Genomic DNA, 44,410 nt, shown 5'->3' with positions numbered 1-44,410 from the left:
GGCGAAGTATTGCCCGCTTTATCGGTCTGGCGCACCTGCACATCTCCGATGGCATAAGTGGTGTTATCCGCCAACTCGAAGCTGCTGTCTGTGCCGGTGTTCCAGCTAGCGCCGCCGTCCAGGCTGTATTGCCAGCTGGATACATCAGATGCCAGACCGACATTGATTGAACCTTGCTGACTGATACCATCGTTGGCAGAACTGCCGCTATCGACGGCCAAGGACATGGTGGGAGCCGCTGGCCCAATGGTGTCCACTGCAATCAATACTGCCGGACTTTCAGCCCTATCATTAATGTGATAGCTCACGGCCACCGTGCCATCACCTGCCTTTTCAACCACACTACCTGGCACAGTAAGCAACGCCCCTCCTGCGCTGTTGATGTCTTCCGCCACTATTTTACTTATGTAGACTTGGCTCCCCCATTGCAGAGTTACCGTGTCTCCGGCCTGTACTCCTTTTATTCCCACCTCGACACCGGTCATTTTTTCGGTGGCGTTAATACCTCCGCTCGAAGCTGCGATCACTGGCAGTTCGATAAGCTCTTGAGTCAGTGCTGCTTTGTCGGCGTTGGCACCAGACAGAAATGCATCTACACCGCTGGCAAGCCGCTCGACAGTTGCCTGGGTCATGGCCAGGTTGCCATTTTCCTGTGTCATGATCCCGGTCCGTAGCTGAGCAAGAGAGCTGGACAAGCCACCGCTGTGCTGAGCGACTCCCGACAACAGCGCCAGGACGTTACCGTAATTCTCCGCCTCGCTGATCCCATCTTCAGGGTTGTAACTGTCTTCAACCACAGTGACCACCGGTGCCAGGATGTTGCTCACACCAAACAATTTGGCTATCAGGTCGTTAACAACCAGATTGTCTTCTGTCACCTGATGACCACTGATACCGGCGATGCGCACGGCCAGCTCCGTTAACGGCGTCACACTAACATGAACATCATTCTTTCCATCGGCATAGGCCATGGCTCGCAACGACCCGCCCAGGCTGAGCAGCTCATTACTGGCTTCGTCCAGGTAGTCACCTGCATCACCATTGATATCGATTAACACGACCAGTAAAGGCCCCCGATAACCGCTGCTGATCGACACCTTGAACTGACCTGTGCCGGCGTTGTACTCTCCGGTGGCCAGCAGCTTACCGGCCTTGTCATAGACCTCAACAGCCATGGCCGACTGAAATGGGCCGGCCGCGGCCGCAACCGTCAGATCATAATTCGTCGATGCACTAGCAGCAGTAGCACTCGTAGCACTCGTACTATCACTTGATCCCCCACCGCCAGCAAGTGCCACACCTCCGCCAATGATGCTAATCGCACCCAATCCAATGTTAAATGCCGTCAAGCCACTCGATTCGTCCCCGGCTGCCTGCCACACCACCTCTCCTTCGGCACCGGACGCCGCCAGACTGGCATCCGCACTACCGAGCAGCATGCCATCTGCGGGGGTTAAGGAGCCATCAAGGCTATATATTGCCGCCATATCTTCATCATAAAATCCCTCAATACGCGCCACCAGCTGTTGTTCGACTTCCGCTTCAAGATGATTACCCTTACGCTTGAGCACGAGCCCTTGCGGCGGAGTCTGACTACCTTTATCAACCAGGGTATAAACGGCTCCCGGCTGGGCAGTCAGGACTTGTAGCTGTGTCAGCGTATGCTCTATCACATGCTTGCCATCACGCGTTTCAATCAAAATAAGATTTTTCATGATAATTTCCATTTATGCGATGACTCATACAAGCTTCTGACAAAAACCTGATTCGCGACAAGATCAAGTAAAAGCAGGTACGAATACAGTCAAGAAGCAGCCGAAATAGATAATGCGACAACCGCATAACTCATGTGTATTTTTTAGTTATTTTACTTTAAATATCTAAGGCTACCTCGCCTCGAATAAATTAATAAATAGCGTCAGGCCCCAAGCATCTAGCTAAATGCTCTCCACCCTTTTCAGCTCTGCGCTTTAGCTAAGCAGTCTGGCATAACAGATGTGGTTGTATGTTACAGCCCAATTTGGCAAAGAAAAAACTAACACTTAAACCTATTTTTGCCACGGAATCCACAGAAACCACGGACGAATAGCGACAAACCAAGAGCATATCTCTTGTAAGGTCTTACCAAGTCAAAGTTCGCTCTTGGCTCTTTATCTTAATTTTTCCGTGTTCTTCCGTGGATTCCGTGGACTCCGTGGCGAAGATGCTTTTAACCTTTAAAGCAAACCGGCTACAGAATCCACATGAGTTACGCCGTATTACTTAAGTAATCCCGTATAACAGGTGCGGTTCTCCCGTCATTCCGCCCCCTCTTGTCATTCCCGCGAAGGCGGGAATCCAGGGCTTGTGGCGCAGTTCTGTCAGCCTGTGCTTCTCCTGAAAAGACACTGGCCCCCGCCTTCGCGAGGGTGACGATAAAGGCAAACCACCACCAAAACCCACATGAGTTACGCCGTATTGCTTACAGGTTATGCGTAGCAGGGTAGTTTTATAAACCCCACTGAAACGAACGACCAACACTAACCAGAGACTCATATGAATGTAAATTTATTTCTCACAAAAATGTTACTGTACCGATAGTTTTTTCATGATGTTTTTTAAAATATTTCAACACTCGGAAAAGCAGACGTCAATTATAAGGTAGAGGGTGCTTACGATAAATTCCATCCCGATTTTTCTTCTAAGATACCTTTATTTTAAATACATAAAAAACTGATAATAAAAAACCATCCTCGTATAGCACCACTCGCTGTTACTCGGCTCAGCAACCTCGACAAACAGCTATTATTTTAGCTCTATCACCAGTTCTACCCGCAGGCGCCCAACAAAAAACGGGAAGGTTTCCCTTCCCGTTTTCAACGGTGTAACTGCCGGGCGTTAACCTGTGCCCGCCGTATTAATGCAGCTTCAGTCTGGGGCGCAGCAAGCGGTTGATGCGGCCCACCAGCATCATCAGACCAGTGCGAATATAACCGTGCAAGGCCACCTGATGCATCCGGTATAACGACACATACACGGTGCGGGCAAACATGCCTTCTACCATCATGCTGCCGCGCATCAGGTTACCCATTAACGAGCCGACTGTGGTGTAGCGGCTCAGGTTAACCAAGGAGCCATGATCCTTATACTCATAGTTTTTCAGGGGCTTGCTGTTCAGCCGGGCCCGAATGTTGCGATAGACCAGGCTGGCCATCTGGTGGGCTGACTGGGCGCGCGGTGGCACCGGCTTGCCATTTTCCTGCAGGCAATGGGCGCAGTCGCCAATCACGAAGATGCTGTCGTCGCGGCTGGTTTGCAGCGTCGGTTTTACCGTTAACTGGTTAATGCGGTTGGTTTCCAGGCCGCTGATGTCTTTCAGGAAATCGGGCGCTTTAATCCCCGCTGCCCACACCATGAGCGTGGCCGGGATCAGCTCGCCGTCTTTGGTTATCAGTCCTTTATCTGTGGCTTCCACCACCATGGTCTTGGTGCGCACGTCAACGCCCAGCTGGTGCAATTCCTTGTGCGCCATGCCGGCGATGCGCTCCGGCAAGGCAGGCAAAATGCGCGGGCCTGCTTCTATCAGCGTCAGGCGCAAGCAGTCGGGGCTCAGATTTTTAAATCCGTAGGCGCCCAGGTGCTCGACCGCATTATACAATTCGGCCGACAGCTCAACGCCGGTGGCTCCTGCCCCCACGATGGCGATATCCACTTTTTCCTGCAACAGCTCGCCCTCGCCGTACTGCATGAAACGGTTCATCAGCTCGTCGTGAAAATGCTCGGCCTGTTGCGGACGGTCCAGAAAAATACAGTGCTCACTCACGCCCTTGGTGCCAAAATCGTTGGAGACAGAACCAATGGCCAGCACCAGAATATCGTACGACAAGGTACGCTCGCCCAGCATGGGTTTACCGGCCTCGTCCAGCATGGGCGCCAGGGTAATGGTTTTGCTGTCCCGGTCGATGTTACTTAACGAGCCCAGCTGAAAATGGAAGCCGTGGTTATGGGCATGAGAGCGATAGCTCAAGCTGTCTATGCCCGAGTCCATGGCGCCGGCAGCCACTTCGTGTAGCAGGGGTTTCCATAAATGGGTGCGGTTTCTGTCCACCAGCGTCACTTCTGCCTTGCCCTTGCGGCCCAGTTTGCGACCCAACTTGGTAACCAGCTCCAAACCGCCGGCACCACCGCCTACTACAATAATTTTTGTCATTACATTCATCCTTAAACAAAATAAAAAACCTGCGGTTATGGCGCTTTCCCGTCACGCAATGCGGTTCGTTGCTCATCTGCGAGCGCAATGGCCATAACCGAAGGTTCTGTATTCCACCCTCAACAATAAGATCACCGATAAAGTTGCAACCCGGGTTACAACTTTATCCGCAAGCAAAATCAACTCTTAATCACTGTTTTTATAAGGGATTATGCATCCGCTAATCGGCGCATCCGCTCACTGGCCTCTTGCCAGCGGCGACTGCGATACAGACTGCTGTCTGCAGCACGGTTGCGCGGTTGCAAGCTCGACAGATCACGCTGCAAGTCGTGGGGCAGTGCATCAATAATCTGTACGGCGCCCGCCCTGTTATTACAGGCCAGCAGCAAGTCGCAACCGGCCTGCAAGGCACAGTGCGCCCGATCGGCATAGCTGCCTGCCACGGCGGCCCCTTCCATGGTGAGATCGTCACTAAAAATCAGGCCGTTAAAGCCCAACTGTTGGCGCAATACTTGCCTGAGCCAGAAGCTTGAAAAGCCGGCGGGCTGATCATCTACCGCCGAATAAATAACGTGGGCCGGCATCATGCCCTGCACCAGGCCTTCGGCGATCAAGGTCTTGAACGGCACCATGTCTGCCTGGTCGATGTCGTTGAAGTCTCGCAGGTCGACCGGACTCTCTTTATGCGAGTCGGCACGCACGCTGCCATGGCCGGGAAAATGCTTGGCCACCGCCGCCATACCGGCACTGTGCATGCCCTGAATATAAGCGCGGGCATGGGTGATCACCTCTTCCGGCTCGCTGCCAAAGCTGCGATCACCAATCACTTCACTGCCCCGCTCCAAATCCAGCACAGGAGCAAAGCTCAAATCGATGTCATGGGCCAGTAACTCTGCCGCCATCAGCCAGCCGGCATCGGCCAGCAGGGCTAGTTTATCCGAGCCGCCCTGCTGCGCCAACCGGCCAGGGGCCGGCAGCGGAAAAAAACCATCGCGAAAGCGCTGCACCCGCCCGCCTTCGTGATCCACGGTAATCAACAGGCCCGGTTTAACGGCGCGAATCGCCTTGACCAGGGCACTGAGCTGGTCGCGGTCGTGGTAGTTGCGACTAAAGAAAATCACGCCGCCCACCGCGGGGTGCGCCAGCAACTCCCGCTCTTCGCCGTCCAGTTCATAGCTGTTTACATCAAGAATAAAGGGGCCCATTGCCACTCCCGTTGCCGCCACATGGCGATGTATTATTTAAAATCCGTGAGGTGTGAAGAGCGAGGTAAAGTGTGAAGCGTAAAGAGTGAAAGGGTAAACCTGGAGTGATCCCTTCACTCCTCACGCTTTACCTTTCACTCTTCACCAAGTCACCAAGCTCTTCAGCTTTGCCAGTGCTTGTTGCTGCATGGCGAGATATTCCGGCTTGGCCGTTTTCTGAAACTGCAGCGCCGCCCACAAGGCCGTCAGCCATTGTACCCAAGGCAGCCGCGCCTGAAAACGCACCTCGCTTACCTTGCCACCCGACCGGTTATAGGCCGCCAGCAACGCCTGCTGTTGTGCCCCATTCAGGCTGAAGCTGTCGGCAATCACGGCCAGCTCGAAGGCGGCGTCACCCAACGCGGCGTATTCCCAGTCCAGCAGCCAGGGGCGAGTGCCCAGCACATTGGCGGCGTTAATGTCGTGGTGACACAACACCGGCTGAAAAGGCAGGTTCAAGGCAGGTTGGGCAAAAACAGGCAGATAAAGGGCAAGCTCGGGCGCCAGCGGCTGTAATTGTTGGCAATAATGCGCCGCCTGGGCGGACAAGTCTAACAGTGGCAGTGTGCTATCCAGCTGGTGCAACCGCGCCACCCGGCCCATGAGCGCATTCATATCGCCTGGGGCCTGTTGCCAGTCGCGTTCACTCAGCCAGTCCAGCAGCAGTAGCCCACGTTCCGGCTCGGCAAAATGCACCCTGGGGGCCAGGCCCGCCCTGGCGGCGGCCTGATGGGCAAGCAGTTCATGCTCTCGATTAATACCTAACGCCCGGGCATGCGGGCTGCCCAGCCGTAACCAGTAAACGCCATTGGCCGTGGTCAGCCGCCAGCAACGGTTGGTGTAGCCCCCCGCCAACGGCGTTAACTGCCCTCGAAAGTGCGAGGGCAGCAACTCAAGCAGTGTATTATCGTCCACTCACGCTATCAGACCAGAGCAGCTCGCCGCTCGCCAGCTCCATTAACTGCCCCTGCAACTTCAGGTTGCTGCCACTGCGGGTCAGCTCGGTCGACAATAAATAATCGGCCCCGCTTTGCTTGCCCAGGCGTACCAGGGCCGCCATGTCGGCACGGCCACCCTGATAAGCCAGCTGCTGGCGCAGGCTGCTCACTTTGGCACCGTCGGCAAAGCGCAACTGGCCACTCAGACTGGCGCGAAGGCGTGCGGTCAGGCCGCTGGTGTCCACCGGGCTGCCAGCCTGGTTGCGAATGTTGTCCAGCAGTACCGGCCCGGCCACTTCGTTGAGGGCGGCGCTGTTTTTCAGCTTGGCTGCCAGCCCGTCAACCAGACGCTCCAGGCTGGCGTTACGCACCTCGGGGATCGGAGCCGGAGGTGCGGCTGGCATCTCGATCACCGGCGGTTGCACTACCGGGGGTGGCAACGGCTGTTGCGGCTGGCTGGGTGTGCTGGGCCCGGTCGAGCGCACCGGTGCCGGCTGCGAAGAGTACGGGTTTGGCATGCTACAGGCAGCCAGAGCGACCGAGGCGGCCAGCACGAATGTTAAGCGAAATGCGTTCATAAGCTTCCTTGTTTGCTCACTGTGTCAAGTCGACTTGCTTGGCCAATTTAAGTAATCCCGCATAACAGGTGTGGTTCTGTCGTCATTCCCGCGAAGGCGGGAACCCAGTATCCACATCGGTTTGAGATATTGCTTATTTAGCCCACTTATTTTGCCAACAAGGGCCCCAGGGGGCGGCCGCCCAGCAAATGCATGTGAATGTGGTACACCTCCTGGCCGCTGTCGCGATTACAGTTCATGATCAAACGATAACCGCTTTCGCTGATGCCGGCGTCGGCCGCCAGCTTGCGGGCCACGGTAAACAAGCGACCCAACGCCTGTTCGTGCTCGGCTTCCACATCATTCACGGTGGGGATCAAGACATTGGGAATAATCAGAATATGAGTGGGGGCATGGGGTGCAATATCGCGAAACGCCGTCACCAGATCATCCTGATACAGGATTTCGGTAGGAATCTCCCTACGGATTATCTTGCTGAAAATGGTTTCTTCTGCCATTGCTAATCTCCTTGAATATACATAGTTAAACCGCGTCCAACTTCCGCAACCCTGGCCATTATAGCCTTGTTCGTCGCCAAAAAAATGCTGTCATACCAATAAGCTATTGATTTAAAAGCCACCGGCAGGCTAGGGCTCATTTTTTGCCATTTACCGCCTATCCTCTCACGCCAGCTAATGTCATAACAGCGTAAAAGCAGATTCAAACAATACCATCATCGAGTACACTGTCATGCAAACTCACAATAAGGACTCAATGACATGACAGGATCCAGGAAGAAAATAGTGGCGCTGTTGTTGGCCAGTACCCTGACCACCCAATTGGCGGCCTGTGGTACCGTGTTTTATCCCGAACGCAAGGGCCAGATTAGCGGCCGCATAGACCCTGTGGTGGCCATTGCCAATGGCGTGGGCCTGTTATTCTTTATTGTGCCGGGCGTGGTGGCCTTTGCCGTGGATTTTGCCACTGGTGCCATTTATCTGCCCGGCGGTCGCCGTGCCGAGCTGGGCCCCAATGCCACCCCCGACAGTCTGAACCAGCAGCTTTACGCCAGCACGGGCCACCAGATCAACTGGCAGCATGATGCAGTGCAGGTTGAAACCCTAGCCTCGATTGACCAGGCACAACAACGACTACTGGTGGCTTATTGATTAGGGAGCCACAGCCGCGCACTTCCCGCCGTCACTCCCTGCCATCACTCCCGCAAACCCCTGCCGTCATTCCCGCACACCCCTGCCGTCATTCCCGCACACCCCTGCCGTCATTCCCGCACACCCCTGCCGTCATTCCCGCGAAGGCGGGAATCCAGGGCTTGTGGCGCAGAACTGTCAGTCTGCTGGCACCGGCAAAGACACTGGACCCCCGTCCCCGTCCCCGCCTTCGCGAGGATGACGTACCTATGCGGGGATGACGTTCCTTCGCGGGGGTGACGAGAAAGGAAAACCAGCGCCAAAATCCACATCAGTTATAAGAGATTACTTATGGGCCCTGCCAGCTCGAGGGTGACACAATAAAACCACCTAGTAAGCGCCGCCGATGGCCGGGCGCAAGTTATCGTATAGCGGGATGGCGTTATTCAGCTCGGCGACAGACATATCGGGTCTGATCTCGGCAAGGTGATTTCTGGCATGCTGAATGCTGGTGCTGCGCAACAAGCGCACATTAGGATACAAGCGCCGGGCTTCACCCAGTAGTTGCTGGGCTTCGTCTTCCCGTCCGGCACTGCCCAGTGCCAGATAGGCGTTGTAATACACCCCGGCCCTGGGGGTATGGAGCACAAAGCGCCGCGCCCAGGCGGCATAGTCCAGCAACTCGGCCTGATCCTGGCTGAGCAGCGCCTTGGTCAACTGCCAGTGATGGCGATAAAAGGCGACTCTGTCGTACCAGATCAGGGGGTTGATCACCGCGGCGAGCTGGGCCTCGGTATGGTCATCGTTGTGCGCATAGCGAGTCAGCTGCTGGCCGGCATACAGGCCCGTGGCCATAAACAACATGAGCCCCACTCCCCAGGCCCTGACCGGCCAGCGACTCCAGCCTGGCGGTGGCGCCAGCAGCCGGCGCTGGCCGTATTGCGCATCGATCACAAAAATCAGCACCAGCACCATAAACCAGTGCGGCAGCGAATGATAAAAGGGAAATTCGGTTTGGCTGTGAATGAAAATGGGGGTTAACACCCCAATCCAGGCCAGGCTTTGTACTATCGGCAACCGATAAAACAGCCGCAACACCAGGCCCGTCATTATAATCAGCCCCAGCAATGGCACCACACCGCCCTCTATGGCCCACAGCAAAAACTCGTTGTGCGGGTGTCCCATTTCGGTGAACAGCGGCTTGGCACCCGGCGTTAGCTCGCGCCAGGTGGCATAGGTGCGATAAAACGCCGACTCAAAACTGCCATAACCAAAGCCGAACCAGGGCTTGTCCAGCCACATGCGCAGGCCATGGGCATAGATATCGAACCGGCCATCGGCTTCGGTATAAATGCTGAGGCTGCGCTTGCTCATGTCGAAGACTTCCAGCCCGAAGACACCCAATATAATGCCTATCGGGATCAGCAACAGGCTGGCCAGCAAGCGTTTGGAACGGGTTTTAATCAGGGTTTGCCACAGCAGCGGCTGCAACAACAGCAGGCCGAGCAGGAGCCCAAGCTGACCCGCCCGCGACTGCAGCAACACCACCAGAATGGCACCGGCGCCCAACACCGCCGAGAACCACGCCGATTTCAGCAAAAACCAGCGTTTGGGGGTTTTGGCTTCGTGCAGCCACAGGTAAATGGCCAGCACCATGCCGGTGGCCACAAAACTGGCCATGACATTACGATGCTGAAAAATACCGTAGGGCGAGCGTACCTGGGTGTTGTAGCCAAACCAGTTGTCCGGCTGCAACACAAAAAACTGCGCCATGCCCAGCATAATTTCGACGCTGACCGCCCCCAGCAGGCAATACAGCAGATAACGGCGGCCACGGGCGTTGAAGCGACACTGTTGCAATGCCAGGTAAAACAGCAGGCCACCGCACAGCCCCAGCATGCGCGGCAAGGCGTGGCCGGCCACGGTGTTGTTGTGCAGATAGAAAAAGGGCAACCACAACAAGGTGCTGGCCGCCACCAGCCCCAACCACAATCGACTGGTCAACAGGCGGCGGCGCTGCCAGTTCCACAAGCCCAGCGCCGTCATCAGGCCCACAAAAAACCACCCCACCAGGTTAAAGGGCAGTTGCAGACCAATGCCAAATAAATGCGGCAGGTACAGGTGCATCGCCAACAGGGCATAAACCCCCATGCCAGCCAACATGATGTGGGCCAGCCGTTCCTGTTGTTGTAAAGACGAAGGCATCATAATGGGGTCTGTACTCGGCTGCCGAATCAATTAACGAGCAGCTACTTTACCCAAGGTCGATGGAAAAAGCATGAGCCATCAGGTGTGTGACCGGCAGATTCTGCCACATGCAAACAAGCGTGAGACATAAGGAGTGAGGCGTGAGGGGTAACGTCTAACACCTCACTCCTCACGTCTCACCGCCTTTGGGTTAAAACTCAAATCGATAAAACAGGTCTATCGCCTGGTTCAGGCCACTGGCGGCCTGCAAGTACAACCTGGGCAGCAGCTCGTAGCGCAGTCGCAACTCACCGATGGCCGAAAACACCCCAACGCCATAACCGATTTGCAATCCGGGCAACACATAAGCACTGATGTTCACTTCCGTGTTTTCGCCACTGCCACCTGTGTCCAGCGACACATCCTGCAAGCCCAGGGCTTCACCCACGTTGGTCACCAGGCCGCCCACGCTGCTCACGCCTGCGCCCAGTAACATGGACTGTACCAGGGCGTTGCCATCGGTATCACTGCCGCCGTCCAGGCCTCGACCGCGCAACAGGTAAGACAACTGCTCCGCCTGAGTCATGTCTGGCTCCGAGAATACCTTGAGCTCGGGCTGATTGGCGGTGCCCGTTACCCGCACCCCGACCCGAATACTGCTATCGGACATGCTGGACGGGTTACGAATGGCCTCTACCTTCAGGTTAGGCACATCCAGCGGGCCACTGAATAAAATACTGCCTTCGTCGATCAGCAGGTTCTGGCCATAGGCCTTGAACTTGCCGTCAACCAGTCGAATTTCGCCATTGGCCCGCATGCTGCGATTGGGCCGCTGCACCAGGCGCAACTGGCCTTCCAGCCGGGTATCCAGACCAAAGGCTTCCAGGCGTACGTCCTCGGTAATGCGCACATTAATGCGTATATCGATCGGCAGCTTGGGGGCGACGGTTTCGGGAATAATCCCCGAGGGCTGCACTATGACCACATCCGGCGACAGGCCAACGGCACTTTCCGGCAGCTCTTTGACTTCTATGCGCGCCCAGGGAATAACGATATCCCCCCGGATCTTGGCGGCTTCACCCAGCGTAATCTGCATATCCGGGCTGACTCGCACCCGGCCCATGCCCGGATAACCGGCTTCCAGATCATGGCCCTTGAGGCGAATTTCGCCACTTACCGGCAATTCGCGCCAGTCCAGTTCGCCGCTGATGTTCAGCGGCCCGCCGCCTACTTTAAGCTGGCCGTTAATGGTGGCATTGGTGCCTCTGATGTCGAGGCGAGTGGTAAAGTCGCGCACCTTGACCATGTCGGAATAGGTATCTATTTCGCCGCCACTCAGGGTGAGATTGCCAAACAGCAAGGGAGCAGCCAGGGTGCCTTCCAGCCGTGCCTGCCCTGCCAGCGTGCCTTGCAGTCGCGCCACTTCCGGCAGCAGCGGGGCCAGCCAGTCCAGCTTGAGCTGGTTAATGTTCAGATTGCCGCTTAGCCCCCGCTGGCCGTTCAGATCGTCCACATTGGCATTCACGGTCAGCTGCCCCAGCTGGGTAGAGCGAAAGCTCAATGCCGACTGCAGTCGGTTATCGGCCATATCACTGGTCAGAGACAAGCTTTGGTAGTCCAATCGGGTACCGCCGCTGACAAAAGTGCCCGGCGTGGTACTGATGTCGGCATTAAGTCGAGGCGTGCCGCCGTTCCACTCTACCTTGACTCGCCCATTCAGCATGGCTTCCCACGAAAAGTCGTTGGGGAAGAAGGGTTTGAGGCGAGCCATGTTCAGGTCGCGAATATTGAGTCCCGCCTCTCCCTTTTCGGCACCGGCATTAATGGCATCGAAGCACAACGACGCCCTTCGTGAACTCCAGCAATGGGGCTGGGCGCGAAAACGCGCATCCTGCATCGTCATCACCAGATCTTGCTGCTGCGTCCAGCGTTCCAGCGGCGTATCCAGCACGCCTTTGCTCAGGCGGCCACGCCAACCATCTTTACTCAGGCTGCCGGTCAAGGCGAGTTCGGCGGCCAGGGGATCGCCGCTAAAGCTCAGGTCGAGCCGGTGTGCCGCTTCATTACCCAGGCCGGTCAGTTGCAGCTTGTTAAAGGTCATTTCGCCCGAGCGAATGCGATCTATGGTGAAGCGCAGATCGCCCTTCATGTTTTCGCCCAGGGTGGCGTTGGCCTGCAGGCGAATGTCCCGGGCTTCGTTATCGTTAAAGCCGGCTTTTTTGCCGTTGAGGTTCGCCTTGAGCTCGGGGGATTTCAGCTCGCCGCGCACCTGTATGTTCCCGGCCAAATCCCCGTATAAACCGGGGGCGTACACCGTCAGGTTGGGGGCCGACAGCACACCGTCCAGCTGCCAGCGCTCGGTGATCCGGCCATTGACCGTGAGGGTGTTATCACCATTGGTCAACTTCAGCTCGTTAACGCTGCCTTGCAGGGCCTGATCCAGGGTAACCTGGCCTTTTAGGGACAAGGGATAATCACGCAGCACGCCACGAATATCCGGATCGGCATTCAGCTGCCATTGTTCGCCCTGCAGCGCAAAGCGGGTATCCAGCTTGCCGTTCAGCTTGCCATCCATGCCCGCCACAAAGGCACCGGGGTCCACCTCTTTCAGCGCCAGCACCCCTTGCCAGTCCACCCCATCGGCCCAGTTGAGCTTGCCGTCTATGTTGGCTTCGCCCTTGGGCAGCGTCAGGGTCAATGGCGCAATACTGGCGCCCTGTAAATCCCCCTTGGCCGCCAGCTTTATGCCTAGCGGTGGCAAGTCTGGCCCCTGTGCTTCACTGCTCAGGGTCAGCTGGTAATCTTCCAACCGGCCTTTCAGCCGCAGCTTGCCCTGCTCCAGTCGCCATTGGGGCTCCTTGAACGGCCAGCCCAGCTGCTGCCAGTCAAGCGAGACATCAAAGGGTAATGTGGGGTTGAGGGGCTCGGCGCTTAATGAACCATTGGCGTTAAGAACGCCGCCCAGGGCCAGCTTGCCTTTGAGTTTGGCCAGGCTGTCCGTCAGCGTCAGCGCCACTGTCTGGCCGTTGAGCTGGCCATCCATCAATGGCTTGCGCACCGTGCCGCTCAGCGCCAGATTAAGCGGATAATCCCCGGTCAGGGTCACGTCGCCGCCCAGTTGTAATGCCGCCAGCTCATGATCCAGCTCGGCCTGCACAATCTTGATGGTGCTGCCCTTGCCTTCCAGCTCCAGCACCAGGGCATGCAACGCCCGGGTCTGGCCGTTTTGCACCAGCTTGCTGTCGGTCAGGTTAAAGCCTTGCAACTTGATGGGAAATGGCAGCACCACTTCGGGTAATGCCAGGGGGGATGAGGCTTTGCTCGTCGGTTGTTTATCCGCAGCCGGTGCCTCATCGTTGGCTTGCAGCGTCAGCGTCAGGCCACTCATCTCGGGCCCGGTGACCACCATGCCGTCGGCATCCCAGTGCATGGCGACCTGCAGGCTTTGCCAGGCAATGGTTTGTCCGGGCAACGAAATTTTTACATTATTGGCACGAATATCGTCCAGGTCGATACGCAGCGGCGGCGTGAAGTCGCCAAGGGGGTCGGCCGGTTGCTCTTCCTTGGCTTCGGCAAAGTCCTTGATGGTCACTTCTATGTCTTCTGCCACCAGCTGCTGCAACCACAGGCGACGATCAAGCAGCTTGCCCAGTTGCCATTCCAGGGTGATGTCCCGTGCCGAAAAGGCCAGCGAGTCTTGCTCGTAGCTCAACTCGGTAAAGTGCCAACCCCGGCCCAGCTGGCCCGACTCCATGGTGCCATCCAGACCAGCCACCTGCTGTTTGGCAATGCCCCACAGCCACTGGTTGCCTACCTGAGTAAACAGCAGGCTGAACACCAGCATCAGCAACAGACACAGGCCGACCACCAGGCCGGACAGTATTCGGGTCAACATCATAAATCAGGCCCCAGAGTAAAATGAATGCGCATGGGGACTTGGTCTTCCGACACCCCAAATGCCAGGTCGAGACGCACCGGTCCCACCGGGGTTTGCCAACGCACCCCCACCCCGGTGCCTACCTTCCAGTCTTCGGTATAGTCGTTGGTGGCGGTACCCGTATCCACAAAGGTGGCCAGGCGCCACTTTTCGGCCACCTTATAGTCGTATTCCAGGCTGAGCGCGGTGGCATATTTGGCGCCCAGGCGGTCGCCGTTTTCATCTATCGGGGTAATCGACTGATAGCTAAAGCCACGCACCGTCATGTCACCACCGGTAAAAAAGCGCAGTGACGGCGGCAGTTCGTCTACTTCATCGACCCAGACCGCGCCCTGCTCGGCCCGGGCAATCACCCGCTGCCCTTCACCCACGGTGCGCAGCCACTTGGTGCGGCCAAACAAACGGATAAAGCGGGTGTTGGATCCCCACCAGGGTTCCGACAGCTCCAGAGTCGCCTGCTGGGAGTCGCCCCAGTCGGGATCCAGCCCGCCGCGGACCCGAGTACGGTTATAGCTCACCCCGGGGATCAGCAAAAAGCTCTCGTCGGACTGCTGACCCTGGGTATAGGATTCAAATTCGCTACGAATAAACACATCCCGCGTCCAGTCTTCGGCGTCTTTGTCCCAGCGGTGTATCGAGGCCACAATGCGATCACTCTTGGTATCGTCCTGGTCCAGCATCTGATAGCCCCCCTGCACCGTGTAGTAGTTATTCAGCGGGTTGCCACGGGGGATTTTATACACGACGGTAATATCCTGTTTGGGTTCGGATATTTTAAGGTTGGTTTGCAGACTGTGGCCCAGGCTGTTGATCCAGGGTTTGTCCCAGCTGCTTGAGAGTCTGGGGCCTTCGTCGGTTGAAAAGCCGACCCCCACTTCCACTTCGTTATTGGCCTTGGCACGCAACACGACCGACAGGGGGATCCGGTGGTTTTCATCGGCTTCGCTGATCATGGGCAAGACTTCCACGGTGCGAAAGTACTGGGTGCTCGACAGTGCACGACTCAGTTTCGAAATCTCGCCGGCCTGGTAGGGAGCACCCGGCTTTATCTCGACCAGGGGATCCAGCAGCCGGGCCACGGGACGATCGCTGTCGACCTGCAGCTCACCAAACTTGTATCTAGGCCCGGAGTCAAACACCAGAATCACATCGGCGGCATTTTCCTGGGGGTGCACCAGTACCTGATTATGTTGATACTGGGCATCAAAGTAGCCACGAGAAAGCGCCAGACTCAGCAGGCTGGCCTTGGTTTTTTCATAGGTGTTGTGTTGAAACACATCATTTTTACGCAGGGCAAGCTGGCTGAGCAGCAAGGTAAACTGAGGGTCGCTTTGCGACTCGCCCTGCAGATTGATATTCAGCTCGCGAATGCGTACCGGCTCTCCGGCCGTCACTTGCACCAATACCCGTTCGGGCTTGTCTTTATCGGCGGTAATTTCAATATCGGGGCTGTAGTAGCCCAGCGCCTGCAGGCTGGTGATGACTGCGGTTTGAATGTCTTTACGAAAACGAGGTAATTGCTCGGCTTCAATGGGCGGCAGCTGATTCAGGTAAATACGGGTATTGTCTTCTAAAGCGCCTTTCAGGCCCTTTAAACGAAAGCTGATCTCGTCTGCTCTGGCCCCCAGGCTGAGCAACAACAAGGCCAGCAGGCCCCATGCTCCTTTCTTCATAGCGCACCCTAATTTTTGTAAGTTATGTATTTGCAAACCGTTTCAACTATCCTGACTGCCTTCGCCGTGCCCAATCTGTGATTGGCGCGATGATTTTTTGTTTTTTTACCCACCCGCGCAAGATGTCGTGGCACACTGCCTTCACGCTATTACTGTTCAGGGCTTGTTATGTCTGCGTCTTCCCGTACTTGTTCTTTACTCGGTTTTGCCGGTTTTAGCGGCAGCGGTAAAACCACATTATTACGCCAGTTAGTCAGTTTGCTCACCCAGCGTCAACTGCGGGTGGGCATTATCAAACATACCCATCACGATGTAGAGCAGGATCTGCCGGGTAAGGACAGCTTCGAGCTGCGTCATGCCGGTGCCAGCCAGTGTTTGCTGGCGGGGCCCCATCGTAGCATTCTCACTTACGAAAACACCAAGCGACAAGAACCCGATTTACATGAATCTCTTTCTCGCCTCAGTTTACACCAGCTCGATCTGGTGCTGGTAGAGGGGTTCAGAGAGGCCCCTATCAACAAAATAGAGGTGCACAGGCCCCTGCATCACAAACCCTTGTTGTGTTTGCACGACCCCCACATTCTGGCGGTGGCCACCGATGATCCGGCGTTGGCTGCGCCTGTGCCACTGCTGGACTTGAACGATGCCAACGCCATTGCCGATGTTATTGTGCACTGGTGGCAATCGGACCGCCTGCAAGTGTCGACAGTGTAAAGCGCTCTCCCGCCGGATAGCCACACATACGCCGGTACCCCCCATACAACCAGGGGTGCTGGCGATAATACTGCTGGTGGCGGGCCGCTGCCGGCGTAAAGCTGCCGGCGGGCAAAATGCGCACCCGCACCCGCTTGCCCAGTTCCAGCTGCAGCTTGGCGCGGCTTTGCTGGGCATAGCGCTGCTGCAGGGGCGTTTGCACATACAGGGCCGGGCTGTATTCACGCCCGCGATCACAAAACTGCCCTTCGCCATCCAGCACATCTATCGCCGCCCAATACAGGGTCAGCAGTTGGCCGTAGCTGATTTGTACCGGATCATATTCAAGCCGTACCGCTTGCCGGCGCAGCGTGGAGCGGCCGCCCTGTACCCAGCCCGCTGTTATCTGCGTCACTCCCGGACGCTCGGCAAACAGCGCCTCCATGACCCAAAAGCTGCCACCGGAAAAGATCGCCTCGGTCGCTCGAGTTGGCATCGGCAAGACGGCCGCCAGGCTCAGCAGCCACACGGTGATGGTTTTTCCAAGCACTCATTTGCTCCTTTACAAGCCCGTTGCGCTTACCCATAGTTGATAGATGTGTATGCTAACCGATTGAAATAAGATGGAAACACTTTTTATTTATCGCTGGTCACTCGCTTCCCTGTTCTGCCTGCTGCTCCCGCTGCTGGGCATAGTGGGCACACGCCTGCACTGGTGGCCCTATACCCTGGGCCTGTTGCTGCTGCTTGCCGGCCTGGGCTGCGCCTTGTTGCTGTTACCGCTCGCCTTGTGGCAGCGACAGTGGCTGGCCATGGTGCCCCCCGCGCTACTGCTGTTGCTGGTGCTGCCGTTTGTAATACGGGCCTTTACCCTGCCGGCCATACACGACATCAGCACGGATACCCGCCGCCCTCCGGCCCTGACCGCCGCACTCACCTTGCGCTCCGCCAGCGATCACGACACCGATTATGCAGGCGAGGCCCTGGCACAACAGCAGCAAGCCACCTGGCCGGAGATCAAACCCTTGATTGTGCACGCCCCCATCAAGCAGGTGCATACTCAGGTGAAGGTGCTCATCGCCCGACGCGGCTGGACCATCACCGCCAATAGTGATACTCAGTTGGAAGCGGTTGCCCGCAGCACCCTATTCGGATTCAGCGATGATATCGCCATTCGACTGACCCCAGTCGCGCTTTCCGATACCGGGTCGGCCGAGCCGACAACCTCCGATCGCTTGACCCCGAATCAACAACCGAGCACGGTGGCGACCCGTGTCGATATGCGCTCGGCATCCCGCGTGGGTAAAAGTGATTTAGGTGCCAATGCCGAGCGCGTGCGCGCCTTTTTAACCGAGCTGGACCAGCTTTAACAGTACAAGGATGCCGGCTGCCGAGTCAGGCACCGATATGTCTTGTAAAAATACAAAAAATTCTGCGTAATCAGCACGTAAGGCTCGCTTTCCAGCTAGGCTTTTATCATAGGAAGTCTCGATATTTGATGGCGCTAAGGGGTCATTGATGGGGTGGGTACCAAACATAGAACACGCCACGCTGCGGCGTGCACAACCTAAACCCAGCCTGAACCGGCGACGTCGCTGGCGCTGGCTGCTCTGGGGATTGCTGCTGTTAATATTAACGGCCTGCGGGCTGTTGCTGGCGTTTGAAATGCGCACCTCCTGGCTACAGGGGCGCGAGATCCCCCGCTATGCCGATACCTTGCGTTACTCCATCGAACCCGGCCCCAGCGCCAGTATCCACTTTCCCGTTCAGGGGCCGTTCGACCACCGGCTGGGGTATTCCCGACTGCCAGAGTTGTTTGCCCGTTTGCAAAAGCAGCAGTTTGTGATCTCGGAACAAGCGCAGTTTTCCAACGCCCTGCTGCAATACAGCAAACACGGCCTGTTTGTGCCCTATGAAGAAAAAACCCGGGCCGGGCTGTTGATTGGCGACTGTCGACGCGAGCCCATTTACGATTTTTCCTATCCGCAGCGTCACTACCCCGACTTTGCCAGCATAGCGCCGCTTGTCGTCAATACCCTGCTGTTTATTGAAAACCGGGATATGTTGAGTCAGGCGCATCCGGCCGCCAACCCGGCGGTAGACTGGCCACGCTTTACCAAGGCGGCGCTGTCGCAAGTGGGCCGGGCGCTGGCCATTCAGGATGACTCGGCCGGCGGCAGTACCCTGGCCACGCAAATAGAAAAATACCGTCACTCCCCGGGCGGCCAGACCCAATCGGCCGGCGAAAAACTGCGGCAGATGATTTCGGCCAGCGTACGTGCCTATCAACAAGGCCCGGATACCTTGAACGCCCGGCAAAACATAGCGCTGGCTTATCTTAACTCGGTGCCGCTGGCCGCCGCCCCGGGCCACGGTGAAATTCACGGCCTGGGAGACGGTCTCTGGATCTGGTTTGGTGCCGAGCTGCATCAGGTGAATCAGCAACTGGATCCGGGGTCCTCCGCCAGCCTGGCCGAGCAAGGGCTGGCGCTGCGCCAGATCATAGGTTTGATGATTGCCCAGCGCCGCCCCTCTTATTACCTGTATCGCGGCCGTGACGATCTGCACACCCTGACCAACAGCTATCTGCGGCTGCAGGCCCAGGCGGGCATGATCAGCCCCGCCCTGCGTGACGCGGCCCTGGCCCAGCGACTGGTGTTCCGTGATTTTAGCGCGGCGCCGGTCACCCAGTATGTAAAAAACAGCAAAACGCTGATGGTCACCCGCGGCCGCCTGGCCAGCTTGCTGGGGCTGTCGCTTTATGAGCTGGACCGGCTGGACTTGTCGGCCGGCACCACCCTGAATGCCGCTCTGCAACAGCAGGTCACCGAGTATTTGCAACAACTGGCCGACCCCGATGTAGCGCGCGGCATCGGCCTGTATGGCGAACGTTTGCTGTCACCGGAAAAAACCGCCGAGGTCAGATACAGCTTTACCCTGTTCGAGCGTGGCGAACAGGGTTTTTATGTGCGGGTGCAAACCGATAACACGCTTCAACCGTTCGACATTAACGAAGGCAGCAAGCTGGAGCTGGGCTCGACCGCCAAGTTGCGGGTGATGGCCACTTATCTGGAGATAATTGCCGAACTGCATAAAAAGTACGCCGGCAAGTCACCCCAGGCCTTAAGGGAGCTAACCCCCGCCCCCAACGATCTGCTCAGCCGCTGGGCCATCGCCTACTTGCAAGGCAATACGGATCACGCCTTGCCCGCCATGCTCAACGCGGCGCTGGAGCGTCGTTACTCCGCCAGCACCGGCGAGCGCTTTTTTACCGGCGGCGGCCTGCATACCTTCAACAACTTTCGTCGCCAGGACGATCACCGCAATCCGACCCTGATAGAGGCCTTGCGCGAGTCCATTAACCTGCCGTTTATTCGGGTGATGCGTGACATAGTGCGCTATAGCATTTATCAGAATGAAAACCGGGCCCAGTTGCTGGCCGACGATAAAGACCCCCGGCGACAGGAATACTTAAGCCGTTTTGCCGACCGGGAAGGCCGGGTGTTTCTGTTACGCTTTTGGCGCAAGCATCAAGGCAAAACGCCAGAGCAGCGCCTGGCCGACTTTTTTAATGGCTTGCGCCCCACCCCGACTCGACTGGCGGCGGTGCATCGTTATCTGCTGCCCCAGGCCAGCCTCGAGGAATTCAGCGCCTTCTTGCAGCAACGACTGCCCCACTCCCCGCTGACCGAGCGGCGCCTGGAGCAGCTTTATCACAGTTATGGGCCCGGCGCCTACAGCCTGCCGGATCAGGGCTATATTGCCCGGGTGCACCCGCTGGACTTGTGGCTGCTGAATTACCTGCAGCATCATCCCGATGCCAGCTTCAATGATGCCGCCGACGCCGGCAAAGAAGAGCGCCAGGAAGTCTACGGCTGGCTGTTTAAAACCCGCCACCGCAGTGCGCGCGACAGTCGCATTCGTACCATGCTGGAAGTAGAAGCCTTTAGCGATATTCACCAACGCTGGCAACAGCTGGGCTTTCCGTTTGCCAGCCTGGTTCCCTCGCTGGCCACCGCCATTGGCAGCTCGGGCGACAAGCCGGTCGCGCTGGCCGAATTGGTGGGCATTATTCTAAACGACGGCGTGCGCTTGCCCACGGTGCGCCTGAACCAGCTGCACTTTGCCGCCGACACCCCCTATGAAACCCGGCTGCTGCAACAGACTCATCAGGCGCAACGGGTGATGACCAAAGAGGTGGCTCAGGTGCTGCGCCTGGCATTATCGCAAGTGGTAGAAGGCGGCACCGCTCGCCGCTTGCAGGGCAGCTTTACCCTGGCCGATGGCAGCCCGCTGACGCTGGGCGGCAAAACCGGCACCGGTGACAACCGCATTCAAACCGTCTCCCGCCATGGGCAGGTGCTCACCTCCCAGGCCCGCAACCGCACCGCCACCTTCGTGTTTTATCTGGGTGAACACCACTTTGGCACCCTGACTGCCTATGTGCCGGGCCAGCAGTCGGACAAGTTCAACTTTACCTCGGCCCTGCCGGTGCAGGTGCTCAAGGGCATGGAGCCGATATTGCGCCCTTATCTGCAGCCGGGCAGCCAAAGCGGGTGTCGGCAAGCCAGCGTGGCAATGACGGCAACGGCTCCCCCAGGGCCCGACGCCACAACCAGTGCAGCGCCGGCTTCATCGGCAACCGTTCACTGACCTGTTGCGGCTGAGCCAGGGGCTGCCACTCCTGGCCCGGCCCTCGCTCGGCCACCACAAAACTGAACACATAACCGGGCTCCTGACCCATGCGTAAATCGGTGATGCTGAGCATGCCTTGTTGCTCGCTCATCTTGAAGAAGCCTTTGCTGAACCAGGCCAGCCGCGCCACGGATGGATGTTGCTGCCAGGCCTGGTAGTGGCTTACGCCCCGGTCGTGTTCGGTAAAGACAGGGGGCTTTTTATCCAGCAACGAAATAAAGCCCTCGCTGTATCCCTGTGGCGTGATCACCAATACCCGCCACAACAAGGTATTAAAGGCGGTGGGGGTAACCAGCCGTTGCTCCACCTTAACGCCCTGCTCCGCCAGCCAGCGATCGGCGGTTTGCGTTACCTGCCACTGGGCGAACAGACTCCAGCCCAAATACAGGGTACTGAGGTACAGTCCCCATCGGTTGCTGCCCAGGCCCCGGTGTTGCGACCGGAGCAGGGCCGCGAACAAGCCGATCAGCAAGGGTAGGGTATAAAGCGGGTCTATGATGAAGATACTGCCAAGGGCAAAGGGGTAATCGGTAAAGGGCTGCGCCAGCTGGGTGCCATACACCGTCATGTTATCCAGCAGCACATGGGTCACCAGCACCAGCCAGATGGCCAGCGTCCAGCGCCGCCAGGAACCCTGCTGACCGGGCAGGCGACTCAACAGCCAGGCCAGCAGCGGCGACAGCAAACTAAGATAAAACACCCCGTGACTGAATCCGCGGTGAAAGGTCATATTGCTGATCGGGTCGCCATAATCGATCAGCACATCCAGATCCGGCAAGGTGCCAAAAAAGGCCCCTACCAGTGCCGAACGCCCTACCCCGGCGCGCTTGCCCATAACGGCAACCCCAATGGCGGCGCCCAGCGCCAGCTGAGAAAGTGAGTCCATCTATATTGGTATCCTGGTTAAAAAGGTAAACGGTCGGGATCCCGATTGCCGCCATTATTTGATATCATATGAGTCTTGTTTTTTTGCCGTCGGCGATTGTCATGCCCTATCAATCCGTTATGCCCGCAGATTTTATCGTGCCCGTTATTCCGTCTCTGACCCATGCTGCCTTGCGCCAGCGCCTGCAACAGATTATCGACGGCAAAACCAAGCCGCTGAGTGCCCTGGGCCGGTTGGAAACCCTGGCATTGCAGCTGGGATTGATCCAGGCCAGCACTCAGCCGACCATTCATCAGCCGCAAATTCGGGTATTTGCCGCCGATCACGGGCTGGCGCGCCACGGTACCTCTGCCTATCCCAGTGCGGTGACCGCGCAAATGGTACACAATTTCTTACATGGCGGGGCGGCCATTAACGTGTTTGCGCGCCAGCATGAACTTGCCCTCAAGGTAGTGGATGCGGGCGTGGCATCCGACTTTGCCCCTCATCCACTGCTCATTGACCATAAAATCCGCCACGGCAGCCGAGATGCTCTCACCGAGCCCGCCATGAGCGAGGCCGAATGTCTGGCTGCCCTCAACAAGGGTATGGAAGTGGTGGCCGAATTGCCAGGCAACCTGCTCATTGTGGGTGAAATGGGCATAGGCAATACCTCTGCCGCCAGCCTGTTGTTGGCGCGACTGGGCAAGTTGCCCATCAGCGAGTGCATGGGCCGCGGCACCGGGCTGGACGATGCCGGTCTGCAACACAAGCAGAGGATTTTAAGCAGAGTACTGGCGCGTCACCCCTCTGCCACCACTCCCTTTGCGGCCCTGGCGGCGTTAGGCGGGTTGGAAATTGCCATGATGGCCGGTGCCCTGATCAAAGCCGCCAGCCAGCGACGCATACTGTTAATGGACGGCTTTATTGCCGGGGTTGCCCTGCTGGTCGCCGAACAGTTGGCGCCGGGCGTGCGCCAGTTCGCGGTATTTGCCCACCACTCCGTCGAGCCAGGTCACGCGCATGTGCTGCGCCTGCTGCACGCCGACCCCTTGCTGAACATGCAGATGCGCCTGGGCGAAGGCAGTGGGGCGGCGTTGGCCTATCCGTTATTGCAATCGGCCTGTGCTTTTTTAAGTGAGATGGCCAGCTTTGAGGATGCCGGCATCAGCGGGCAGAGCAGCTAATGTCACGCCAGACACTGCTCCAGCAGTTAACACACGAAGGCCGCCTGTTGCTGGTGGCCACCCAGTTTTTAACCCGCCTGCCGGTGCCCGAGCTGCGTGATTTTCAGCCTCAGTGGCTACACCAGAGCAGCCGGTACTTTCCTGCCGTGGGTCTCCTGATAGGCTTGCTGTGTGCCGGGGTATTCTGGCTGGGCACTGTGTTGTTCGGCCCCCTGGTGGCGGCCGTGGCCAGCACCGCCTTTGGTATCAAGCTCACCGGCGCCTTTCATGAAGACGGCCTGGCCGACACCTGCGACGGCCTGGGGGGCGGCCTGACCCGCGAACACACCCTGACCATAATGAAAGACTCCCGCCTGGGCACCTTTGGCACCCTGGGGGTGCTGATGGCAGTGCTGCTAAAGGTCAGCCTGTTGGCCAGCATGCCTGTCGTATTGGCCCTTATCGCACTGGTGGTCGGCCACTGCGGCTCTCGCCTGCTCAGCATCAGCCTGATTGCGCTCCTGCCCTACGGTGGCGACCTTGAACATGCCAAGGCCAAACCCATGGCCCAGCAGTTGACGCTAGTTCAGGGCATTATCGGCGCCCTGTGGCTGGGGCTGGCGTTGCTGATTGCCGATGTGCTGTGGCCTGCGGCCATGGCCGCCATTCCTGCCTGGCAGTGGGCCCTCACCCTGATGCTGGCAGTGTTTGCCACGGATCACATGCGCCGCCTGCTGCACCGTCGCCTGAATGGCTATACCGGCGATGGCCTGGGCGCGACCCAACAGCTGAGTGAGCTGGCCATCTACGCCGGCCTGGCTTTACAGTTGTGAGGGGTGAGGTGTGAGGCGTAAAGGGTGAAGAGTGGAGGCTTGAAGCTGTGATGGAGTTGTATATCTGGCGGCACCCCAAGCCACTGAATGCGGTGGGGGTTTGCCTGGGGCACACCGACATGGCCGTGGACAAGCGCAAGTTGAGCCGGTTGGCCAATCAGATCCAGCGCTTTGCCCGGCGCCATCAATTGCCCAAGGTCATCTGGGTCAGCCCCTTGCAGCGCTCTCTGGAAGTGGGACAAATTCTGGCAACACGCGGCTTTCGTTGTGAAGTTGCACCGGCACTGACGGAGCTGGATTTTGGTGACTGGGACGGCCAAGACTGGCAGCAGATTGCCAAGCCAGAGATAGACGCCTGGTGTGATGACTTTGCCAATTATGCGCCCGGTGGAGGGGAAAACCTGCGGCAATTGTTTGATCGGGTCGCAAGCTGGTTAAACAGTCTGCCGCCCACCCCGCAACTGGCGGTAGGCCATGCGGGCTGGATCGCCGCCGCCAACATGCTGAGTGCAGGTCGGACTGTCCCTGCCACTGCCGCCGACTGGCCACGCCCCGTGGCTTATCGCCAGCGCAGCAAGCTGGTTATTGCAGCCGCTCTACCTTTACCCTGGCCACCCCGGCGCGGATCATGTTGATTTCGCGCGCTGCCTGTTCCGACAAGTCGATAATACGCCCCCGGGTATAGGGACCCCGATCGTTGATCCGCACGATGACCGACTTATGATTGTTCAGGTTGGTAACCCGCACCCGACTCCCGAAGGGCAAGGTTTTATGGGCGGCGGTCAGGGCGTTTTTGTTGAAGGGTTCACCACTGGCGGTTTTACGGCCATGGTGCCGGGCACCGTAATAAGAGGCCTTGCCCTGCTGCACACTCACCACAGTTGGGCTATCCGGTGCCGTTGGCAGAAAAGAAGGAGCACTACCACAGGATTGCAACAGTAACAGCAATGGCAGCCAGCCAAACCAGCGTAAATTAAACAACATAGTTCATCTCTTGAATTCGTGAGAGGTAAAGCAAAAGCCGTGAGCAGTAACACGTTAGAGTGAGGCTTTATACCAAACTGAGTAAGTAACTGGTCTATTTAGCTGCTCTGTAAAGGTCGAACGAAGGGTCTACTCCACCGACACGCTGCAAGCACCTCCCTGTGGCGCTCAAACACATGACATCCTTGTCATGTGATGGTCGGTGGAGTAGATCCCTTCATCCGCCCCCAGCTGCGGAGTTGCCTGTAGGTGCTATCTACAGACAACTCGGTGCTTGTGGAGAGGCAACAGAGATCGGCTCCCACGACCGTGAAATGACAGGGATGTCATTTCCCGAGCCCCCAGGGATGGGTTTATGGCGTGTCGTGGGAGCTGACTCTGTTTCCTCTGGTACTCAGCTTTAAAATAGATCATATTTTTACTTAGATTGGTAATACCTTCACTCTTCACGCCTTCCCCTTCACGGCTTGAAGCTTATTGCCTTCTATTGCTGCTCTAACCAGGCAACCAGTGCTATGGCATCGGCCGGGGTGCGCACTACCAACTTGCTGGTGCAACACACTCCCAGGCTGGCAGCATGGCCTTGCAGCTTGATATTAAGCTCGGGCACGGATACTAACCCCTCGTCCTGCTGCCAGTACAGGCCTGCACCGCTTTCGTGCGACAGAATATGGGCCTGCCCCTGGCTGTCCAGCAGGCGATCTCCTGCCTCCAGTCGATGTTCAGCCACTTCTTCGGGCCCTGCCGCCCAGGCATAATCATGCCCCTGGGCAAACTCGATAATCACCGGCCAGTGAATCATCTGTGCTCCCTTTAGCCAACTTAGGCAATGAAATCGGAAAGTCAGTGTAACACTCAGTTAGGGTCCAGTTAGCGTCCCGAGCTGAAAAACTGGCTGTCCGCCTGCACTTGCAGCTCGTCATTACCGGCCACAAAGTGAATCGAATACCTGGAATTGGATAACAAATAAGGGTCTGCCGCCAGGCTGACGGGCAGGTTGACAATTTCCCCTGCCTGCACGGTGACGGTATCTGCTCCTGCCCAATGCACTGCATCCATTCCCTCTACCCGTACCCGATAGCGCTGCGGCTGCTGGGTCCGGTTCGACAGTTTGAGAATGTAAGTATTTTCTACCCAGCCTTGCGGAGTTTCCCGAAACAGCTGATTGCGATCCCGCTGCACGTCCAGCGCCATGGGGACTCGGCTGGCGGCGGCATACACCAGCGTCGCCAGCATCAACAACAACATGATGCCATAGCCGATCAGCCTGGGTCGCCAAAGCCGGGTTTTACCGCCAGCCAACTGGCGTTCGCTGGCATAACGGATCAGCCCGGTGCTATAACCCATCTGGCGCATCGTCTGATCGCAGGCGTCGGCGCAAGCCCCGCAGTTAATACATTCATACTGAAGGCCATCCCTAATATCGATGCCGGTGGGGCACACCTGCACACACAGATTGCAATCGATACAATCCCCCAGCTGCAACGTAGCGACATCAGCCTTGCGCGAACGAGGTCCGCGTCGTTCGCCCCGAATCGCGTCGTAGCCGACACTATAGGTATCTTTATCGAACATCGCCGATTGAAATCGGGAATAAGGACACATGTGGGTACACATTATGGCCCGCATCCAGCCGGCATTGAGATAGGTGCACAGGGCGAAGAATGCCACCCAAAAGGTCGGTAACAGACCGGCAGAAAACTGCAGCATCCCGGCACCCAACTCGGCGGCCGGTACAAAATAGGCAATAAAAGTAAAGCCGCTCCAGAGAGAGATGAGCACCCAGATCAGATGCTTTCCTCCCTTGCGGGCCAGCTTGTTCAGGCTCCAGGGTGCTTTGCTTAACTGGCGGCGCTTGTTCGCGCTGCCTTCCAGCTTCTCTTCTACCCAGATAAACCAGAAAGTCCAGACCGTTTGTGGGCAAAGATAACCACACCAAACCCGCCCCAAAATGACGGTGAGCAAAAACAGGCCAAAGGCGGCCACCATCAAAAACAAAGCCAGCAAGGTCAGATCCTGAGGCCAGATGGTTATGCCGAATAAATGAAAGCGTTGCTGTTCCAGATCCAGCAGCAAGGCCTGCTGCCCTTGCCAGCGCAACCAGGGCCCCACCATAAAAAACAGCATCAGCACCCACCCCGTAAACCGGCGTATCCGCTGCCAGCGCCCCTGCTGGGCGCGCACATAAACATGACCCTGATCAATGGGTCGGGGGTGGGTACAAACATTAACGTCAATTCGGGAAGAAAGGTTTTCCATTAGGCTCACACTGCGGGTTATGAGAAAGACAGGTCGGTAGCGGAAGCACGACCTGCGACAACCCGCGCAGTAGAACATGGTGGGCCCGACGGCAACATAAACAGTTGAGATAAAATAGGCTATAACAGTGTCATTCAGTGAGCCATCACCTATAACAGTGCTGATATCTGCGGTTGGTCAATTCCGGAGGATGTGTTCATCAATCAGTGCGGCAAGCTGCCTGATGGCGGCTTCACTGCGCTCATTCCAGGGCAACGAGGCATTGAGACGAAAACAATGCCGGTACTGCTCCCCGGCGGCAAACATCCGACCGGGTGCTATGGTGATACCCGCCTTGAGCGCTCGCCAGTACAGTTGGGTGGCACAGCAGTACTCCGGCATTTCCAACCACAAAAAATAACTGCCTTCGGCATAATGCACCCGTACCGAGTCGGAAAATTCCCGTTTGATGGCCCGGTAAAAAATGTGTTTGCGCTGTTCCAGGGTGCGCCGCAGGGTATGCAGATGCTTGTCGTAGCGATGCGAGGCAAGATAATCGGCCAGGGCCAGCTGCATGGGGGCGCTGGTAGACAGAGTACTCATCAATTGCAGGCGTTGAATCGCCTCGGCTTGTTGCCCTGCCGCCACCCAACCGATGCGAAAACCGGCCGCCAAAGTCTTGGAAAAAGAGCCACAGTGCAGCACCCGACCTGTTTCGTCCCAGGCCTTGACCGGCAACGGCGGATCCAGACCGGCGTAAAGCTCGCCGTACACATCATCTTCAATCAGGCTCACCCCGTGTTCTGCCAACAGCGTCAGCAATCGCTGCTTGTGGTCGGTCGGCATGCTGCCTCCCAGCGGGTTCTGGCAATGACTCATCAGCCAGCAGGCCTTGATGGGATATTGCCGCAAGGCCTGAGCCAGGGCATCAAGATCCATGCCCTGTTGCGGATCCGTTGCCACCGCGACGGCTTTAAGGTGATGGCGCTCTATTGCCTGCAACGCGCCGTAAAACGCAGGCGATTCGATGGCCACCCAGTCTCCGGGCCGAGTCAGCGATTGCAGGCTAAGATTAAGCGCCTCCAGCGCACCCGAAGTGATCACGATTTCGTCGGGCGAAACCTCCATGCCGCGAGCGGCGTAACGCTGGGCAATGCAGCGGCGTAAATCGGCACAGCCAGGAGGCAGCGTTGCGCCCGCACTTTCGGGCAACAGCTGGCGGGCCACCCTGCTTAAAGACCGGGACAACTGATGTTGAGGAAACAGCGACGAATCGGGAAAGGCAGAGCCCAGCGCAACGCAGTCGGGATTATTGCCGGCCTGCAAGACGCTAAAAATAAAGGCGTTGATATCCACCGTTTCGGCCGGCTGCAGCGGCTGCGGTGGTGAGGCATAACGGGTTGTTTCTCGAGCGGGAGCCACAAAATAGCCGGACTGGGGCCGTGAGCGGATCCAGCCCTGGCTGTCGAGCAACTGATAGGCACTGAGCACCGTCATCAGACTCAGTCCCGAACGCCGCACCGTTTCCCGTAACGAGGGCAACTTGTCGCCCTCTTGCCAGACCCCGGTGCGGATCTGTTCACGCAGCTGCTGTGCCAGCTGCTCATAACGGGTCATAGCGGCAAACGCTTAGCCCTTGGGTAACTGGCAGTTTTCGCCTTCCAGCTCGGTCATGGCCTGGCCCAAATCCTGCTCCAGCGCCTGGCGAATATCGTTCACTTCCTGCTGGTGTGCCCGGCGCAGCTTCTTGCGCAACTTGCCCATTACAAAGCGGCGAATTTCTTCTTCGTCTTCCAGCAGCAAACCCGCCACTCTGGTGGGCTGGCGGGTTTTTTCGTTCAACGCCACCATGGTGAAGTAAGAGGTGTTGGTGTGTTTGACAATCCCCTCTCTGAAGTCTTCCGACACCACCTTGATACCCACTTCCATCGAGCTGTTGCCCACATAGTTGATGGACGCATATAAAGTGAGCAGCTCGCCCACTTCAACCGGGTTGACGAAGTCCACCGAGTCTACCGAGGCGGTCACGCAATACCCCTTGGCATGGGTAGCGGCACAGGTATAGGCAATTTTATCCATCAGTCCCAGAATAACGCCGCCGTGTACCTTGCCACCAAAGTTGGCATAAGAGGGCACCATCAATTCTTTGAGGATAACCTGTGACGATTTAACCGTTCTAAATACCGCTTCGCTCATTACTTCACCTAATCATTAGCTTGAGTTTGATAAGTTTTATTTATCAGTCGAGCACCTGGCCCGACAAAGGCGCAAGAGTGTCTGAGCCTCTTGTCGTCGTAAAGCATTTTACAGCAGAATGTGCTGTTTTTTTGCAATTTGTGGCGCAGATCATCAGCATCCCCTCGCATCGCTGGCAAGTGTAAGGTATTGTTTACACCTTGCTGAGGAAGAGACCATATGCGCTTAAAAGTAACCTGTGAAGACCGGCTGGGCCTGACCCGAGAATTACTCGATATTCTGGTAGAGCATCAGATTGATTTACGCGGTATCGAGATCGATATCAGCGGCATCATTTATCTTAATTTTCCGACCCTCGATTTTACCACACTGCAGCGCCTCATGCCTGCCATTCGGCGTATTCCCGGGGTATTTGATGTTAAAACCATTGCCTGCATGCCCTCGGAGCAAGAGCACAATGCCACTCGCGCCCTGCTTAAAGTGCTGCCCGACGCCGTGGTGGCCATCGACATGCTTGGCAAAATCACCCTGGCCAACGACGCCGCCTGCAGCTTGCTGCAACAAACCACCCAGCAGCTACTACAGCAACACTTGGGTCCTTTGCTGAAAGGCGTGCATGTCAGCCGCTGGCTGGAGCAGCCCTCCCCCCAGCCGCTTAATGAAAAAGTCACCCTGGATGGCGAACCCTACCTGGCCGATTTTTTGCCCATCTGGTTCACGGAAGAGTCCGGCGAGCAGAACCTGTCGGGCGCCGTGGTGGTCTTGAAGTCGGCCTATCGCATCGGCCAGCACTTTAAAGCCATGCGCAGCCGTGACAGCGGCTACTTTGACGGCTTTGTTGCCCACAGCCCCGCCATGGAAAAGCTGCTTAACGAAGCCAAACGGCTGGCCACCCTGGACGCCCCGCTGTTGATCCAGGGTGAAACCGGTACCGGTAAGGAGCTGCTGGCCCGCGCCTGCCATCACGCCAGCCTGCGCGGCGAAGGCCCCTTCATCCTGCTCAACTGCGCCGCCATTCCCGACGAGGCCGCCGAAAACGAACTGTTTGGCTATGCGGTAGGGGCATTCGGCCATAATACGCAAGGCAAGCGCGGCGTACTGGATCAGGCCAACGGCGGCACCCTGCTGCTGGATGAAATTGGGGAGATGTCCCCCCTCATGCAGATGAAACTGCTGCGCGTGCTGCAAGACGGCGTGTTTCGCCGCCTGGGCGACGAGCAGGAAGTGAAAGTCGATATTCGGGTAATTTGTACCACTCAGCAAGACCTGGCCAGCCTGGTACAGGGTGGGCAGTTTCGCCAGGATCTCTTCTATCGCCTCAATGTGCTCAACCTGCACATTCCACCGCTGCGCGAGCGCCAGAAAGACATAGTGGCACTGGCCCAACATTTTTGTACCCGTTTTGCCGCCGAACTGGAACGCCCTCGCCCACGACTGGCCGACAACTTGAGCGACTATTTGCAGCACTACCCCTGGCCGGGTAATGTGCGCCAGCTACGGCACTGTCTGTATCGCGCCATCAGCCTGCTGGAAGGCGACGAGCTGAGCCTGAACCAACTGGCGCTGCCCGAGCAAAACAGCCTGCAAGGGCTGGATGCCTTATGCGAGGGCTCGCTGGACGACGCAGTAAAAGGCTTCGAGCGCATCTTGCTCGAGCGGTTATACCCGGAGTTTCCCTCTACCCGACAGCTGGCCAAGCGGCTCGGCATGTCGCACACCGCCATCGCCAACAAGCTGAAAGAATACGGCATCGGCAAGCACAAGAAGTAAGGTCACGCCGCTCAGCGCCGGCCGCCCTCAGGCACACCGCCGCCCTCCAGCAGCCGTGCCTGCAGCAGGCGGGACAAACCAATGGCGCCATTTTGCATCATGGCATTATGGCTCCACACAAACAGCGGCCGCACCAGTGGCGCGGTCAGGTTCATCCAGGCTTGGGTGGTGTGAACCCGCCATTGGTAACGCACCCGGGTGATCCCCGCCGCCTCGCTCAGTTGCCAGCAGCCCCAGCCTTCCACGTCACCGCTGGCCTCCCCCACGATCAACCAGGGCGCATACAAACGGATCACCCGAATATCGAAACACAGCGGGTAGCCCAGGGGGCTCTGCCAGTGGTAACGATACACCCGACCAATATCCTGCCCCTTGGCCCGCTCGTTAGTCTGTTCATTACATAAGCCCAGCTCTTGCACCCGTTGCAGCCCTTTCCACCAGAGCGGCCAGCTCGCAGGCTGACCGAGGGCGCCATATACCTCGTCGATCGGGGCCGCCAGCTGCCAACGAGTAATAAAGTCATAATTCGCCATGAGGTTACTCAAGGAGCAAAGAAGTTGACGGGAAAAACGGGGTTAAGCTCGATCCGCTTCAGCCACACGGTTTCCAGCCGGTTGCCCCGGTTATCGCTGCTGACGACCTTGAGCGGAAACTGCCATTCCTGATCGAGCCACAGCTCGTAGCGCGCCACACCATTCGAGCCCGCCGGCCCTCGCACCACCAGATGCCAGACCGCCCGCCCCGAGAGCTGCGTCTCGTTCTGTACCAGCGTCTCGCCCACTTGCTGCATCTGCAACAACTTGCGCAAGAGCACTCCTACGTCGGAGCCGTCTACTCGGTGGCCGCGAGGGCTGGTCACCAGCGGATGTTCCGGGCTCAGGCCAACGGACGGCCAACCCAGCCCGAAAGGCCAGAGCCGAACCTGTTTGTTGTAAGGGCTGTACACCAGCACGGCACCGGCATAGGGGGACAAGACATCCATGCGCACCCAACCGGGCTTGCGATAGGCATAGAGCAGGTGCTGATTGCCATCGGGCCCTTCGCTGCGCAGCTGCAGCCGATAACCATCCAGTCGCTCGAAGTGCGCCAGTGCTTCTTGCAGCGGCGAGGGTGAAGTCAGTGTCAGCGCCAGTAATAAATACAAACCACTCATCAAGCCACTCCCTGCTACAAACCTGTTTTCAGCATAGCTTGCGCCAGCCCGTAGTTCACAGTGACGGGCTAGCCGTCTCTGCCCTTCGTGTGTACGTGAGAGACACCTTGCCTTCGGGCTGTGGTTGACGTTCAATGGCTAAACACGATTTATCTTATTCGGTCTGCTCGACTTATTTCAGTGTCAGTCATAGCGTTTCAGTCATACTGTTTTCGTCAGATAAGGGATTTACATGCACATAGACAAAGCTAAGAAACGGATCGCAAAACAGGTCAAGAAAGGCTTTAAGGGGTATCCGCAGATCACACTGGAGTACTTTGGGAAAAGTGCTGATTGTGCAACGGAAGTCGCTATTCGGTTCACCCTGGAAGAAGGGGCAGAAGTTCAAGAGGAACGCTTTGCCAGTGAAACCGATGTCAGGGAAAACGAAGTGATTCAATCTGCCTTGATTAAAATTATCGATCGAGCCGGTGCCAGCTCGGTAATAGAAATCGAAGGTGTTTCGATTATTTGATGCAATCTTTCGTGTCGTGGAGTCTGCCCATATCAATCATTCCACAACTTCCAACACGCCTGCCATGCCACGATCCTGATGGCTGCGAAAGAACATGAGCTTTTCCTGGCAGTAGAAGGGAATCTGACCCGTAGCCTGGGGAGTAAAGCGGATAATGCTGGTGGTACCCAGCCTTTCGTTTACGTCTATCCCCATGCGTGGAGACCAGATCACCAGGCTATGAGGTATGATTCCCGCCTCTTTATCTACCTCCAGCACCACCGGAACACCGACCTTGACGATGATATGCTCGGGCTGAAAAAAATAGCTGCCAGCCTTGATTTTCACCCGCTGCAGGCCATTCTCGTCAAGCTGGGCCCGAACAGACACCGCCTGCCCCACTACCGGTGCCAGACTCATCAACAGAGCCAGTATCTTTATCCATCGGCGATTCATGCATCCTCCTGCCGGGACCATACCGCAGCTTTTAGTATAGCTATCTCAACAGCTGGCCGGATGATGGCACAAACACAGTACTGCCTTCTCATTCCGAGTCACTCCCGCACTCTCCTCGTCACTCCCGCACCCTCCTCGTCACTCCCGCACTCTCCTCGTCACTCCCGCGAAGGCGGGAGCCCAGTGACCTTGGCAGGCCAGCAGCCATTATCGAGAAGGGTGCTCCCTGCCCTGGATCCCCGCATTCGCGAGGATGACGGCACAAACACAGTGCTGCCTTCTCATTCCGAGTCACTCCCGTACTCTCCTCGTCACTCCCGCGAAGGCGGGAGCCCAGTGACCTTGGCAGACCAGCAGCCATTATCGAAAAAGGTGCTCCCTACCCTGGATCCCCGTCCCCGTCCCCGCCTTCGCGGGGATGACGTTCCTTCGCGAGGATGACGGCACAAACACAGTGCTGCCTTCTCATTCCAAGTCACTCCCGCACCCTCCTCGTCACTCCCGCGAAGGCGGGAGCCCAGTGACCTTGGCAGGCCATCAACCATTATCGAGAGTGGTGCTCCCTGCCTCTGGATCCCCGTCCCCGTCCCCGTCCCCGCCTTCGCGGGGATGACGTTCCTTCGCGAGGATGACGTTCCTTCTCGAGGGTGACGGCCAACACATAACGTCAGTCTCAGAAACAAAAACGGCCTGCGCAGTGCGCAGGCCGTAAATCAATCTTAAGTCAGGCGGGTATGAACGTCGCCCGACTCAAGTTAATACTCTACTTAGGCAAAAACAAAGTACTTGCGTACTGTTTCTACTACTTCCCACGTACCTTTAAAACCAGCTTCAACTACGAAGATATCACCGGCTTTCAGGTGAATGGGCTCGCCGCCTTCTGGCGTCAGAATGCAGTAGCCTTCGCGGAAGTCACAGTATTCCCACTTGTCGTAGTTTACTGCCCACTTGCCTGGAGTACACATCCAGGTACCCATCAGCTTACTACCATCGTCCGACTTATATGCGTTCAGGTTAACCGTGTGCGGGTCGCCGGACAATTTTTCCCATTTAGTGGCATCCAATAACACCTCTGGCTGGGCTTCGCGTAGTAATTTGATTTTGTTAGACATGATATCTCCTTGTCATGACTCTTTATTACATTCACAAACCTGTCTTGCAGGTTTGTTTAATAGGCAGGGGGCACGCCGCTGACGGCCCACCCCCTGCCGGGAATACATCGAACGCGTATTCAGCTGCCCAGTACTACCGTCTTGCCCTGGTACATGAACACCCGTTTTTCGATGTGATACTGAATGGCTTTGGCCAGGGTCAAACACTCGATGTCTTTGCCCTTGGCAACCAAATCTTCTGGATAATGACTGTGATCCACCGTCTGAATGCCCTGGGTAATAATGGGGCCTTCATCCAGCTCGTTATTAATGTAATGCGCCGTGGCGCCCACCAGTTTTACGCCCTTGGCATACGCCTGGTGATAGGGCTGAGCCCCCTTGAACCCCGGCAACAGCGAGTGATGGATATTAATGGCCCATCCCGCCAGGTGGTTACACAGTTCGGGGCTTAGCACCTGCATGTAACGCGCCAGTACCACCAAGTCCGCTTGAGACTCCTGGACTATCTGCCAGACCTTGGCCTCTTGCTCCGCCTTGGTGTCGGCCGTTATGGGCAGGTGATAAAAAGGAATATGGTGCCAGTCTGCCAACCGCTGCAAATCAGGGTGGTTGGAAATAATGGCCGGTATTTCTATCGCCAGCTGGCCGGTACGATAGCGATACAGCAAATCGTTAAGGCAATGATCAAACTTGGAAACCATGATCACGACATTCGGCTTGCGATTACGATCGGTCAGCTCCCATTCCATGGAAAAGTCGGCCGCACGCAGTGCAAAGCCGTCACGAAAGCTGGTTTCGTCAAACTCGCCCTGTTCGGGCTTTCGAAATTCTGCCCGAATAAAAAAGTGACCAGCACGGGCATCGTCAAAGGTTTGCATGTCGGCAATATAGCAGCCTTGCTCACGCAGATAACCGGTAACGGCGTCTACCGTCCCCAGCCGACTGGCGCAACTGGCGGTCAGAATCAAGGTATCGTGTTGTGCCATGGGTCAGCCTCCTGCTGATGTGTACCGGGCGTTGACTTACCACGCCCGGCGCGTGATGACGATGTGCTCACCTGCGCCACAGCGCAGGTGAGCAAGGCTTAGTTACTTTTCAATGACCAGGCCGTATTCGCGACTGGCGTCCTGCAACCACATCCAGACATAGTCTGCGAAGCTGCGGCGAACCACCAGTTCGAAACTGTCGGCACCGGTGCGGCGCAACAACACTGTGGTCTTGGCCAGGTTGGTGCCCACACACTTGCCGGTAGGCAAGCTGGAGGGGTGCAAGTCGTAATGGCACGACTTGCGCAGCACCATCTCGGCTTTAGGGCCGGACAGAGCCAGTACCGTCTGACCGCCGCTCACATCAACCAGAGAGTAATGCCCGGTTAACTGCTCGCGAAGCTGAGCCTGCAATGCCTCTTCCTTACCGCTTTCGGTAATAATCAGCCACTCGTCCGGTGCCAGCCATTGCACCAACACCTGATTGTTTTCGACCGAGCTGCAGGCGGCGGTGGGCAATTCCACTCCCAGTATTTTGGCCACGGTTTTGGCAAACAGTTCGTTGGCGACGTTGCCACGTAATACCAGGTGCCCCAGCAGTGCCTTCTCGCGCAGTACCACTTCGCCCTGCAGGTTTTTCTTGGCAAGTTCAGGCAAGTTCGCGTGGTACAGCGGAGACTCCACCCGTACTGTCGTGTCGGCTTCAGCCACAATTGCGGTGATATTAGACATGCTGACGCTCTCCTTTTGGATCATAAAAAATGGGGCTGGTGATTTCGACTTCCAGCACGCGACCATCGGCCAGCGGGCAGTAAACGGTTTCACCCATGCGGCTTAACCCGCCTTTAACCACACCCATGGCAATGTTGTGGCCCAGGTTGGCGCTGTAATAACTGGATGACACATGGCCCACCATGGGAACCGGTACCGGATGGTTTGGATCCTGTACTATTTGTGCGCCTTCCGGAATCACGGTCTGTGCTTCCTTGCACTTGAGCCCTACCAGCTGTTTGCGGTCGGTGCGCGCCGTGTCTTCACGGGTCCAGGAACGCTGGCCGATGTAGGGGAACGGCTTGGTTTTACCCACTGCCCAGTCCATGCCCAAATCGAAGGGGGTCACAGAGCCATCGGTGTCTTGACCGACGATAATGAAGCCCTTTTCTGCCCGCAATACGTGCATGGTTTCGGTGCCGTAAGGCGTAATGTTGAACTCGGCACCCGCCTCCATGACGGCTTCCCACACGCTCAAGCCGTAGTTGGCCTGTACGTTGATCTCGAAGCTCAGCTCACCGGTAAACGAGATACGGAAGATACGTCCGCGTACCCCGGCAATGGTGGCATCGCGCCAGCCCATGAAGGGGAAGCTCTCGGCCGACAGGTCGACATCGGTGCAGATCTTTTCCAGCACCTTGCGGCTGTTAGGACCGCTTACCGTCATGGTGGACCAGTGATCGGTGACCGACGAGAAGTACACTTCCAGCTCTGGCCACTCGGTCTGGTGCCACAATTCCAGCCACTGCAGTACGCCGGCGGCGCCGCCTGTGGTGGTGGTCATCACAAAGTGGTTATCGTTGATGCAGGCGGTTACCCCATCGTCGAATACCATGCCGTCTTCTTTACACATCAGGCCGTAGCGGCAGTTGCCGGGGGTCAGTTTGGCCCAGGCGTTGGTGTAGATGCGTGCCAGGAACTCACGGGCATCTGCGCCTTGAATATCAATTTTACCCAGCGTAGATGCATCCAGGATACCCACGCTCTTGCGCACGGCTACACACTCGCGGTTAACCGCCTGGTGCATGTCTTCGCCCGCCTTGGGGAAGTACCAGGGGCGTTTCCACTGGCCCACGTCTTCAAACTCGGCGCCATTCTTCACATGCCAGTCGTGCATGGCTGTAAAGCGTGCCGGGTCGAACAGGTGGTGCGCGTTGCGTCCGGCAAAGGCGGCAAAGGTAACCGGCGTGTAGTTGGGACGAAACACTGTGGTACCGGTTTCGGCAATGCTCTTGTCCATGGCGCGGGCTGCAATAGCCATGCCGTTGATGTTACCCAGCTTGCCCTGATCGGTACCAAAGCCCATGGCGGTATAGCGCTTGATGTGCTCGATGGACTCGAAGCCCTCGCGCACGGCCACGCCGATGCTCGCTGCGGTCACGTCGTTCTGGTAATCGACAAACTGCTTGGGCGCACGGCTGATCGGTGAGCTGTGCGGCACCAGGAACAGCGCCTGGGCGGCATCTTCTACCGGATCTTCGGTCACAATCTCGGCATCGACAACGCCGGCAGAAATATCGGCATAACCCGTTTCTTCGGCGGCAGCCTTACCGGCTTTCAGGCCTTCGGCCAGTACGGCAGACAAGTTGTACGTACCCTGTACACCACCGGCCAGCAATTGCTTTTGTACGGTTTCGCCGGGCACAAAGCCAATAATGTCATCGTTCCAGACCGGACGCGCACCAGTGTGAGCAGACAGGTGAACCACAGGGCTCCAACCACCGGAGCTGGCAATGGTGTCACAGGCCAGGAGCTCGGCTTTGCCTGTTACCTGGCTGGCATCGCTCGACAGTGCCGCTACCTTGGCACCGGTCACCCGCTTTTTGCCAACGGCTTCAATCAGACCGTGGCCGGTATAGACCTTAACGCCGCGTGCTTTCAGTGCCTGATAGCGCATGCCGCTCGGCTGCTGACGGCTATCAACCACAGCGACCACTTCACGGCCCGCATCCAACCAGTCGATGGCGGCCTGATAGCCGTAATCGTTACAGGTCATCAGCACCAGCTTTTTACCTGGCGTCACGCCATAGCGATTGACGTAGGTAGACAGGGCACTGGCTACAAAGTTACCGGGCAGGTCGTTGTTGCCGTAGACCAAGGGACGTTCGTGTGCACCGGTGGCCAGCAATACTCGCTTGGCACGAATGCGGTGCAGACGCTGACGGGTCTTGCCGGAAATGCCTTCGCCCAGGTGATCGGTACGACGCTCCAACACCGTTAGGAAGTTGTGATCGTAATAGCCCGATACCGTGCTGCGGGGCAGCAGGGTCACATCGGGCAGCGCCTGCAGCTCTTTCACTGCCGCCTGTACCCAGAACTGTGGTGCCTTGCCGTTGATGGGCTGAGTGCTGTGCAGCAAGTGGCCGCCAAACTCGTTTTGCTCATCAACCAGGATAACCCGTGCGCCTCGGCGGCCCGCTGCCAGGGCAGCAGCCAAACCTGCGGCACCGCCGCCTGCTATCAACAGATCGCAGTGGCTGTTCAGCTTGTCGTAGGTATCCGGATCCTTCTCTTTGGACACGCGGCCCAGGCCGGCTGCCTTGCGGATCAGGTGCTCGTACTTCGGCCACATGGACTGAGGGTACATAAAGGTTTTGTAGTAAAAGCCCGGCGGCATCATGCTGCCACCCAGCTTGCCCAGCACGCCCATGATGTCTTTTTCGACATTCGGCCAGCCGTTGGTGCTGGCGGCCGTCAGGCCGTCGTACAGTTCAGCCTGGGTACCACGAATGTTAGGGATCGTGGTCGCTTCCGAGCTGCCCACCTGCAGGATGCAGTTTGGCTCTTCGGCACCGGCGGCCATAATGCCGCGGGGGCGTGAATATTTGAACGAGCGTCCGACTACGTCGACGCCGTTGGCCAGCAGGGCCGAGGCGATAGTGTCGCCTGCCAGGCCCTGATAACGCTTGCCGTTAAAGATAAAGCTGAGCGGCTTGCCGTGGTCTACTCGACCTTTGCCCTGAAGACGATTTGGCTGACTCATGACTGGCCTCCTTGCTGGGGCTGTTCGCCCATTTTGTAAGTTTCCTTAATTTCGTATGTCACGGTATGGCGCGTGGCATTGAAGAACTTGCGACAACCGGTAGCGTGATACCACATCTCATGGTGCAGACCGCGCGGGTTTTTACGCAGGAACAGGTACTGTCCCCATTCTTCGTCGCTGACCGCATTCGGGTCCGCCGGACGGGCAATGTGTGCCTGACCGCCATAGCTGAATTCTTCTTCTTCCCGGTGTTCGCCGCAATGCGGACAATAAATATTTAACATCTCTATCTCCTCAGTGGGCTACGCCGGCTGCGCCGTGCTCGTCAATCAAGTGGCCGCTAACAAAGCGGTCGACATTAAACGCCTTGGCCAGGGGATGCGGATCATCCTTGGCGATGGTGTGAGCAAATACGTTGCCCGATCCCGGAGTGGCCTTAAAGCCACCGGTGCCCCAGCCGCAGTTGAAATACAGACCCTTGATGTGAGTCTTGGAAATAATCGGACAGGCATCCGGACAAGTGTCAACAATGCCGCCCCAGGTACGGTTGAGACGTACTCGGCTGAAAATCGGGAACAGCTCTACAATCGCCGCCATGGTTTCTTCCACGGTCGGGAAGGAGCCGCGCTGGCCGTAACCCAGGTAGCTGTCGATACCGGCGCCGATAACCAGGTCACCCTTGTCGGACTGGGAAACATAACCGTGTACGTGGTTGGACATTACCACGGTGTCGAGCACCGGCTTGACCGGCTCGGATACCATGGCCTGCAGCGGATGCGACTCCAGCGGCAGTTCCATACCGACCATTTTGGCCATTACGCCAGAGTTACCGGCGGTGACACAGGCCACCTTGGGCGCGGAAATAAAGCCCTGGGTGGTTTCCACACCGGTCACGGCACCGTTTTCGCGGCGGATGCCGGTCACTTCGGTCTGCTGAATCAGGTGTACACCCATGGCGTCGGCGGCGCGGGCAAAGCCCCAGGCCACGGCGTCGTGACGGGCGGTACCACCGCGCGGCTGCCAGGAGGCACCCAGCACCGGGTAACGGGAATTCTTGGAGCAATCCAGAATCGGTACGATTTCCTGAATCTGCTGAGGAGTCAGTACTTCGCCATCTATGCCGTTCAGGCGGTTGGCGTTTACCCGGCGCTCGATGTCACGCATGTCCTGCAGGGTGTGACCCAGGTTGAGTACGCCGCGCTGGCTGAACATCAGGTTGTAGTTTAGTTCCTGCGCCAGGCCTTCCCACAGCTTCATGGAGTGTTCATACAGCTGGGATGACTCGTCCCACAAGTAGTTGGAACGTACGATAGTGGTGTTACGGGCCGTGTTACCACCACCCAGGTAGCCTTTTTCAATCACGGCAACGTTGGTAATGCCGTGTTCTTTAGCCAGGTAGTAGGCCGTAGCCAGACCATGGCCGCCGCCACCTACAATGATGACGTCGTAGCCAGTTGGCTTTGGCTTGGGGTTTTGCCACACCCGCTGCCAGTTTTCGTGGTGCGTCAGGGCATGTTTGATAAGCCCGAAACCGGAGTATTTCTGCATAATAATCACCTGTCCGTGTTAATTCTATCGCTGGCGCGTTTCACGCAACCAGCCTGTACTCAAGAAATTGGCGATATACCGGGAAGTTGCTGCATAGGCTGGCTACCTGATCTTTCACCGCAATCATTACTTCCGAATCATCCATGTGCTCTTAAATGTCGCAGATCCAACCCGCCCACTGGCGGCAATGATGCTACTGGAAGCCTCGAAGGGTAATGGATACTGATGTATTACTACCTTTCTCGGCGTGGCGAGGGATACCCCTCCAGCCTTGCGTTATGGGGATACTACTGGGGGGTCATACAGTAGGGGTGACTGCATGCGGCCTAAAGCTGCGTAATTGCGACAAAACGTTACATTAGTACAACATTGTGATCAAAGTCCGTTACAAACCTGTGTCAAATCGTCCCCTGTTCACAGGTTCGGGTGCAAAGCGCGTCGTAGCGGGGTATTATTCGGCCCTAAGCGGTAACATTCTGGAAACGCTTCCTTCACTCCGGATTCATTATAAAAACATCATGTCTCAAATCAGTGAAAAACGTCATTTCAGCCATCGGCTGCGCGATACCAACAGCGCCTTTCTGCCCGCGCGCCAAAACGATGCCAAGCCGATAAGCGTCGGCTTTGTGTTGCAACCCCACTTTTCGATGATGGCCTTTACCGCCGCGGTGGATTCGCTGGTGACCGCCAATCTGGTACAAGCCGCGCCACTGTTCGTGTTTACAACCTTCGGCCTTAACACCACCACGGTGCGCAGCGACCTGGGCATCGACATTTCGGCCAACCACATTCTGGACGAGCTGGTGCTGGAAGGTGACAACGCATTGGATGTGTTGATTGTGTGCGGCGGTTTTCGCTGCAACCTGAGTGAATACACGCCCCTGAGCCGAACCCTCAAGACGGCAGCCAGACGACAGAAGGTGCTGGGTGGCCTGTGGAACGGGGCCGTGCCTCTGGCCTACGCCGGTGTGCTTGACGGGCTGCACTGTGCCCTGCACCCGGATAACCATGCCTTTGTGCGGGAAGGCTTCCCTCAGGTGCAGGTATCGCCACAAACCATGGTAGTAGAAGCGCGTATTCTCACCTGTGCCGGGCCCAACAGTGCGCTGGAAATGATGCTGGCGTTAATAGAGCGGCTACACGGCCCGGTTATTGTGCGCGCCATTCGCGAAATTCTCAGCAGTGATCGCACCACCGATGACGGTCACCCTTCGCCCTTCCAGGCCGAAGACGACCCCACCCTGCCCGATTCATTGCGTACCCTGCTGCGGCTGATGAGCAGCAACATTGAAGAGCCGCTCGGCATCGAGGAGCTGGCCGACTACGTGGGCCTGTCGCGCCGGCGCATCGAGCGGCTGTTTCAGAGCCACCTCGAGACCACACCGTCCCGCTATTATCTGGAGCTGCGCATTACCCACGCCCGTCGCCTGCTGCTGCAAAGCAGTGCCAGTATCTCCAGCATTGCCGTCGCCTGCGGTTTCGTCAGCTCCACGCACTTCAGCCACTGCTTCAAGGACTTTTTTGGTGTCTCGCCCAGTCAGGCACGCCTGAATCGCGGTTAAACGACCCTCCCCTTTCTTTCTGCACTACAAGAGGGCGCTTGCCCTCTTGGCGATCCGCCCCTTACATCACCACAATAAAAAATAATTATTTATTTAAAAACAATACCTTAGCCAACCATCATGCAGTGTGTCAACTCAAGGCAGAAAAGTCAGGTTGACCATTCCCCTGACTGCCTCTAGGATTTATTTTAATTGAACGATTAATCAATGGAGGCCGCATGCCTATCGTCGGAGTACAGGAAATTCGCAGGAAACAGCTCATCGACGCCACCCTGGCATCGGTGGCCGAGTATGGTCTGCATAACACCACCATCAACAGCATCAGCCGGCTGGCAGGGATGTCGTCGGGTATCATCAGCCACTACTTTGGCGGCAAACAGGGGTTGATTGAAGCCACCGTCAAGCAATTGCTCGAAGAGCTGAAACTGGCGCTGCTGGACAAAACCGGCGGGGCCGGTATTGCCGCTCACTCGCCCCGGCAACGACTGATGATGATAGTGGAAGCCAACTTTACCGATTTTCAGCGTTCACGGTCTACCACCAAGTCCTGGCTCAGCTTCTGGGCCCAGGCCATGCACGATCCGGCCCTGTCCCGGCTGCAACACGTCAACAGCCGCCGCCTGTACAGCAACCTGCGTTATTCCTTCCGCCAGCTGCTGAACGACGAGGCGGCGACCCATGCCGCTTTGCAGACCGCCGCCATGATCGACGGTTTCTGGCTGCGCAGCGCCCTGAGTGCCGATCCCTCAGCCGACTTCGCCCAGGCCGAAGCCTTGTGCAAATCCTTTATCGAACAGCTGTTACAGCAACATGGAGTAAAAGCATGTCATTGATACGCTACCAGAACTTTGTCGACGGACGCTACCTGGCCAACGAAAGCGGCGACAGCTTCGATGTCGTCAATCCGGCCACCGGCGAGGTCGCCTATCAGATGGAAGTGGCCGACCCCTACATACAGGAGGCCGCCATCGCCTCGGCTCGTCGGGGATTCGAGCAGTGGTCGGCAATGAGTGGCATGGAACGCAGTCGCATCCTGTTGCGGGCGGTGGCGCTACTGCGCGAGCGCAACGACGAGCTGGCCCGTATCGAAGTGCAGGACACCGGCAAACCCTGGCAGGAAGCCTCGGTGGTCGATGTGGTGACCGGCGCCGACAGCATCGAATTTTTCGCCGGCCTGGCCCCCTCTATCGAGGGTAACCAGCAGGATCTCGGCGGCGATTTCTACTATAGCCGCCGCGAGCCCCTCGGCATCTGTGCCGGCATTGGTGCCTGGAACTACCCGCTGCAAATCGCCTGCTGGAAAGCCGCTCCGGCTCTGGCCTGTGGCAACGCCATGATCTTCAAGCCCTCGGAAGAAACCCCGCTGGGGGCGCTCAAGCTCGCCGAAATTTTCATCGAAGCCGGGGTACCCGCCGGGGTATTCAACGTGGTGCAGGGTGACGGCGCCGTGGGCGCCTGGCTCACCCATCATCCGGATATCGCCAAGGTGTCCTTCACCGGCGAAGTGGGTACTGGCAAGAAGGTGATGGCCGCCGCCGCCAGCTCGCTGAAAGAGGTCACCATGGAGCTGGGCGGCAAGTCACCGCTGATCATCTTCGACGATGCCGATGTGGACGACGCCGTCTCCGCCGCCATGCTCGGCAACTTCTATACCCAAGGCGAAATTTGTACCAACGGCACCCGGGTGTTTGTTCACAAACAGCTTTATTCGGCCTTCATGGAGCGACTGCTGGAGCGGACCCGCAACAACATCATCGTCGGCGACCCCATGGATCCGGCCACCAACTTCGGCGCCCTGATTTCAAAAGACCATCACGAAAAAGTGCTGGGCTACATTCGCAAGGGTCTGGAAGAAGGCGCCACCCTGGCTCACGGCGGCGAAGCGCTGCGCCCGGCGGCGGCACCCAATGGCTACTTTGTGGCGCCCACCATCTTCACCGATTGCCGTGACGACATGACCATCTGCCGGGAAGAAATCTTCGGCCCCGTCATGTCGGTGCTGACCTTCGAGCACGAAGCAGAAGTGATTGCCC

General features: G+C 57.3%; 36 protein-coding genes and 1 pseudogene. 12 read left to right on the top strand and 25 right to left on the bottom strand.

Features of this window, described 5'->3' with window-relative positions:
* The 6 genes from ACN0VL_RS11810 to hinT form a co-directional block, all read right to left on the bottom strand.
* On the bottom strand, positions 1-1,715 hold a 1,715-nt coding region (locus ACN0VL_RS11810), incomplete at its 3' end, for a hypothetical protein (protein ID WP_417617607.1).
* Between the two features lie 1,181 nt (positions 1,716-2,896).
* The gene (locus tag ACN0VL_RS11805; RefSeq protein ID WP_417617605.1) at positions 2,897-4,189 is read right to left on the bottom strand and encodes an NAD(P)/FAD-dependent oxidoreductase; all 1,293 of its coding nucleotides are present in this window, start codon (positions 4,187-4,189) and stop codon (positions 2,897-2,899) included.
* Between the two features lie 209 nt (positions 4,190-4,398).
* Positions 4,399-5,394, bottom strand: coding sequence for a beta-N-acetylhexosaminidase (nagZ, locus tag ACN0VL_RS11800; protein ID WP_417617603.1), 996 nt, complete (start codon positions 5,392-5,394; stop codon positions 4,399-4,401).
* A gap of 141 nt (positions 5,395-5,535) precedes the next feature.
* On the bottom strand, positions 5,536-6,348 hold the full coding sequence (locus tag ACN0VL_RS11795) for a phosphotransferase (protein ID WP_417617601.1): 813 nt from the start codon (positions 6,346-6,348) through the stop codon (positions 5,536-5,538).
* Positions 6,338-6,949 (bottom strand): penicillin-binding protein activator LpoB, encoded by a 612-nt coding sequence (locus ACN0VL_RS11790; RefSeq protein ID WP_417617599.1) that lies wholly within the window; start codon positions 6,947-6,949, stop codon positions 6,338-6,340. Before ACN0VL_RS11790 ends, ACN0VL_RS11795 begins: the two co-directional genes overlap by 11 nt.
* A gap of 146 nt (positions 6,950-7,095) precedes the next feature.
* Entirely contained in the window at positions 7,096-7,446 is a 351-nt protein-coding gene (hinT, locus tag ACN0VL_RS11785) for a purine nucleoside phosphoramidase (RefSeq protein ID WP_417617597.1), read from the bottom strand.
* A gap of 261 nt (positions 7,447-7,707) precedes the next feature.
* Here hinT and ACN0VL_RS11780 point away from each other — a divergent pair, with 261 nt between their 5' ends.
* A complete protein-coding gene (locus tag ACN0VL_RS11780; protein ID WP_417617595.1) occupies positions 7,708-8,097 on the top strand; it encodes a hypothetical protein in 390 nt (129 codons plus the stop codon).
* A 369-nt stretch (positions 8,098-8,466) separates the two neighbouring features.
* Here ACN0VL_RS11780 and ACN0VL_RS11775 read toward each other — a convergent pair whose 3' ends face one another.
* The 3 genes from ACN0VL_RS11775 to ACN0VL_RS11765 all read right to left on the bottom strand — a co-directional run bounded on the left by ACN0VL_RS11775 (position 8,467) and on the right by ACN0VL_RS11765 (position 15,873).
* Positions 8,467-10,284, bottom strand: coding sequence for a Wzy polymerase domain-containing protein (locus ACN0VL_RS11775; RefSeq protein ID WP_417617593.1), 1,818 nt, complete (start codon positions 10,282-10,284; stop codon positions 8,467-8,469).
* 190 nt (positions 10,285-10,474) lie between these two features.
* Positions 10,475-14,161 carry a translocation/assembly module TamB domain-containing protein gene (locus ACN0VL_RS11770; protein ID WP_417617592.1) on the bottom strand — a complete coding sequence of 1,229 codons (3,687 nt, stop codon included), beginning with the start codon at positions 14,159-14,161 and terminating at the stop codon, positions 10,475-10,477.
* Positions 14,158-15,873 carry an autotransporter assembly complex protein TamA gene (locus ACN0VL_RS11765; protein ID WP_417617590.1) on the bottom strand — a complete coding sequence of 572 codons (1,716 nt, stop codon included), beginning with the start codon at positions 15,871-15,873 and terminating at the stop codon, positions 14,158-14,160. Before ACN0VL_RS11765 ends, ACN0VL_RS11770 begins: the two co-directional genes overlap by 4 nt.
* A gap of 168 nt (positions 15,874-16,041) precedes the next feature.
* Between ACN0VL_RS11765 and mobB the strand changes: the two genes are divergently transcribed.
* Positions 16,042-16,587: a molybdopterin-guanine dinucleotide biosynthesis protein B gene (gene mobB / locus ACN0VL_RS11760; protein ID WP_417617588.1), complete on the top strand. Its 546-nt coding sequence runs from the start codon at positions 16,042-16,044 to the stop codon at positions 16,585-16,587.
* Here mobB and ACN0VL_RS11755 read toward each other — a convergent pair.
* The gene (locus ACN0VL_RS11755; protein WP_417617586.1) at positions 16,538-17,116 is read right to left on the bottom strand and encodes a peptide-methionine (S)-S-oxide reductase; all 579 of its coding nucleotides are present in this window, start codon (positions 17,114-17,116) and stop codon (positions 16,538-16,540) included. The genes mobB and ACN0VL_RS11755 overlap by 50 nt on opposite strands.
* Positions 17,117-17,189: 73 nt before the next feature.
* On the opposite strand from ACN0VL_RS11755, the gene ACN0VL_RS11750 reads away from it, so the two are divergent.
* Both ACN0VL_RS11750 and ACN0VL_RS11745 read left to right on the top strand, forming a co-directional pair.
* Positions 17,190-17,936, top strand: a complete 747-nt coding sequence (locus ACN0VL_RS11750; RefSeq protein ID WP_417617584.1) for a DUF1499 domain-containing protein — start codon at positions 17,190-17,192, stop codon at positions 17,934-17,936.
* A 148-nt stretch (positions 17,937-18,084) separates the two neighbouring features.
* Positions 18,085-21,219, top strand: coding sequence for a transglycosylase domain-containing protein (locus ACN0VL_RS11745; RefSeq protein ID WP_417617582.1), 3,135 nt, complete (start codon positions 18,085-18,087; stop codon positions 21,217-21,219).
* A gap of 409 nt (positions 21,220-21,628) precedes the next feature.
* Here the strand turns inward: ACN0VL_RS11745 and ACN0VL_RS11740 are convergent.
* A pseudogene (locus ACN0VL_RS11740) lies at positions 21,629-22,147 on the bottom strand (metal-dependent hydrolase); the annotation flags it as partial.
* Between the two features lie 68 nt (positions 22,148-22,215).
* Between ACN0VL_RS11740 and cobT the strand changes: the two are divergent.
* Genes cobT through ACN0VL_RS11725 form a run of 3 tightly spaced genes read left to right on the top strand, consistent with a single transcriptional unit; the run spans position 22,216 to position 24,760 of the window.
* Positions 22,216-23,313 (top strand): nicotinate-nucleotide--dimethylbenzimidazole phosphoribosyltransferase, encoded by a 1,098-nt coding sequence (cobT, locus tag ACN0VL_RS11735; RefSeq protein WP_417617580.1) that lies wholly within the window; start codon positions 22,216-22,218, stop codon positions 23,311-23,313.
* Positions 23,313-24,125 carry an adenosylcobinamide-GDP ribazoletransferase gene (locus ACN0VL_RS11730; RefSeq protein WP_417617578.1) on the top strand — a complete coding sequence of 271 codons (813 nt, stop codon included), beginning with the start codon at positions 23,313-23,315 and terminating at the stop codon, positions 24,123-24,125. The genes cobT and ACN0VL_RS11730 overlap by 1 nt, the downstream gene beginning before the upstream one ends.
* 50 nt (positions 24,126-24,175) lie before the next feature.
* Entirely contained in the window at positions 24,176-24,760 is a 585-nt protein-coding gene (locus ACN0VL_RS11725) for a histidine phosphatase family protein (RefSeq protein WP_417617608.1), read from the top strand.
* Here the strand turns inward: ACN0VL_RS11725 and ACN0VL_RS11720 are convergent.
* From ACN0VL_RS11720 to ACN0VL_RS11700, 5 genes are all read right to left on the bottom strand, one after another.
* The gene (locus ACN0VL_RS11720) at positions 24,708-25,109 is read right to left on the bottom strand and encodes a septal ring lytic transglycosylase RlpA family protein (RefSeq protein WP_417617577.1); all 402 of its coding nucleotides are present in this window, start codon (positions 25,107-25,109) and stop codon (positions 24,708-24,710) included. The genes ACN0VL_RS11725 and ACN0VL_RS11720 overlap by 53 nt on opposite strands.
* A 484-nt stretch (positions 25,110-25,593) precedes the next feature.
* Positions 25,594-25,911, bottom strand: coding sequence for a DUF4144 family protein (locus tag ACN0VL_RS11715; RefSeq protein ID WP_417617575.1), 318 nt, complete (start codon positions 25,909-25,911; stop codon positions 25,594-25,596).
* Between the two features lie 68 nt (positions 25,912-25,979).
* Positions 25,980-27,368 (bottom strand): cytochrome c oxidase accessory protein CcoG, encoded by a 1,389-nt coding sequence (ccoG, locus tag ACN0VL_RS11710; RefSeq protein WP_417617574.1) that lies wholly within the window; start codon positions 27,366-27,368, stop codon positions 25,980-25,982.
* A 177-nt stretch (positions 27,369-27,545) separates the two neighbouring features.
* Positions 27,546-28,964, bottom strand: a complete 1,419-nt coding sequence (locus ACN0VL_RS11705; RefSeq protein ID WP_417617572.1) for a PLP-dependent aminotransferase family protein — start codon at positions 28,962-28,964, stop codon at positions 27,546-27,548.
* A 12-nt stretch (positions 28,965-28,976) separates the two neighbouring features.
* Positions 28,977-29,543, bottom strand: a complete 567-nt coding sequence (locus ACN0VL_RS11700) for an acyl-CoA thioesterase (RefSeq protein ID WP_417617570.1) — start codon at positions 29,541-29,543, stop codon at positions 28,977-28,979.
* Between the two features lie 219 nt (positions 29,544-29,762).
* Between ACN0VL_RS11700 and tyrR the strand changes: the two genes are divergently transcribed.
* Positions 29,763-31,313: a transcriptional regulator TyrR gene (gene tyrR, locus ACN0VL_RS11695; protein WP_417617569.1), complete on the top strand. Its 1,551-nt coding sequence runs from the start codon at positions 29,763-29,765 to the stop codon at positions 31,311-31,313.
* 11 nt (positions 31,314-31,324) lie between these two features.
* Here the strand turns inward: tyrR and ACN0VL_RS11690 are convergent, their stop codons facing one another.
* The gene (locus ACN0VL_RS11690) at positions 31,325-31,846 is read right to left on the bottom strand and encodes an SRPBCC family protein (protein ID WP_417617567.1); all 522 of its coding nucleotides are present in this window, start codon (positions 31,844-31,846) and stop codon (positions 31,325-31,327) included.
* 8 nt (positions 31,847-31,854) lie between these two features.
* Positions 31,855-32,466: a LolA family protein gene (locus tag ACN0VL_RS11685; RefSeq protein ID WP_417617565.1), complete on the bottom strand. Its 612-nt coding sequence runs from the start codon at positions 32,464-32,466 to the stop codon at positions 31,855-31,857.
* Positions 32,467-32,698: 232 nt separating this feature from the next.
* On the opposite strand from ACN0VL_RS11685, the gene ACN0VL_RS11680 reads away from it, so the two are divergent.
* Positions 32,699-32,980, top strand: coding sequence for a hypothetical protein (locus tag ACN0VL_RS11680; protein ID WP_417617563.1), 282 nt, complete (start codon positions 32,699-32,701; stop codon positions 32,978-32,980).
* Between the two features lie 36 nt (positions 32,981-33,016).
* Here ACN0VL_RS11680 and ACN0VL_RS11675 read toward each other — a convergent pair whose 3' ends face one another.
* The 7 genes from ACN0VL_RS11675 to ACN0VL_RS11645 all read right to left on the bottom strand — a co-directional run bounded on the left by ACN0VL_RS11675 (position 33,017) and on the right by ACN0VL_RS11645 (position 40,815).
* Entirely contained in the window at positions 33,017-33,415 is a 399-nt protein-coding gene (locus ACN0VL_RS11675; protein ID WP_417617561.1) for a quinol oxidase, read from the bottom strand.
* Positions 33,416-34,182: 767 nt separating this feature from the next.
* On the bottom strand, positions 34,183-34,527 hold the full coding sequence (locus ACN0VL_RS11670) for a cupin domain-containing protein (RefSeq protein ID WP_417617560.1): 345 nt from the start codon (positions 34,525-34,527) through the stop codon (positions 34,183-34,185).
* 119 nt (positions 34,528-34,646) lie between these two features.
* A complete protein-coding gene (purU, locus tag ACN0VL_RS11665; protein ID WP_417617558.1) occupies positions 34,647-35,513 on the bottom strand; it encodes a formyltetrahydrofolate deformylase in 867 nt (288 codons plus the stop codon).
* A 102-nt stretch (positions 35,514-35,615) separates the two neighbouring features.
* Positions 35,616-36,245, bottom strand: coding sequence for a sarcosine oxidase subunit gamma (locus tag ACN0VL_RS11660; RefSeq protein WP_417617556.1), 630 nt, complete (start codon positions 36,243-36,245; stop codon positions 35,616-35,618).
* Positions 36,238-39,267 (bottom strand): sarcosine oxidase subunit alpha family protein, encoded by a 3,030-nt coding sequence (locus tag ACN0VL_RS11655; RefSeq protein ID WP_417617555.1) that lies wholly within the window; start codon positions 39,265-39,267, stop codon positions 36,238-36,240. The genes ACN0VL_RS11660 and ACN0VL_RS11655 overlap by 8 nt, the downstream gene beginning before the upstream one ends.
* Entirely contained in the window at positions 39,264-39,551 is a 288-nt protein-coding gene (locus ACN0VL_RS11650) for a sarcosine oxidase subunit delta (RefSeq protein ID WP_417617553.1), read from the bottom strand. The genes ACN0VL_RS11655 and ACN0VL_RS11650 overlap by 4 nt, the downstream gene beginning before the upstream one ends.
* A gap of 10 nt (positions 39,552-39,561) precedes the next feature.
* Positions 39,562-40,815, bottom strand: coding sequence for a sarcosine oxidase subunit beta family protein (locus tag ACN0VL_RS11645; RefSeq protein ID WP_417617551.1), 1,254 nt, complete (start codon positions 40,813-40,815; stop codon positions 39,562-39,564).
* A 518-nt stretch (positions 40,816-41,333) separates the two neighbouring features.
* Here ACN0VL_RS11645 and ACN0VL_RS11640 point away from each other — a divergent pair.
* The 3 genes from ACN0VL_RS11640 to betB form a co-directional block, all read left to right on the top strand.
* Positions 41,334-42,377: a GlxA family transcriptional regulator gene (locus ACN0VL_RS11640; protein ID WP_417617549.1), complete on the top strand. Its 1,044-nt coding sequence runs from the start codon at positions 41,334-41,336 to the stop codon at positions 42,375-42,377.
* A gap of 218 nt (positions 42,378-42,595) precedes the next feature.
* On the top strand, positions 42,596-43,210 hold the full coding sequence (gene betI, locus ACN0VL_RS11635) for a transcriptional regulator BetI (protein ID WP_417617547.1): 615 nt from the start codon (positions 42,596-42,598) through the stop codon (positions 43,208-43,210).
* A partial coding sequence (gene betB, locus ACN0VL_RS11630; RefSeq protein ID WP_417617545.1) for a betaine-aldehyde dehydrogenase occupies positions 43,201-44,410 on the top strand: 1,210 nt, incomplete at its 3' end. The genes betI and betB, both read left to right, overlap by 10 nt.

The organism is Oceanisphaera sp. (genome assembly GCF_048268965.1).
Classification (GTDB): domain Bacteria; phylum Pseudomonadota; class Gammaproteobacteria; order Enterobacterales; family Aeromonadaceae; genus Oceanimonas.
Note: the sequence above shows the minus strand (reverse complement) of the source record. Positions and strands in the feature narration are given on the sequence as shown.

Excerpts from the sequence above, each read along its gene's own strand:
- ACN0VL_RS11725 (WP_417617608.1), top strand. The coding sequence starts at position 24,176 with ATGGAGTTGTATATCTGGCGGCACCCCAAGCCACTGAATGCGGTGGGG.
- ACN0VL_RS11720 (WP_417617577.1), bottom strand. The coding sequence starts at position 25,109 with ATGTTGTTTAATTTACGCTGGTTTGGCTGGCTGCCATTGCTGTTACTG.
- ACN0VL_RS11690 (WP_417617567.1), bottom strand. The coding sequence starts at position 31,846 with ATGGCGAATTATGACTTTATTACTCGTTGGCAGCTGGCGGCCCCGATC.
- ACN0VL_RS11770 (WP_417617592.1), bottom strand. The coding sequence starts at position 14,161 with ATGATGTTGACCCGAATACTGTCCGGCCTGGTGGTCGGCCTGTGTCTG.
- ACN0VL_RS11650 (WP_417617553.1), bottom strand. The coding sequence starts at position 39,551 with ATGTTAAATATTTATTGTCCGCATTGCGGCGAACACCGGGAAGAAGAA.
- ACN0VL_RS11790 (WP_417617599.1), bottom strand. The coding sequence starts at position 6,949 with ATGAACGCATTTCGCTTAACATTCGTGCTGGCCGCCTCGGTCGCTCTG.
- ACN0VL_RS11700 (WP_417617570.1), bottom strand. The coding sequence starts at position 29,543 with ATGAGCGAAGCGGTATTTAGAACGGTTAAATCGTCACAGGTTATCCTC.
- ACN0VL_RS11730 (WP_417617578.1), top strand. The coding sequence starts at position 23,313 with ATGTCACGCCAGACACTGCTCCAGCAGTTAACACACGAAGGCCGCCTG.
- tyrR (WP_417617569.1), top strand. The coding sequence starts at position 29,763 with ATGCGCTTAAAAGTAACCTGTGAAGACCGGCTGGGCCTGACCCGAGAA.
- ACN0VL_RS11640 (WP_417617549.1), top strand. The coding sequence starts at position 41,334 with ATGTCTCAAATCAGTGAAAAACGTCATTTCAGCCATCGGCTGCGCGAT.
- ACN0VL_RS11675 (WP_417617561.1), bottom strand. The coding sequence starts at position 33,415 with ATGAATCGCCGATGGATAAAGATACTGGCTCTGTTGATGAGTCTGGCA.
- ACN0VL_RS11750 (WP_417617584.1), top strand. The coding sequence starts at position 17,190 with ATGGAAACACTTTTTATTTATCGCTGGTCACTCGCTTCCCTGTTCTGC.
- ACN0VL_RS11805 (WP_417617605.1), bottom strand. The coding sequence starts at position 4,189 with ATGACAAAAATTATTGTAGTAGGCGGTGGTGCCGGCGGTTTGGAGCTG.
- mobB (WP_417617588.1), top strand. The coding sequence starts at position 16,042 with ATGTCTGCGTCTTCCCGTACTTGTTCTTTACTCGGTTTTGCCGGTTTT.
- cobT (WP_417617580.1), top strand. The coding sequence starts at position 22,216 with ATGAGTCTTGTTTTTTTGCCGTCGGCGATTGTCATGCCCTATCAATCC.
- ACN0VL_RS11705 (WP_417617572.1), bottom strand. The coding sequence starts at position 28,964 with ATGACCCGTTATGAGCAGCTGGCACAGCAGCTGCGTGAACAGATCCGC.
- ACN0VL_RS11780 (WP_417617595.1), top strand. The coding sequence starts at position 7,708 with ATGACAGGATCCAGGAAGAAAATAGTGGCGCTGTTGTTGGCCAGTACC.
- ACN0VL_RS11685 (WP_417617565.1), bottom strand. The coding sequence starts at position 32,466 with ATGAGTGGTTTGTATTTATTACTGGCGCTGACACTGACTTCACCCTCG.
- betI (WP_417617547.1), top strand. The coding sequence starts at position 42,596 with ATGCCTATCGTCGGAGTACAGGAAATTCGCAGGAAACAGCTCATCGAC.
- purU (WP_417617558.1), bottom strand. The coding sequence starts at position 35,513 with ATGGCACAACACGATACCTTGATTCTGACCGCCAGTTGCGCCAGTCGG.
- nagZ (WP_417617603.1), bottom strand. The coding sequence starts at position 5,394 with ATGGGCCCCTTTATTCTTGATGTAAACAGCTATGAACTGGACGGCGAA.
- ACN0VL_RS11745 (WP_417617582.1), top strand. The coding sequence starts at position 18,085 with ATGGGGTGGGTACCAAACATAGAACACGCCACGCTGCGGCGTGCACAA.
- ACN0VL_RS11765 (WP_417617590.1), bottom strand. The coding sequence starts at position 15,873 with ATGAAGAAAGGAGCATGGGGCCTGCTGGCCTTGTTGTTGCTCAGCCTG.
- ACN0VL_RS11775 (WP_417617593.1), bottom strand. The coding sequence starts at position 10,284 with ATGATGCCTTCGTCTTTACAACAACAGGAACGGCTGGCCCACATCATG.
- ACN0VL_RS11655 (WP_417617555.1), bottom strand. The coding sequence starts at position 39,267 with ATGAGTCAGCCAAATCGTCTTCAGGGCAAAGGTCGAGTAGACCACGGC.
- ACN0VL_RS11645 (WP_417617551.1), bottom strand. The coding sequence starts at position 40,815 with ATGCAGAAATACTCCGGTTTCGGGCTTATCAAACATGCCCTGACGCAC.
- ccoG (WP_417617574.1), bottom strand. The coding sequence starts at position 27,368 with ATGGAAAACCTTTCTTCCCGAATTGACGTTAATGTTTGTACCCACCCC.
- ACN0VL_RS11680 (WP_417617563.1), top strand. The coding sequence starts at position 32,699 with ATGCACATAGACAAAGCTAAGAAACGGATCGCAAAACAGGTCAAGAAA.
- ACN0VL_RS11660 (WP_417617556.1), bottom strand. The coding sequence starts at position 36,245 with ATGTCTAATATCACCGCAATTGTGGCTGAAGCCGACACGACAGTACGG.
- ACN0VL_RS11670 (WP_417617560.1), bottom strand. The coding sequence starts at position 34,527 with ATGTCTAACAAAATCAAATTACTACGCGAAGCCCAGCCAGAGGTGTTA.
- hinT (WP_417617597.1), bottom strand. The coding sequence starts at position 7,446 with ATGGCAGAAGAAACCATTTTCAGCAAGATAATCCGTAGGGAGATTCCT.
- ACN0VL_RS11715 (WP_417617575.1), bottom strand. The coding sequence starts at position 25,911 with ATGATTCACTGGCCGGTGATTATCGAGTTTGCCCAGGGGCATGATTAT.